Origin of the sequence: Hanstruepera ponticola (assembly GCF_002940745.1) — a bacterium.
Lineage (GTDB): Bacteria > Bacteroidota > Bacteroidia > Flavobacteriales > Flavobacteriaceae > Hanstruepera > Hanstruepera ponticola.
On sequence record NZ_POTB01000001.1, the window covers coordinates 2,306,858 to 2,364,528 of the forward strand.

At 33.8% G+C, this 57,671-nt stretch carries 56 protein-coding genes and 1 tRNA gene (2 of these 57 running past the window's edge); 33 read left to right on the forward strand and 24 right to left on the reverse strand.

Features of this window, described 5'->3' with window-relative positions:
* The 3 genes in view from C1S72_RS10450 to C1S72_RS10460 are tightly spaced (at most 13 nt apart) and all read right to left on the reverse strand, a layout consistent with a single transcriptional unit that may run on beyond the window.
* A protein-coding gene (locus tag C1S72_RS10450; protein WP_104735537.1) for a hypothetical protein crosses the window boundary here: on the reverse strand, positions 1-569 show its 5' portion. The gene continues 103 nt to the left of window position 1, outside the view; the window shows 569 of its 672 coding nt (coding positions 1-569); the start codon lies at positions 567-569; its stop codon lies beyond the left edge, outside the window.
* Positions 566-1,168 (reverse strand): ribosome biogenesis GTP-binding protein YihA/YsxC, encoded by a 603-nt coding sequence (gene yihA, locus C1S72_RS10455; RefSeq protein WP_104735538.1) that lies wholly within the window; start codon positions 1,166-1,168, stop codon positions 566-568. Before yihA ends, C1S72_RS10450 begins: the two co-directional genes overlap by 4 nt.
* Positions 1,169-1,181: 13 nt before the next feature.
* Positions 1,182-1,946 carry an alpha/beta fold hydrolase gene (locus tag C1S72_RS10460; RefSeq protein WP_104735539.1) on the reverse strand — a complete coding sequence of 255 codons (765 nt, stop codon included), beginning with the start codon at positions 1,944-1,946 and terminating at the stop codon, positions 1,182-1,184.
* Positions 1,947-2,239: 293 nt separating this feature from the next.
* On the opposite strand from C1S72_RS10460, the gene mraZ reads away from it, so the two are divergent.
* From mraZ to C1S72_RS10535, 15 genes are all read left to right on the forward strand, one after another.
* Positions 2,240-2,710 (forward strand): division/cell wall cluster transcriptional repressor MraZ, encoded by a 471-nt coding sequence (gene mraZ / locus C1S72_RS10465; RefSeq protein WP_104735540.1) that lies wholly within the window; start codon positions 2,240-2,242, stop codon positions 2,708-2,710.
* Positions 2,697-3,593, forward strand: a complete 897-nt coding sequence (rsmH, locus tag C1S72_RS10470) for a 16S rRNA (cytosine(1402)-N(4))-methyltransferase RsmH (protein WP_104735541.1) — start codon at positions 2,697-2,699, stop codon at positions 3,591-3,593. Before mraZ ends, rsmH begins: the two co-directional genes overlap by 14 nt.
* Positions 3,594-3,911, forward strand: a complete 318-nt coding sequence (locus C1S72_RS10475; protein ID WP_104735542.1) for an FtsL-like putative cell division protein — start codon at positions 3,594-3,596, stop codon at positions 3,909-3,911.
* 60 nt (positions 3,912-3,971) lie between these two features.
* Positions 3,972-5,924 carry a penicillin-binding protein gene (locus C1S72_RS10480; RefSeq protein ID WP_104735543.1) on the forward strand — a complete coding sequence of 651 codons (1,953 nt, stop codon included), beginning with the start codon at positions 3,972-3,974 and terminating at the stop codon, positions 5,922-5,924.
* A complete protein-coding gene (locus tag C1S72_RS10485; RefSeq protein ID WP_104735544.1) occupies positions 5,921-7,384 on the forward strand; it encodes a UDP-N-acetylmuramoyl-L-alanyl-D-glutamate--2,6-diaminopimelate ligase in 1,464 nt (487 codons plus the stop codon). The genes C1S72_RS10480 and C1S72_RS10485 overlap by 4 nt, the downstream gene beginning before the upstream one ends.
* A 1-nt stretch (position 7,385) precedes the next feature.
* A complete protein-coding gene (gene mraY / locus C1S72_RS10490; protein ID WP_104735545.1) occupies positions 7,386-8,627 on the forward strand; it encodes a phospho-N-acetylmuramoyl-pentapeptide-transferase in 1,242 nt (413 codons plus the stop codon).
* Position 8,628: 1 nt separating this feature from the next.
* Positions 8,629-9,960, forward strand: coding sequence for a UDP-N-acetylmuramoyl-L-alanine--D-glutamate ligase (murD, locus tag C1S72_RS10495; RefSeq protein ID WP_104735546.1), 1,332 nt, complete (start codon positions 8,629-8,631; stop codon positions 9,958-9,960).
* Positions 9,961-9,972: 12 nt separating this feature from the next.
* Complete coding sequence (locus C1S72_RS10500; protein WP_104735547.1) at positions 9,973-11,166, forward strand: FtsW/RodA/SpoVE family cell cycle protein; 1,194 nt, start codon at positions 9,973-9,975, stop codon at positions 11,164-11,166.
* On the forward strand, positions 11,166-12,269 hold the full coding sequence (murG, locus tag C1S72_RS10505; protein ID WP_104735548.1) for an undecaprenyldiphospho-muramoylpentapeptide beta-N-acetylglucosaminyltransferase: 1,104 nt from the start codon (positions 11,166-11,168) through the stop codon (positions 12,267-12,269). Before C1S72_RS10500 ends, murG begins: the two co-directional genes overlap by 1 nt.
* Positions 12,266-13,618, forward strand: a complete 1,353-nt coding sequence (gene murC / locus C1S72_RS10510; RefSeq protein WP_104735549.1) for a UDP-N-acetylmuramate--L-alanine ligase — start codon at positions 12,266-12,268, stop codon at positions 13,616-13,618. The genes murG and murC overlap by 4 nt, the downstream gene beginning before the upstream one ends.
* Positions 13,619-13,634: 16 nt before the next feature.
* Positions 13,635-14,327: a cell division protein FtsQ/DivIB gene (locus C1S72_RS10515; protein WP_230401615.1), complete on the forward strand. Its 693-nt coding sequence runs from the start codon at positions 13,635-13,637 to the stop codon at positions 14,325-14,327.
* Between the two features lie 3 nt (positions 14,328-14,330).
* Positions 14,331-15,650, forward strand: coding sequence for a cell division protein FtsA (ftsA, locus tag C1S72_RS10520; protein ID WP_104735551.1), 1,320 nt, complete (start codon positions 14,331-14,333; stop codon positions 15,648-15,650).
* Between the two features lie 48 nt (positions 15,651-15,698).
* Positions 15,699-17,651 carry a cell division protein FtsZ gene (ftsZ, locus tag C1S72_RS10525; protein ID WP_104735552.1) on the forward strand — a complete coding sequence of 651 codons (1,953 nt, stop codon included), beginning with the start codon at positions 15,699-15,701 and terminating at the stop codon, positions 17,649-17,651.
* Positions 17,652-17,752: 101 nt separating this feature from the next.
* Positions 17,753-18,202, forward strand: a complete 450-nt coding sequence (locus C1S72_RS10530; protein WP_104735553.1) for a GatB/YqeY domain-containing protein — start codon at positions 17,753-17,755, stop codon at positions 18,200-18,202.
* A gap of 9 nt (positions 18,203-18,211) precedes the next feature.
* Positions 18,212-18,285, forward strand: a tRNA-Arg gene (locus C1S72_RS10535).
* 91 nt (positions 18,286-18,376) lie between these two features.
* Here C1S72_RS10535 and C1S72_RS10540 read toward each other — a convergent pair.
* Complete coding sequence (locus C1S72_RS10540; protein ID WP_104735554.1) at positions 18,377-20,440, reverse strand: glycosyltransferase family 9 protein; 2,064 nt, start codon at positions 20,438-20,440, stop codon at positions 18,377-18,379.
* 62 nt (positions 20,441-20,502) lie between these two features.
* A complete protein-coding gene (locus C1S72_RS14455; protein ID WP_162919961.1) occupies positions 20,503-20,673 on the reverse strand; it encodes a hypothetical protein in 171 nt (56 codons plus the stop codon).
* A gap of 202 nt (positions 20,674-20,875) precedes the next feature.
* Between C1S72_RS14455 and C1S72_RS10545 the strand changes: the two genes are divergently transcribed.
* Positions 20,876-21,727, forward strand: coding sequence for a zinc-dependent peptidase (locus tag C1S72_RS10545; RefSeq protein WP_230401616.1), 852 nt, complete (start codon positions 20,876-20,878; stop codon positions 21,725-21,727).
* A 77-nt stretch (positions 21,728-21,804) separates the two neighbouring features.
* Entirely contained in the window at positions 21,805-22,224 is a 420-nt protein-coding gene (locus C1S72_RS10550) for a CBS domain-containing protein (RefSeq protein ID WP_104735555.1), read from the forward strand.
* A gap of 43 nt (positions 22,225-22,267) precedes the next feature.
* Here the strand turns inward: C1S72_RS10550 and rpe are convergent, their stop codons facing one another.
* On the reverse strand, positions 22,268-22,930 hold the full coding sequence (rpe, locus tag C1S72_RS10555) for a ribulose-phosphate 3-epimerase (protein WP_104735556.1): 663 nt from the start codon (positions 22,928-22,930) through the stop codon (positions 22,268-22,270).
* 142 nt (positions 22,931-23,072) lie between these two features.
* Positions 23,073-23,936 carry a sigma-70 family RNA polymerase sigma factor gene (locus C1S72_RS10560; protein ID WP_007648330.1) on the reverse strand — a complete coding sequence of 288 codons (864 nt, stop codon included), beginning with the start codon at positions 23,934-23,936 and terminating at the stop codon, positions 23,073-23,075.
* A 184-nt stretch (positions 23,937-24,120) separates the two neighbouring features.
* Between C1S72_RS10560 and C1S72_RS10565 the strand changes: the two genes are divergently transcribed.
* Entirely contained in the window at positions 24,121-24,516 is a 396-nt protein-coding gene (locus tag C1S72_RS10565; protein WP_162919962.1) for a hypothetical protein, read from the forward strand.
* 70 nt (positions 24,517-24,586) lie between these two features.
* Here the strand turns inward: C1S72_RS10565 and C1S72_RS10570 are convergent, their stop codons facing one another.
* Both C1S72_RS10570 and rpsO read right to left on the reverse strand, forming a co-directional pair.
* Complete coding sequence (locus tag C1S72_RS10570; protein ID WP_104735558.1) at positions 24,587-26,851, reverse strand: polyribonucleotide nucleotidyltransferase; 2,265 nt, start codon at positions 26,849-26,851, stop codon at positions 24,587-24,589.
* A 212-nt stretch (positions 26,852-27,063) separates the two neighbouring features.
* Positions 27,064-27,333 (reverse strand): 30S ribosomal protein S15, encoded by a 270-nt coding sequence (rpsO, locus tag C1S72_RS10575; RefSeq protein ID WP_104735559.1) that lies wholly within the window; start codon positions 27,331-27,333, stop codon positions 27,064-27,066.
* 180 nt (positions 27,334-27,513) lie between these two features.
* Here rpsO and C1S72_RS10580 point away from each other — a divergent pair, with 180 nt between their 5' ends.
* Positions 27,514-28,359: a hypothetical protein gene (locus C1S72_RS10580; protein WP_230401617.1), complete on the forward strand. Its 846-nt coding sequence runs from the start codon at positions 27,514-27,516 to the stop codon at positions 28,357-28,359.
* 56 nt (positions 28,360-28,415) lie between these two features.
* Here C1S72_RS10580 and accD read toward each other — a convergent pair whose 3' ends face one another.
* Genes accD through tamL form a run of 3 tightly spaced genes read right to left on the reverse strand, consistent with a single transcriptional unit; the run spans position 28,416 to position 32,945 of the window.
* Positions 28,416-29,273 (reverse strand): acetyl-CoA carboxylase, carboxyltransferase subunit beta, encoded by an 858-nt coding sequence (accD, locus tag C1S72_RS10585; RefSeq protein ID WP_104735561.1) that lies wholly within the window; start codon positions 29,271-29,273, stop codon positions 28,416-28,418.
* Between the two features lie 35 nt (positions 29,274-29,308).
* Entirely contained in the window at positions 29,309-30,376 is a 1,068-nt protein-coding gene (gene fbaA, locus C1S72_RS10590; protein ID WP_104735562.1) for a class II fructose-bisphosphate aldolase, read from the reverse strand.
* Between the two features lie 43 nt (positions 30,377-30,419).
* The gene (tamL, locus tag C1S72_RS10595) at positions 30,420-32,945 is read right to left on the reverse strand and encodes a translocation and assembly module lipoprotein TamL (protein WP_162919963.1); all 2,526 of its coding nucleotides are present in this window, start codon (positions 32,943-32,945) and stop codon (positions 30,420-30,422) included.
* A 194-nt stretch (positions 32,946-33,139) separates the two neighbouring features.
* On the opposite strand from tamL, the gene C1S72_RS10600 reads away from it, so the two are divergent.
* Positions 33,140-33,856 carry a TrmH family RNA methyltransferase gene (locus tag C1S72_RS10600; protein WP_104735563.1) on the forward strand — a complete coding sequence of 239 codons (717 nt, stop codon included), beginning with the start codon at positions 33,140-33,142 and terminating at the stop codon, positions 33,854-33,856.
* An 8-nt stretch (positions 33,857-33,864) separates the two neighbouring features.
* On the opposite strand, the gene porT is transcribed toward C1S72_RS10600, so the two are convergent.
* Positions 33,865-34,581, reverse strand: coding sequence for a type IX secretion/gliding motility protein PorT/SprT (porT, locus tag C1S72_RS10605; protein ID WP_104735564.1), 717 nt, complete (start codon positions 34,579-34,581; stop codon positions 33,865-33,867).
* Between the two features lie 4 nt (positions 34,582-34,585).
* Positions 34,586-35,311, reverse strand: coding sequence for a bifunctional demethylmenaquinone methyltransferase/2-methoxy-6-polyprenyl-1,4-benzoquinol methylase UbiE (gene ubiE, locus C1S72_RS10610; protein ID WP_104735565.1), 726 nt, complete (start codon positions 35,309-35,311; stop codon positions 34,586-34,588).
* Positions 35,312-35,447: 136 nt separating this feature from the next.
* On the opposite strand from ubiE, the gene trkA reads away from it, so the two are divergent.
* From trkA to C1S72_RS10630, 4 genes are all read left to right on the forward strand, one after another.
* Entirely contained in the window at positions 35,448-36,797 is a 1,350-nt protein-coding gene (gene trkA, locus C1S72_RS10615; RefSeq protein WP_104735566.1) for a Trk system potassium transporter TrkA, read from the forward strand.
* Between the two features lies 1 nt (position 36,798).
* Positions 36,799-38,292, forward strand: a complete 1,494-nt coding sequence (locus C1S72_RS10620; protein ID WP_104735567.1) for a TrkH family potassium uptake protein — start codon at positions 36,799-36,801, stop codon at positions 38,290-38,292.
* Positions 38,293-38,370: 78 nt separating this feature from the next.
* A complete protein-coding gene (locus tag C1S72_RS10625; RefSeq protein ID WP_162919964.1) occupies positions 38,371-38,628 on the forward strand; it encodes a hypothetical protein in 258 nt (85 codons plus the stop codon).
* Between the two features lie 196 nt (positions 38,629-38,824).
* Positions 38,825-39,091 (forward strand): hypothetical protein, encoded by a 267-nt coding sequence (locus tag C1S72_RS10630; RefSeq protein ID WP_162919965.1) that lies wholly within the window; start codon positions 38,825-38,827, stop codon positions 39,089-39,091.
* Positions 39,092-39,168: 77 nt separating this feature from the next.
* Here C1S72_RS10630 and C1S72_RS10635 read toward each other — a convergent pair whose 3' ends face one another.
* Positions 39,169-40,377, reverse strand: a complete 1,209-nt coding sequence (locus C1S72_RS10635; protein ID WP_104735570.1) for a pyridoxal phosphate-dependent aminotransferase — start codon at positions 40,375-40,377, stop codon at positions 39,169-39,171.
* 8 nt (positions 40,378-40,385) lie between these two features.
* Positions 40,386-41,480, reverse strand: a complete 1,095-nt coding sequence (locus C1S72_RS10640; RefSeq protein WP_104735869.1) for a fatty acid desaturase family protein — start codon at positions 41,478-41,480, stop codon at positions 40,386-40,388.
* A 145-nt stretch (positions 41,481-41,625) separates the two neighbouring features.
* Here C1S72_RS10640 and rsmG point away from each other — a divergent pair, with 145 nt between their 5' ends.
* Positions 41,626-42,264 (forward strand): 16S rRNA (guanine(527)-N(7))-methyltransferase RsmG, encoded by a 639-nt coding sequence (gene rsmG / locus C1S72_RS10645; RefSeq protein ID WP_104735571.1) that lies wholly within the window; start codon positions 41,626-41,628, stop codon positions 42,262-42,264.
* On the opposite strand, the gene C1S72_RS10650 is transcribed toward rsmG, so the two are convergent.
* From C1S72_RS10650 to pruA, 3 genes are all read right to left on the reverse strand, one after another.
* Entirely contained in the window at positions 42,258-42,773 is a 516-nt protein-coding gene (locus tag C1S72_RS10650; RefSeq protein WP_104735572.1) for a hypothetical protein, read from the reverse strand. The genes rsmG and C1S72_RS10650 overlap by 7 nt on opposite strands.
* A 23-nt stretch (positions 42,774-42,796) precedes the next feature.
* Positions 42,797-44,452: a T9SS type A sorting domain-containing protein gene (locus C1S72_RS10655; RefSeq protein ID WP_104735573.1), complete on the reverse strand. Its 1,656-nt coding sequence runs from the start codon at positions 44,450-44,452 to the stop codon at positions 42,797-42,799.
* 100 nt (positions 44,453-44,552) lie between these two features.
* Positions 44,553-46,178, reverse strand: a complete 1,626-nt coding sequence (pruA, locus tag C1S72_RS10660; protein ID WP_104735574.1) for an L-glutamate gamma-semialdehyde dehydrogenase — start codon at positions 46,176-46,178, stop codon at positions 44,553-44,555.
* Between the two features lie 149 nt (positions 46,179-46,327).
* Here pruA and C1S72_RS10665 point away from each other — a divergent pair, with 149 nt between their 5' ends.
* Together C1S72_RS10665 and C1S72_RS10670 are read left to right on the forward strand one after the other, a co-directional pair.
* Positions 46,328-47,047 (forward strand): NRDE family protein, encoded by a 720-nt coding sequence (locus tag C1S72_RS10665; RefSeq protein WP_104735575.1) that lies wholly within the window; start codon positions 46,328-46,330, stop codon positions 47,045-47,047.
* Positions 47,047-48,048 (forward strand): DUF6695 family protein, encoded by a 1,002-nt coding sequence (locus tag C1S72_RS10670; protein ID WP_104735576.1) that lies wholly within the window; start codon positions 47,047-47,049, stop codon positions 48,046-48,048. The genes C1S72_RS10665 and C1S72_RS10670 overlap by 1 nt, the downstream gene beginning before the upstream one ends.
* Here C1S72_RS10670 and apaG read toward each other — a convergent pair.
* The gene (gene apaG, locus C1S72_RS10675) at positions 48,040-48,426 is read right to left on the reverse strand and encodes a Co2+/Mg2+ efflux protein ApaG (RefSeq protein ID WP_104735577.1); all 387 of its coding nucleotides are present in this window, start codon (positions 48,424-48,426) and stop codon (positions 48,040-48,042) included. The two genes, C1S72_RS10670 and apaG, sit on opposite strands and share 9 nt — an antisense overlap.
* A 96-nt stretch (positions 48,427-48,522) precedes the next feature.
* Positions 48,523-49,779, reverse strand: a complete 1,257-nt coding sequence (locus C1S72_RS10680) for a type IX secretion system plug protein (RefSeq protein WP_104735578.1) — start codon at positions 49,777-49,779, stop codon at positions 48,523-48,525.
* A gap of 195 nt (positions 49,780-49,974) precedes the next feature.
* Between C1S72_RS10680 and C1S72_RS10685 the strand changes: the two genes are divergently transcribed.
* The 6 genes from C1S72_RS10685 to nqrF all read left to right on the forward strand — a co-directional run bounded on the left by C1S72_RS10685 (position 49,975) and on the right by nqrF (position 56,047).
* Entirely contained in the window at positions 49,975-51,330 is a 1,356-nt protein-coding gene (locus C1S72_RS10685) for a Na(+)-translocating NADH-quinone reductase subunit A (RefSeq protein WP_104735579.1), read from the forward strand.
* A 7-nt stretch (positions 51,331-51,337) separates the two neighbouring features.
* A complete protein-coding gene (locus tag C1S72_RS10690; RefSeq protein WP_104735580.1) occupies positions 51,338-52,537 on the forward strand; it encodes an NADH:ubiquinone reductase (Na(+)-transporting) subunit B in 1,200 nt (399 codons plus the stop codon).
* A 2-nt stretch (positions 52,538-52,539) separates the two neighbouring features.
* Entirely contained in the window at positions 52,540-53,292 is a 753-nt protein-coding gene (locus tag C1S72_RS10695; protein ID WP_104735581.1) for a Na(+)-translocating NADH-quinone reductase subunit C, read from the forward strand.
* 3 nt (positions 53,293-53,295) lie between these two features.
* Complete coding sequence (locus C1S72_RS10700; protein ID WP_104735582.1) at positions 53,296-53,943, forward strand: NADH:ubiquinone reductase (Na(+)-transporting) subunit D; 648 nt, start codon at positions 53,296-53,298, stop codon at positions 53,941-53,943.
* Between the two features lie 78 nt (positions 53,944-54,021).
* Complete coding sequence (nqrE, locus tag C1S72_RS10705; protein ID WP_104735583.1) at positions 54,022-54,735, forward strand: NADH:ubiquinone reductase (Na(+)-transporting) subunit E; 714 nt, start codon at positions 54,022-54,024, stop codon at positions 54,733-54,735.
* Between the two features lies 1 nt (position 54,736).
* Positions 54,737-56,047 carry an NADH:ubiquinone reductase (Na(+)-transporting) subunit F gene (nqrF, locus tag C1S72_RS10710; RefSeq protein WP_104735584.1) on the forward strand — a complete coding sequence of 437 codons (1,311 nt, stop codon included), beginning with the start codon at positions 54,737-54,739 and terminating at the stop codon, positions 56,045-56,047.
* Between the two features lie 72 nt (positions 56,048-56,119).
* Here nqrF and C1S72_RS10715 read toward each other — a convergent pair whose 3' ends face one another.
* From C1S72_RS10715 to C1S72_RS10725, 3 genes are all read right to left on the reverse strand, one after another.
* Positions 56,120-56,581 carry a Na(+)-translocating NADH-quinone reductase subunit F gene (locus tag C1S72_RS10715; protein ID WP_104735585.1) on the reverse strand — a complete coding sequence of 154 codons (462 nt, stop codon included), beginning with the start codon at positions 56,579-56,581 and terminating at the stop codon, positions 56,120-56,122.
* Between the two features lie 188 nt (positions 56,582-56,769).
* Complete coding sequence (locus C1S72_RS10720) at positions 56,770-56,961, reverse strand: hypothetical protein (protein WP_104735586.1); 192 nt, start codon at positions 56,959-56,961, stop codon at positions 56,770-56,772.
* 19 nt (positions 56,962-56,980) lie between these two features.
* Positions 56,981-57,671, reverse strand: partial view of a DUF6090 family protein gene (locus C1S72_RS10725; RefSeq protein ID WP_162919884.1) — the 3' portion only. Its footprint extends 35 nt past the window's final position; 691 of the gene's 726 nt are visible here — the last part of the coding sequence; its start codon lies off the right edge, out of view; it ends in the stop codon at positions 56,981-56,983.

Below are 57,671 nucleotides of genomic sequence, written 5' to 3' on the forward strand. Positions count from 1 at the left end.
GACTTGATTAAAGCAAATGAGCCACAAATGGTTGGATTTTTGAAGATATTATCTCTAAAAAAACCAGTTTCATCAGCATAAAAATATTCTTTTTTATTGTTATGATTGTTTTTTAGCACTATCTCTTTTTCAAATAAAACGATATAGGTTATATAGTCTTTCTCAATTTTTCTTTTTAATGAATTCGTGAATTTTTTTCTGTTTATAACTTCTTTTCTTGTCCAAATATTATCCCTGTTTGAGGTACACAAATCATCTTTGTAATAATATTCCAAAAGAATGGTGTTATTATCAGGAACCCTTCTATTTATGAGAATTTCAATTTGATCTTTAACTTCTTTGTAATTTAAGATATCTATTTTGTAAAGGTCTTTTTTTAAAGTATATACAATTTCACCTTTATCATCAATATGTTTCCAGGCTGATAACATGAGGCTTCTATCCATAGATTTTTTCTTGAAATCAATTTCTTTTATCTCATTTCCATTTTCATCAATGAATATATTTTCTTGTGCAAAATTTACCTGAAAACAAAACAAAACAACAATTGTTATAAATAAATACTTCATGCCTTAAAATCACTGTTTATTGAATCAATATAATTCAAAACATCCTCCTTACCAACAGATCTTGAAGATGATGTTATAAAGTAATTAGGCATTTCCTCCCAAGTCTCCAATAATTTAATTTTATAGTTTTCCACATGTCGGGTTATGGCATTGGGTTTTAGTTTATCGGCTTTTGTGAATATGATAGAAAATGGAATGCTATTTTCACCGAGCCATGCCATAAATTCTAAATCAATGGGTTGCGCATCATGTCTAATATCTACCAAAACAAAAGCAGATACCAATTGCTCTCGCAAACTAAAATATTGTGTAATAAACTTTTGAAAGGTTTTTTTTGCGCTTTTTGATACGCGTGCATATCCATATCCAGGTAAATCAACTAAATGCCAATTTTTATTAATTAGAAAATGATTGATTAACTGTGTCTTACCTGGTCTTCCAGATGTTTTAGCCAAACTCTTTCTATTAGTTAGCATATTGATTAAAGATGATTTTCCAACATTACTTCTGCCAATAAAAGCGTATTCTGGCAACATGCTTTTAGGGCATTTAGCCACATCAGAATTGCTCATTACGAATTCTGCCGATTTAATTTCCATAGCGAGATAAGGTTTAGAAATTTCTTTTGTTCAACCAAGAATTAAGAATTTCATTAAACTCATCTGGATGCTCCATCATGGCAGCATGCCCACATTTGTCAATCCAGAATAATTCTGAATCTGGTAAGAGTTCATCAAATTCTTCAGCTACTTCAGGAGGTGTAACTGTATCGTTTTTACCCCAAATAATACAGGTAGGGGTTTTCATATTTGGTAAATCTTTTGCCATATTGTGTCTAATGGCACTTTTGGCAATGGCAAGTGTTTTTATAAGCTTGTTACGATCATTTACAGTTTCATAAACTTCGTCAACTATCTCTTTTGTAGCAACTTCAGGATCATAGAAAACGTCTTGCGCTTTTTTCTTTATTACTTCATAATCACTTCGCTTGGTGTAACCACCACCCATAGCGCTTTCGTATAAACCAGAACTACCTGTTATAATCAGTGCCTTTACTTTTTTTGGGTATAATTTTGTATGATATAAACCGATGTGTCCGCCAAGAGAATTTCCTAAAAGAATAACATCATCGAACCCTTTAAATTCAATAAAATCATGTAAGTATTTTGCAAAACTTTTAACATTGGTTTTAAGCAGAGACATGGTGTAAATAGGTAGTTCAGGAATAATTACAGAATACCCTTTTTTACTAAAATAACTTGTGACAGAATCAAAATTACTCAAACCACCCATAAGCCCATGAAGAACAATAATGGGAGTGCCTTCGCCTACCTCTATATAACTGTAACTTTTCTCTTTTTTTAATCGGTGCGCCATTATCTGGTTTAGCTATTCTAAAAGCAAATATAGTTAAATCATTCACAATATATGGATAATTATTGTTGACATGTAATACGCCATATTCCAAGATATTAACATTATAAAGTCAATATTTTTAGCGACTCTGTAACTCTCTGAAATAAAGAGTTTAAGATGTTTTAAGCAATTTTAATATCGACATAATTCCACTTTTAATCGAAAAATTATCAACAAAGTGGTAAAATGTGGTAAAATGTGGTATATTTTTCAATATATTTGAAACTTAATCTCAAGAATCTGTAAATAGCGTTTTGAATTCATTAATAGGGACATACGAATGCAAGGTAGATGCCAAAGGGCGTTTAATGCTTCCGGCTGCTTTAAAAAAACAGTTGTCTCCTGTATTGCAAAACGGTTTTGTTTTAAAACGTGCTGTTTTTCAGCCTTGTTTGGAATTGTATCCCATGTCTGAATGGGAATCACTCATGCAGAAGGTTAATAAACTCAACAGATTTAAGAAGAAAAATAATGACTTCATCCGCCGGTTCACAGCTGGTGTGAAAATGATTGAAGTGGATTCAACGGGTCGATTGTTAATACCTAAAGACTTGGTTGGTTTTGCAAATATTTCTAAAGAAATCGTTGTGTCTTCAGCTATAAACATCGTGGAAATTTGGGATAAGGATAAATATGAGCAGGCTATTGATGATGCAACTGGTGATTTTGCAGATTTGGCTGAAGAAGTAATGGGACAAGATGATGACGACCATGGAATATCATAATCCCGTTTTATTAAAGGAAACAGTTGATGGTTTAGATATAATTGAAGATGGCGTTTATGTTGATGTCACTTTTGGAGGAGGAGGTCATAGCAAGGAAATATTAAAAAGGCTGGGTGAAAATGGGAAGTTGTACGCTTTTGATCAAGATCCAGACGCTCTTGAAAATAAGATTGATGATAATCGCTTTACGCTGATACATGAGAATTTTAGATATCTCAAACGTTTTTTGCGATTCTATGGTGTTAAGCAGGTAAATGGAGTTTTGGCTGATTTTGGAGTTTCTTCACATCAGTTTGATGTTGCCGAAAGGGGTTTTTCAACACGATTTGAAGCTGATTTAGATATGAGAATGAATCAAAAGAATCAACTGTCAGCTTATCATGTGGTTAATGAATATGATGAAGAAAAGTTGCGTCAGGTATTGTGGCAGTATGGTGAGTTAAGGCAAGCACCTGCAATGGCTAGAGTAATTGTTGAAAGTAGAAATGATAACGAGATAAAAACAAGTGAACAATTAAAGGCTGTGCTAAAGCAATTTTTACAACATAAAAAGGAGAATAAAATATTAGCTCAAATTTTTCAAGCCATTCGTATTGAAGTGAATCAAGAAATAGAAGTATTAAAGGAGTTTTTATTGCAAACTTCCGAAGTGTTGATAAAGGGAGGGAGGTTAAGCGTTATATCCTATCACTCTCTAGAAGATAGATTGGTGAAAAGATTTATTAGAAATGGACTTTTTGAAGGAGAACCAGAACGTGATGTTTTTGGAAACTTTGAAGTGCCATTTAAGAAAGTCGGTGGACTTATTGTGCCAACCAGAGAAGAAATTAACATCAATAATAGAGCGCGTAGCGCAAAATTACGAATAGCTGAAAAGTTGTAAATGAAAAAAGGGTTATACAGTATTTTAAAAGGAACATTTCTCATTAGCGATGATGCTTTTAAAAACTGGCGTATGATTTTATTTATTTCTGCGCTTGCTATAATCATGATTGCAAGTTCTCATAGTGCTGATAAAAAAGTACATGAGATTGCACGTTTGAGTAATGAAGTTAAAGAATTGCGTTCAGCCATGATTGATGGCCGAGGAAAACTGATGAATCTCAAAAAGGAGACAGTGGTCGAAAAGAAGATGAAAGAAAAAGGTTTGGCAATTTCAGAAATACCACCAACCAAAATTAAAGTGAAATCCCAAAATTAGTTCAGCTTGGCAGCAAACGAGAAGAACATATTGAACCGATTGTATTTTGTAGCAGGATGTATGTTCATCTTCGCTCTAGCAGTGGTGTTCAAATTATTGAGCATTCAGTTTATGCAAGGTGATAAGTACAGAAGTTTAGCAGAAGAACGAACTATTAAGGACGTAGTTATTCCTGCTAATCGTGGCAATGTGTATTCAGCAAATGGAAATCTTCTCGCTACCTCTATTCCAAAGTATGATATACGGATAGATGCTATTACACCATCATCCGTGACGTTTGAAAAGTACTTAAAGCCACTTTGCGATTCGCTATCGGTTTTTTCAGGAAAGTCAACCTCATATTATGAAAAATTGATTAGAAAGGCACGGGCCAATAAAAATAGGTACTTACTACTTGCTAGAAATATTGGCTATTCAGATTATATACGTGTTAGAAATTTTCCCATGTTAAATCTGGGTGCTTTTAAAGGAGGTTTAATTGTGGAACAGACCACCAAGCGTGAACATCCTATGGGTGGCATTGCGCAAAGGTCAATTGGTTATGAACGACATGATGAAAATGGCAATATAACTAGAGCAGGGTTGGATGGTGCCTTTGGAGCTAAATATTTACGAGGGAAAGATGGTCATCGTCTTAAGCAAAGAATAGGTAAAGGTCAATGGAAACCTATAGTGGATTATAATCAGGTTGAACCTAAAGACGGTTATGATATTTACACGACTATTAGCGTCAATATTCAAGATATTGCCCACCATGCTTTATTACAGCAATTAGAATATTATGAAGCAGAGCATGGTTGTGTTGTTGTGATGGAAGTTGAAACAGGTGAAATTAGAGCGATTTCTAATCTAGGCAGAACGAGCAAAGGTACTTATTATGAAAAGTTGAATTATGCCGTTGGTGAGTCACATGAGCCTGGCTCTACCTTTAAAGTTATGGCTTTAATGGCTGCATTGGAGGATAAAGTAATTGATACTTCAACGATTGTTGATACCAAGAGAGGGCGTAAAATGTTCTATGGTCGATACATTAATGACTCCCGTCATGGTGGGTATGGAGAAATATCAGCTGCTAGATCTTTAGAAGTTTCATCAAACATAGGATTGGCAACTATTATTGATGATAACTATGCGAAGAATCCAGAAAAATTTCTCAATCGACTTAAAAGCTGGAAACTTCACCAGCCTTTAGGATTGCCAATTATAGGTGAAGGTAAACCAGCAATTTATGAGCCAGGTCACGACAAGTGGAGTAAAAATGCACTGCCATCCATGTCATATGGCTATAATTTGGAATTGACACCTCTGCAAACCTTGACCTTTTATAATGCTATTGCTAATAATGGTGTCATGGTAAAGCCACGCTTTATAAGAGAGGTAAAAGAACTGGATAAGCAAATAGAAAGTTTTGATAAGGAAATCATTAATAACAAAATCTGTTCAGATAAAACATTAAAAGAAGTTCAAGAAATACTTAAAAATGTTGTGGTTAGAGGAACCGGTAGGTCATTGTATTCACCATACTTTTCTATGGCTGGTAAAACTGGAACTGCCAAAACAGAATATTGGATGTCAGATTGGGAAGACAATAGGCGTTACGTGTCTTCTTTCGCTGGATATTTTCCAGCAGAGAACCCAAAATATTCATGCATAGTAGTTATCCATAAGCCAAGTGTAGAAAAAGGATATTATGGAGCCGATGTAACAGGACCAGTTTTTAAGCGAATTGCTCAAAAAATATTTACGGATACGCCATTAATTGATCAGGTGGAATCTTTAGAAATAAAGCAGGCTTCAGTTGAAAATGAATATGAACTTTACTATGATATCTCTGAAAAACATAAAACGATAATGCCCAATGTTGTTGGATTACCTACAATGGATGCTATTGCTATTCTAGAGAATATGGGATTAAAAGTGAGAACGCAAGGTGTTGGTGAAGTTAAATCACAGTCAATCAACAAAGGAGACAAAGTAAAGCGAAGTCAAAGAGTAGTAATTGAAGCCTCATGATGACTTTAAAAGACATATTGTATAAGGTTACTTTAAATGCTGTCGCAGGAAACACAAATGTACCTGTAAATAATATTGTTTTTGATTCACGAAAGATTTCAAAAGGGGATGTCTTTGTTGCAATTGTAGGAACTCAAGTAGATGGTCATGATTATATTGATAAGGCTATTTCTTTGGGTTGTATAGCTGTAGTTTCAGAAAAACTCCCTAAAAATCTAAAGCAAGATGTTACCTATGTTGAAGTTGAGAATACATCGACAGCTCTGGCAATAATGGCTTCCAATTTTTATGAGGTACCATCTGAAAACTTAAAATTAGTTGGCGTAACTGGCACTAATGGAAAAACAACAATTGCAACTCTGTTGTATCAACTGTTTAAAAAAGCCGGCTATAAAGTAGGGCTATTGTCAACAGTCAGAATTATGGTTGATAATACCGAGTATAAAGCGACACATACAACACCAGATTCACTGACAATAAACAGTTACCTAAAGAAAATGAATCACGCTGGTGTTGAGTATTGTTTTATGGAAGTCAGCTCACATGGAATCCATCAAAAGCGTACTGAAGGACTTCGTTTTGAAGGAGGAATTTTTACAAATCTTTCACATGACCATTTAGATTATCATAACAGTTTTGCAGAATATCGAGACGTTAAAAAAGCATTTTTTGATGGTTTGCCAAAACAAGCATTCTCCTTGGTGAATATTGATGATAAAAATGGTTTGGTCATGATGCAAAATACCCAAGCTAGAAAATTCACCTACGCACTTAAAAGCTTCGCTGATTATAAAGCACAAATTTTAGAAAATCAATTTGGGGGATTATTATTGAAGATTAACGAGAATGAAGTCTGGACACGTTTGGTAGGTAATTTTAATGCTTACAATGTTTTAGCCATCTATGCAACTGCAGAACTTTTGGGTCTTGAGAAGGTTGAAGTTTTAAGACTGATAAGTGATTTAGAAAGTGTATCAGGGCGATTCCAATATCTTATTTCTGAAGAGAAAATCACTGCTATCGTTGATTACGCACATACACCAGATGCTTTGAAAAATGTTCTAGAAACCATTAATAGTATTAGAACTAAAAATGAAGAACTGATAACCGTTGTTGGATGTGGTGGTGATCGTGATAAAACAAAGAGACCAAAAATGGGTCATATTGCATCGGCTTTAAGCACCAAGGTCATTTTTACAAGTGACAATCCAAGAAGTGAAAATCCTGATACTATAATTAATGAGATAGAAGCTGGAGTAGAGCCACAGAATTTCAAAAAAACCATTTCAATAACTGATAGAAAACAAGCTATAAAAGCAGCCTGTCAAATGGCCAAAACTAATGATATTATCCTTATAGCAGGTAAGGGACACGAAACCTATCAAGAAATTAAAGGAGAGCGTTTTGACTTTGATGATTTTATGATTGTACAAGAATTTTTAAAGCAATTACAAAAATAATATGTTGTATTACTTATTTGAATATTTAGAGAAGCAGTATCAATTTCCAGGCGCATCCTTATTTGGGTTTATAACCTTTAGGGCAGCTATGGCTATTATTTTGTCACTCTTAATATCTACAATATATGGTAAGCGTATTATAAAGTTTTTACGTAAGCAACAAGTAGGAGAAACCATTCGTGATTTAGGTTTAGAAGGCCAAGTAGAGAAAGCTGGTACACCAACCATGGGTGGAATTATAATCATTTTAGCAACACTCATTCCTGTATTGTTATTGGCAAAACTTGAAAATGTCTATATCATACTTTTAATAGTCACAACAGTCTGGATGGGAACTATTGGATTTATTGATGATTATATCAAAAAATTTAAAAATGATAAAGAAGGGTTAAAAGGAAGATTTAAGGTACTAGGTCAAGTGGGATTGGGAATAATAGTTGGAGTAACTCTATTCTTTCATTCTGATGTTACTTTAAAGGAAAAGTTGCCACTTGCTGAACAGCAGGAAATTTTAGCTAAAAACCCAGATGCAAAACCAACAGATTTATTCGCGTCAGAAGAACGTTCAACAAAAACAACAATTCCATTTGTAAAGGCCAATGAATTTGATTATGCCGAAATAATTACATGGATTAATAAAGATTGGGCACAATATGCTTGGATCATTTTTATTCCTATTGTCATTTTTATTATAACGGCAGTTTCCAATGGTGCCAATCTTACAGATGGTATTGATGGGCTCGCAGCAGGTACTTCGGCAATAATTGTACTCACATTGGGCATTTTTGCTTGGGTATCTGGTAATATAATATTTTCGGAATACTTAAATATTATGTATATCCCAAGGGTTGAGGAAATTACAATTTATATAGCCGCTTTTGTAGGAGCCTTAATTGGATTTCTATGGTATAATACCTACCCAGCGCAGGTTTTTATGGGTGATACAGGTAGTTTAACTATTGGCGGTATCATTGCTGTAATAGCAATAGCTGTTAGAAAAGAATGGTTAATACCTGTGCTATGTGGAATATTTTTAGCCGAAAATCTCTCTGTGGTTATGCAGGTAAGTTGGTTTAAATATACAAGGAAGAAATATGGTGAAGGCAGACGTATTTTTAAAATGTCACCACTTCATCATCACTATCAAAAATCAGGATATCACGAAAGTAAAATTGTTACCAGATTCTGGATTATAGGAATTCTGCTAGCTATTATTTCGATTGTGACATTGAAAATCAGATAGTATGAAAAGGCTTGTGATTTTGGGTGGAGGAGAAAGTGGTGTTGGAACCGCTTTATTGGGGAAAGCCAAAGGATATGATGTTTTTGTTTCAGACAAAGGAATAATCAAACAAAAATATCAAGACGTTCTTAAAAATAATGAGATTGATTGGGAAGATCAACAGCATACTGAAAATAAAATATTGAATGCTGATGTTGTAATGAAAAGCCCTGGCATACCATCAAAGGTGGATTTGGTCCAGAGATTAATAGCAGCCAATGTTCCCGTGATTTCCGAGATAGAATTTGCCTCAAAGTTTACTGAAGCTACTATTGTGGGAATCACTGGGAGTAACGGCAAAACGACAACAGCATCCTTGACACATCATATTTTGAAACAGGAACTTGATGTTGGATTGGCAGGGAATATAGGAGATAGTTTTGCTAAACAGGTTTTGGAAAAGCATTATGAAAATTATGTTTTAGAGATAAGTAGTTTTCAGTTGGATGATTGTTTGAATTTTAGGCCACATATTGCTGTTATTACCAATATAACACCAGATCATTTGGATAGGTATGATTACAAATTTGAGAACTATATAGCGTCCAAATTTCGTATTGCTATGAATCAAAAATCAAGTGATTATCTAATTTATGATGCTGATGATTCAGTTATTACAAGTTGGTTAGATCAAAACCCAGTGCAATCAACATTATTGCCGTTTTCATTAATAAAATCAATTGAAAACGGAGCCTTTTTAGAAAAAGATAGTATAAAAATAACAATAGATAACGAACAGATAATTATGCCAACAAAAAATTTAGCATTAGAAGGTAAGCACAATATAAAAAATGCTATGGCTGCTTCAACCGTAGCTCATTTATTAAAAATAAGAAAACAAACCATCAGAGAGAGTTTGGAAAATTTTCATGGTGTAGAGCATCGTTTGGAGCAAGTTCTAAAAATTAATAAAGTTCAGTATATCAATGACTCTAAAGCCACGAATGTGAATGCTACTTATTATGCTTTAGAGAGCATGGAAGCTCCAACTGTATGGATTGTTGGAGGCCAAGACAAAGGCAATGACTATACTGAATTATTTCCATTTGTTAATGAAAAAGTAAAAGCCATTATCTGTCTTGGTGTAGATAATGAAAAGCTAATGAATAATTTTAGTTCGATGGTTGATGTCATTGTTGAGACACAATACATGAGTGAGGCTGTAAAAATAGCTTATAAAATAGCTGAATCTGGTGACAATGTGCTGCTATCTCCTGCCTGTGCAAGTTTTGATTTATTTGAAAACTACGAGGATAGAGGCAGGCAGTTTAAAGATGCTGTAAGAAACTTATAAAAAACTATATAAATGCAGGCTGTATTTAAAAACATAAAAGGAGATAGGTTAATTTGGGCAATAGCTGCGCTATTGGCTATTTTTTCTTTTCTACCAGTTTATAGTGCGGCTAGTAATCTTGCTTATGTTGGAGGCAATGGTAATACATTCACCTATTTTGTAAAACATTTTATGCACTTGTTTTTGGGTTTTGCAATTATGTATGGGGTTCATAAAATACCTTATAGATATTTTAAGGGTTTGTCTATTATCATGTTGCCGGTGGTTGTTGTTTTGCTTGTTTTGACAATGCTCCAAGGAACAACTATTGAAGGAGCCAATGCTAGTAGATGGATTCAAATACCCATAGTAAATATGTCTTTTCAAACATCAACCTTTGCATTTGTTGTTTTGATGGTTTATGTGGCGAGATATATGTCCAAAATCAAGGATAAAACAATATCATTTAAGGAATCTATTCTACCACTATGGATTCCGGTTTTTTTGGTGTTAGTATTGATTCTTCCTGCTAACTTTTCAACCGCTGCCATTATGTTTTTAATGACTTTGGTGCTTGTGTTTTTAGGAGGTTATCCAGTAAAGTATTTAGCTATAATTATTGGAACTGGAATATTATGTCTGGCTTTTTTTGTTTTGATAGCAAAAGCATTTCCGGAGGCTATGCCTAATAGAATTGATACTTGGATGAGTCGTATTGAAAGTTTTTCCAATGATGAAGTAACTGAAGCTGATTATCAAATAGAAAAAGCAAAAATAGCCATTGCGTCAGGAGGGATTAAAGGCGTTGGGCCTGGAAAAAGTAAACAAAAAAACTTTTTACCGCAATCATCATCTGATTTTATTTTTGCCATTATTGTTGAAGAGTATGGCTTATTAGGAGGCTTTACATTGATGGTTTTTTACTTATGGTTATTGTTCAGGATAGTAATAGCGTCTCAAAAGTCTGACACCATATTTGGGAAACTTTTGGTGCTTGGTGTGGGTCTTCCAATTGTATTTCAAGCACTTATTAACATGGCCGTTGCGGTAGAACTGTTCCCTGTAACTGGGCAGACATTACCACTAATAAGTAGTGGTGGTACATCTATTTGGATGACCTGTTTAGCAATTGGGATTATTTTAAGTGTAAGTGCCAAGCGAGAGGAGTTAAAGGAGCAAGAAATTGAAAGTGAAAATCCGTTGGAAATTTTATCAGAAACTATTTAATGAGTCATTATAAAATTATATTATCTGGAGGAGGAACAGGAGGTCATATTTATCCTGCTATTGCTATAGCCAATGAATTGAAATCTCGTCATAAAGATGCTGAATTTCTTTTTGTTGGAGCTAAAGATCGCATGGAAATGGACAAAGTGCCACAAGCTGGATACGATATAATTGGTTTATGGATATCTGGTATTCAGCGTAAGCTAACAATTAAAAATTTAACTTTTCCATTTAAGCTTTTGAGTAGTTTATTAAAGGCTAGAAAAATAGTTAAAAATTTCAAACCTGATGTTGTAATAGGAACAGGAGGTTTTGCAAGTGGACCATTGTTGCAAGTGGCCACTTCAAGAGGAATTCCCTCATTAATCCAGGAACAGAATTCATATCCTGGAATAACCAATAAACTACTTTCCAAAAAAGCTAATAAAATATGTGTGGCTTATGATGGTTTGGAGCGGTTTTTTCCTTCTGATAAAATTATAAAGACAGGAAATCCTGTACGTCAGGATTTATTGAACATTGATGATAAGAGACAAGAGGCGCTAAGCTTATTTGGTCTAGAAAAAGAGAAAAAAACGCTTTTGGTCCTAGGAGGTAGTTTGGGTTCAAGACGTATAAATGAGTTAATTGAAAAAGAATTAGATTATTTACTGACACATAATATACAGGTAGTTTGGCAGTGTGGAAAACTTTATTATGATCAGTATAAAATTTACAGTCACACCAAGAATATTCAGGTACATGCATTTATAAATGATATGGCATGTGCCTATGCATCGGCAGATATTATTATTTCTCGAGCAGGAGCAAGTTCAGTTTCTGAATTATGTATTGTTGGAAAGCCAGTGATTTTTATTCCATCACCAAATGTTGCCGAAGATCATCAGGCAAAAAATGCCCAAGCAATTGTTGATGAAGATGCTGCTATATTAATTAGAGAAGCCGATTTGGAAGTGGATTTTCAAAATAAGTTTACCCAATTAATGGTTTCGCCAGAAAGGCAAAAACAACTAGGAGAAAATATAAAGAAATTGGCGTTAGTAAATGCTACTAGCGAGATTGCTGATGAAGTAGATAAACTATTAAAGCAAAGCATTAAATGAATCTAGATACTATCAATAATGTTTATTTTATTGGAATTGGCGGTATAGGAATGAGCGCACTAGCAAGATATTTCCATGCTAACAATAAGTTTGTATCTGGATATGATAAAACTAAATCTGAAATTACTGATGGGCTCATAGAATTGGGTGTTCCTGTACATTTTGATGATTCTATCGCCAATATTGATTCCCGATTATTGAATACTAATAATACACTTGTTATTTACACGCCAGCAGTGCCAAAAGATCATATGGAATTGGCTTATTTTAATAACAATCATTACACAGTTATGAAACGTGCGGCTGTTTTGGGGCTAATAACGGAAAACACTAATTGCTTGGCAGTAGCAGGAACTCATGGAAAAACTACGACAACAAGTATTTTGGGTCATTTGTTGAATGTCTGTAATGTTCCAGTAACGGCATTTCTTGGCGGTATCAGTGAAAATTATCAATCCAACTTAATTATAAATGGAACGGATGTTACAGTGGTTGAGGCTGATGAATTTGATCGTTCGTTTTTAACATTATCACCTAACATTGCTTGTATCACTTCAATGGATGCGGATCATCTAGATATTTATGGTGATGCCTCTGAACTAGAAAAGTCATTTATAGATTTTGCCAATAAAATCAAGAAAAACGGAAAATTATTTGTCAGAAATGGTCTGCCTATTAAAGGTATTACTTATGGCATTGAAGATGATTCAGATTACACAGTAAAAAATATAAAAATAAAAAATGGAACATATGTTTTTGATGTAAGAACACCAGAAACAACCATTGAAAATTTCAAATTTAACCTACCTGGTAGACATAATCTGTCGAATGCATTAATAGCCTTGGCGATGGCTGTAGAGTTTGGTTGCCCTCACCAGCAGCTCGCCAAAGCTTTAGCATCTTATAAAGGGGTTAAACGTAGATTTTCATATCATATAAAAACAGATGATGTGGTTTATATTGATGATTATGCGCATCATCCGGAGGAAATAAAAGCTGTTCATCAAGCAGTGAGAGAAATGTATCCAGAAAGTAGGGTTTTGGCAGTTTTTCAGCCGCACTTGTTCAGTAGAACTCGAGATTTTATTGATGAGTTTGCAAAGAGTCTTTCAAGTTTTGATGAAGTAATCTTATTGGATATTTATCCAGCAAGAGAATTGCCTATTCCTGGAGTTACCTCACAGTTGTTATTGGATAAAATTGAAAATAATGATAAACAATTGGTTGAAAAATCAGATTTAATTTCAAAAATAAAAGAGAGTCAAGCAAAAATTGTGCTTACAATCGGTGCCGGAGATATTGGGGAAGAAGTAAAACATATTAAAAAGGCTTTGTTGCGTGCGAGTTAATTGGAATTACATAAAAATGATTGGATTGCTGCTTTTGGTAGTGATGTTGTATGCTTTTTCGAACACCAAAAATAATGCTCGAAAAGTATCAGAGCCAGAAATAGTTTTTGAAGGAGAAAACAATCTTTTTATAACCCATGAAACTGTTAGTAAATTGTTAATACAAAATCAAGCAGGAGTTAAGAATGTGCCCAAAGAAACTTTAGATTTGAATCAATTGGAAACCGCCCTAAATAAAAATCCAATGATTCGTTCAGCACAGGTTTTTGTTGATGTTAATGGAAAACTCACTGCTGAAGTACAACAAAAAAAACCTATAGCACGAGTGTTTAACTCGAGTTCATTTTATATAGACGATCAAGGAGGATTCATGCCTTTGTCAACAAATTACACTGCTAGAGTACCTATTGTAACAGGTGTGGTTGATAAAAATAATCTGGTTAATGTATATAAAATGTCAAAAAAAATAGAAAGTGATAACTTTTTAAAGAAGCATGTAACGCAAATTCATCAAGATCAACAAGGAGGTATTTCTTTGAGATTAAGACAATGTAACTTTAATGTGTATTTAGGAAGCTTGAAAAAACTTGATAAAAAAATTAACAACCTAAAGGTGTTTTATAAAAAAGCAACAAAAGAAAAATTAATGAATAAGTATAGTAAGGTTAATCTGCAATTTGATAGCCAAGTGATATGCACTAAATCTTAAACTATGGAAGGGAATATAGCAGTAGGATTGGATATTGGAACCACAAAAATTGTGGCTATGATTGGTCGTAAAAATGAGTACGGCAAGGTTGATATTTTAGGAATAGGAAAATCCAAGAGTTTAGGTGTTCATCGTGGAGTTGTGAATAACATAACACAAACCATTCAATCGATTCAATTGGCTATTCAAGAGGCTGAAATGGCATCTGAATTTAAAATTGAAGATGTTACCGTAGGTATCGCAGGTCAACACATACGAAGCTTACAGCACAGTGATTATATTACGCGACCAAATTCGGAATTGGTTATAGATGAAGATGATATTGATAGGCTTATTAATCAGGTTCATAAGTTGGTAATGTTACCAGGTGAGGAGATTATTCATGTATTGCCTCAAGAGTATAAAGTTGACGGTCAAGCTGAAATAAAAGAACCTATAGGCATGTATGGCGGTAGGTTGGAAGCTAATTTTCACGTGGTAGTTGGTCAGGTCTCATCCATTAGAAATATTGGTCGATGTGTAAAAAGTGCTGGCTTGAATTTGGAAGGAATCACACTTGAGCCTTTGGCATCTTCAAACGCAGTCTTGAGTCAAGAAGAAAAAGAAGCAGGTGTCGCATTAATTGACATTGGAGGTGGTACTACAGATTTAGCCATATTCAGAGATGGTATTATTCGTCATACCGCAGTTATCCCTTTTGGAGGTAATGTTATAACTGAAGACATAAAAGAAGGCTGTTCCATTATAGAAAAACAGGCTGAATTATTAAAAATTAAGTTTGGATCGGCTTGGCCAGGAGAGAATAAAGAAAATGAAATTGTTTCAATTCCAGGATTAAGGGGAAGAGAGCCCAAGGAAATTACATTAAAAAATCTATCCAAGATTATTCATGCTCGTGTAGTGGAAATCATTGAGCAAGTTTATGTAGAGATAAAAAATTATGGGCACGAAGAACAAAAGAAAAAATTGATAGCTGGGATTGTTTTAACAGGAGGAGGAAGCCAATTAAAACATTTAAAGCAGTTAGTAGAATATATAACAGGGATGGATACTCGAATTGGTTATCCAAACGAACATCTAGCAGGTGATAGTGATGATGAAGTAACAAGTCCGCTTTATGCTACAGCTGTTGGATTGGTAATGGATGGACTAAAGAGACAGGAGCGCAAAAAAGTGGAGGCAGCTTACGTTGAAGCTGTAAAAGAACAAGAAACCAATGACGATGACAATGAAGAAATTATTGAGCCTCCAAAGCCAGTGAGACGATCATTTTTAGATAAATTAACTGATAGAGTAAAAGATTTTTTGGACAACGCCGAGTAAATCTTAAAAAACGATAAATAAAAAATAAAGAATAAATAAACGTAATTCATGAGCAGCAACAAAGAATTCGAACCAAGTATTTCATTTGATTTACCAAAGAATCAATCAAATGTTATTAAAGTGATAGGAGTTGGTGGAGGTGGCAGTAATGCCATCAATCACATGTTTCAACAAGGTATTAAAGGAGTTGATTTTGTGATTTGTAATACAGATGCGCAAGCACTTCAAAACAGTGGTGTGCCTAATAAAATTCAGTTGGGTGTTAACCTAACAGAAGGTCTAGGAGCTGGAGCTAATCCTGATATAGGAGAAAAATCTGCAGTAGAGAGTGTTGAAGAAATTCAAACCATGCTAGATACTAATACCAAAATGATTTTTATTACTGCCGGAATGGGTGGTGGTACAGGTACTGGAGCTGCGCCTATTATTGCAAAAATGGCAAAGGATTTGGATATCTTGACAGTAGGTATTGTAACAATGCCTTTCCAATTTGAAGGAAAAATGAGAAATCAACAAGCTCAAATAGGTATTGAAAAATTGCGCGATGTTGTAGATTCTTTGGTAGTAATAAACAATAATAAGCTTCGTGAAGTATATGGTAATTTAGGTTTTAAAGCAGGTTTTTCAAAAGCTGACGAGGTGTTATCCACTGCTGCACGTGGAATAGCAGAAGTCATTACGCATCACTATACACAAAACATTGACTTACGTGATGCCAAAACTGTATTGAGTAATAGCGGCACAGCTATAATGGGTTCATCAACCGCTTCAGGTCAGGATCGAGCTAAAGAGGCTATCAGAAAAGCTTTAGACTCTCCTTTATTAAATGATAATAAGATAACAGGTGCTAAAAACGTATTGCTGCTTATAGTGTCTGGAGCTCAAGAAATTACTATTGATGAAATTGGTGAAATAAACGATCATATTCAGGATGAGGCTGGACATGGTGCCAATATTATAATGGGTGTTGGAGAAGACGAAGCCTTAGAAGATTCAATAGCCGTAACAATCATTGCAACAGGTTTTGATATTGAACAACAAGATGAAATTTCAAATACTGAAACAAAAAAAGTCATTCATGCTTTAGAAGACGATCAATCTATGGAGCAAGATTTGTCAAGAAAAATGAGAGAACCTGCTATTATTACACCAAATATTGAGCTAGAAGAAAAACAAGAAAATCCGGTAGTAAAGCATACTTTGGATTTAGATGAATTAGAAGATTTAGAGCCTAAAAATACTGCTACAGTTGATGAAGGGAATGATTTAATTCCGACTACCGAACAAATTAAAAACCTAAATGTTGTTTATGATGAGGTATTGTTGGATGTACCTGAAGATGAATTTATAATCACTCAAGCAGAGACTAAAGTTGAAGTTGAGAATGTTGAAGATGCAGACGATGAGCAGCAAATCACATTAACATTTGATTTGCCTATAAGTGAAAGTTCTATTGAAAATAAAGGCGATGACATGGTTGTTCATGAGCTAGAGGAAAACATCAAAAAACTTCCTGTTAAGGATTATGTTGAGCTTATTCCGGTAACTGAGTCAAATGAAGAAGGGGAAGTTCGTTATGCTCTAGATGATTATATAGAAGTTGAATCTAATATGAATCAGACGCAAGCGGAACCTCAAATTAAGGAGAAGATAGAAGTTGAGGATTCAGAGGTGGTTTTTGAAAAGAAAGTTGTTCAAACTGAAGTTAGTGAAGAACCTGTTTCAGAGGAATTAGATCCTATGAACAGTCCAATATCAGATCTTTTAAAGGAACGTGCTGAAGAGCGCAGACGCAAAATGAAAGATTTTAATTATAAGTTCAATAATGCCAAGATTGATGATATTGAGAAAGTTCCTGCCTATAAAAGACAAGGCGTTAATTTGGATGAAACTCAACATTCATCAGAATCTAACAGATCAAGTACTAGTTTGAGTATTGATGATAACGATGATATCCAATTGCGTAATAATAATTCGTTTTTACACGACAACGTCGATTAATAGCAAATTAAGTTTAGTGTTTAGACTTCATGGAAAGCCCGAAGAACTTCTTAAGTTAATTCGGGTTTTCTTTTTATCTTCGCAGCAAATTAAAAAGCAATATGAGTTTACAGAATAATGTCATGACTGCCTTAAAAGAGGCCATGAAAGCGAAAGACCAAACAGCTTTAACAGCGTTAAGAGCCATTAAGTCAGCTATTTTATTGGCACAAACAGAGAGTGGTGTAAAATCTGATTTAACTGAAGAAGAAGAACTTAAAATATTACAGAAACAAGTTAAGCAACGTAAGGATAGCGCGGCAATTTTTATGAGTCAAGGTCGTGAAGATTTAGCCGCTCCAGAATTGGCTGAAGCTGAAGTTATTAGTCAGTTTTTGCCAGAGGCTTTGTCTGAAGAAGAAATTGAAGGTGTTGTTGTTGCAACAATTGAGAGTATTGGAGCAGAAGGAATGAAAGATATGGGTAAGGTTATGGGTATAGTTAGTAAAGAATTAGCTGGTCAGGCTGATGGTAAGACCATTTCTAATATTGTTAAAGCTAAACTTTCTTAATAACAATATGGCTGCGTAGTTCAACTGGATAGAATATCAGATTTCGGCTCTGAGGGTTGGGGGTTCGAATCCCTCCGCGGTCACGAATAAATAGTTTAATAATGAAAAGCGCCAAACTTGTTTGAGCGTTTTTTTGTTTAATCAGTTTTTATGATGATTAGGAAATTTAATTTATTATAAAAAATCTGGTACTTCAAAAATAACATTTTGTTGTTTTAATACATCAACAACCATTTTTAAAGTATCATCCTCTTTGTCTAGTATGGTTTCATTTTTCAGCAAAGCCTCAACCTGTTCTTTCATATTGCGATTATGGTATTCTAAGAAAAGATCATCACCATTTAATAAAATTAAACAATCATTCTCAGTATATTCAATTTCAATGGAAGGGTTCACCTTAAGAATAGACTCATTTTTTGGATACGCTTTTTGAAGAAGTTTAAAAATTGAACCAAGTACTCTATTAACAGTAATAGAATGTAAACATATTTTATGCTCACAATTTAAAATTACGTCATAATTACAACGAATATTACACACACCCTGTTTACCCCAAATGATTTCATTGTTTTCTGAAAAACTCCCCCAACTTCCAGGGCCTGTAGGACCATAAATACCTACTGTAGGTACATTAAAGGCACCCGCTACATGGGTGATTCCTGCATCGTTGCCAATGTGAAACAATGCACCAGACATAGCTCTTCCAACATCTTCCATACCACCTTTAACATATGTCACATGCGGCATTGGTTTGGAGAAACAGGTGTCTATATTTGGATCATTAGGACCTTGAATAATTTTACATTTTAAATGTGGGTAAATATCTCTTAACTTTTCTATAAGCTCGGCATACTTTTCTGTTGGCCAAATTTTCATTAAAAACCCAGCACCATGATGAACTACAAAATAATCTTGTTGCTTTTTTTGCCTTTTAAAATATGGGTATTTTTCATGTTTATTATCAATTGATATATGCAGTTTTGAAACGGTATCTATATAATGACTAATGGCGTGTTGTTTTACCTTTTTATGTGTTGGAAACTTCAATGCGTGCGGTAAATCGTAACCTCTAAATGCAGGGTAGTTGCCTAACTCATAAATATTATCATATAAATGTTCTTCTTTTCTGGCGACTTCTTCATTAATAACAATGACTTGTGTTAAATGGGTTTTAAAAAAGTCAACCAACCTTGGCGCAACAGCAAAATGAACACATTTCGAAACTTTTGCCAGTTTATTAATAGCAGGTATGGCAAAAAAAATATCACCTAATCCACCATAGCTTTTATAGACTAATACTTGACCTAGATTTTCTGAAGATTTTTGTGCTTCCTTTTTTAGAATGGTTTCCGTTTCAATCCAAAAAAAATTTAGGGCATCTTTCATCTCCTGAATGGCTCTCACTTTGTCATTGGGATAAAAGTCAAATGAAAATGTACCAATCCTGTCATTTCCTATGATATTACAGCCAGAAAGAAATGCTTCAGCAGCTAGTCTTCCTGAAGGTTCAGGCCAAACAGGTTGACAAATGAAGGTCTCTATTTTTCCTAGTATTTGCAGAACTTTATCGTTACTTATAGGCTCATGGAATGTGATGTTATCAGGTAAGACTTGCTTTAATTGATTTCGCCCGTAAACAGGAAATTTAACTTCTGGATGGTTTTCAGCGTAAGCAGCATATGCTTTACCACCTTTTAAATAATTTAAATCACCAAAAAAAGGAATAGTGTCATTAATTTTTTCATTTGATGGTTTTAAGTCATCAACGAAAACGGTAGGTGGCATAATGAAGTAGTTTGATAATGCTTCACCATAGAATTCATAATGCGCTTGATAATGTTTTGGAGATTGAAAGATGTTTAGATTGGCTTTGGCAAATAGTTTTCTGTAGAGATGAAATTTTTCTGAATTGCAACAATTGGTGATTTTCTTATCAACCGTACATAAAATATTACGCCTTACGCAAAAATTGTAGTCAAATTCAATTTTTATATAGGGTTTATTTATTTTTAAAATTTGCTTAATTAAATCAATTTCAAAGCGACAACGGGAAGTGCTACAATAAATAATAATATCTGTTTCAGATATAAGTTTTTTGGTCTTTTCAAAGTTTCTTAAGCTGTCTAATTTGACATTGTGTCGTCGCTTTATACCTAATTCTATTAATTGATTTATAGTAAGCTCTGCACCTCTGGGAGTTGATAAAGCAGTGTCATGTAAAAATAAAATGTTCTTCAATTCAATTGATTTTTAATGCCATAACTTAAAACAGCATCTTCTGAAAATAAATTTCGTTACTTCTAATAACCATCATCATAATAACCATCATCGTAGTATCCATCACCATAATAGCCTCCATTGAAATTGTCATCATCATTACTGCATGATGTTATCAATGATGCTGTAATTGAAATAGCTGAAATTGCTAAAATTGTTTTTCCAGATTTTTTTATGAAGTTTCTTCTGTCCATAATATGAATAAGGATTTAAAATTAATAAAAAATTAGATCGTTTATAATATAACAACCTAGTTATTATTTCTCCTCAAAAAAAGATGCTTTGTGTCTTTTTCTTAAAAGGAAACTAATGTTAAATCAATATAATTTGTATATTTAATTCCCTCTTTTATCATTTCCCTCAATAATTTTAAAGTCTAATTACCGTTGTTTATTTATGAATTATTTAATACTAATTCAAGATGATGCCATGGCAAGTAAATTAATACTCGGATTTTTATTTGCCATTCTTTTTTACATGATGCTCCACTATGCATTTAAGATGTATGAGATGACATATGTTATGAAGAACAAAAAACCTTTGTATAGGCATGGAATTGGTTGGTTACGTAAGTTGCCTGATACTCAAAAAAAACTACTTCATCAAGAGTTTTCTTTTTTTAGAAAGCTAAAAGAAAAGGAACAGCGATATTTTGAGCATCGCGTTGCATCGTTTATAAAAGATAAAACATTTATAGGAAGAGACGGTTTGAATGTTACAGATAAAATGCGTGTGTTGATTTCGGCAACAGCAGTCATGTTGACGTTTGGATTTAGAGATTTTTATATTGGGTTGGTTGGTAAAATATTTATCTATCCCGATCAATTTTTTTCTAATGCTAATGGTGAATATCACAAAGGAGAACTAAACCCTAAACTTGGAGCATTGGTTATTTCATGGAAACATTTCTTGGAAGGTTACGATATTGAAAATGATAATTTAAATTTAGGTATTCATGAGTTTGCACATGCTATTCATTTAAACAGTTTAAAAGAGCGAGATGTGAGCTCAACCATTTTTTCAGATTCGTTTCGAGAACTTACAGAATTACTTTCTAATGAAAAGTCATTGCGTGAGCGTTTAATAGAGTCGCAATATTTTAGAGAGTATGCCTATACAAATCAATATGAATTTATAGCAGTAATAATTGAAACATTTATTGAAACACCTCATGAATTTCGTTCTCAATTCCCTCAGGTTTATAATAAAACAAAACAGATGTTAAATTTTGGTTTTGCAGGCTATTAAAAAATTTACATGATTTTTATCATGCTTTTTGGTTTTTAAGATTCTTAAATTTAAAGTAGAATTTTAATACGAGAAAGATGAAAAAAAGAACACCAATTTCAGAGATAATGACTAGTAATGTCATTACATTAAATCATAATGATGATTTAGAGACAGCAGAACGTTTGTTTAAAACAAAAAAAATAAGACATATTCCAGTAGTAAGTGGCGATAGCATAATTGGTATGTTGAGTTATACGGATTTATTGCGTATCAGTTTTGCAGATGCAGTAGATGAAGATGAAGACACTGTAGATACCGTAGTTTACAATATGTTTACAATTGAACAGGTAATGGCAAAAAACCTTATAAGCGTGTCATCTAGTACGACCATTAAGGAAGTTGCTGAAATACTTTCCAAACGTGAATTTCATGCTTTGCCAGTAGTAGATAGTGATAAACTTGTTGGTATTGTAACAACAACGGATTTAATTAACTACTTAATTGACCAATTTTAACTAACACTTAAAGTAAAAAAAGCTCCTTTATTGGAGCTTTTTTTTATGAGTTTGCAAGTTCTTTCAATCGTTTAATAGTTTCAGTTGGATTGTCACTTTTAAACACATGACTACCTGCAACAAAGGCATCAGCACCTGCTTCTACTAGTGCTTTTATATTTTTGTCTGTTACACCACCATCAACTTCAATACGTGTGTCTAGACCTTGATTATTCGCCATTTTACGTAATTTCTTAATACGATTATACGTGATATCTTCAAATTTCTGACCGCCAAAACCAGGATTAATTGACATTAGTAAAACCATATAGCATTTTGGTAGAATATCTTCTAGTACATTAATGGGAGTTGTTAAATTTAAAACGACACCTGCTTTGCAACCTACGTCTTCAATTTGTGTTAACGTTCTATGCAAATGCACAGTCGATTCATAATGTACGGTAATAATGTCAGCACCTACTTTTGCGAATTCTTCGATGTAGCGCTCTGGCTTTTCAATCATTAAATGTACATCCAATGGTTTAGTGGCATGTTTTTTTATGGCTTGAATAACTGGCATACCATAGGATATGTTTGGTACAAAATGACCATCCATGACATCAATATGAAACCAATCGGCATCACTATTATTAACCATCTCGGTATCACGTTGTAGATTGCCAAAATCTGCAGCAAGCATAGAAGGTGCTATTATTTTTGAATTCATTAGTGAGGTATTGTTTGTTTCGGCAAAAATAATGTAAAAAAGTGAACCCTCGGTAATCAGCCGAGGGTTCTTTCATCAATCAAAAAACGAACAGTTATGTTTTGTAACTGTTTGTTACTGTTATTTAGTCGTAAGAAACTTACTAACCTAAATATGTTTTTAATATTTTACTTCTAGACGTATGTTTTAATCTACGAATAGCTTTTTCTTTAATTTGTCTTACACGTTCACGTGTTAAATCAAACGTTTCTCCAATTTCTTCTAGTGTCATTGGGTGTTGATTACCTAAACCAAAGTATAATCGAATTACATCGGCTTCACGAGGTGTTAAGGTTTCAAGTGCACGCTCAATTTCTGTACGTAAAGACTCATGTAGTAAATCTTTATCTGGGTTTGGTGACTCACCAGAATTTAATACATCGTATAAGTTAGAGTCTTCACCTTCAACTAAAGGAGCATCCATACTTACGTGACGACCAGAATTTTTCATAGACTCCTTAACATCGTTAATAGTCATATCTAATTCTTTCGCAATTTCTTCAGCACTTGGCGGACGCTCATGTGCTTGCTCTAAAAAAGCAAAAGTTTTATTGATTTTGTTAATCGAACCAATTTTGTTTAGAGGTAAACGTACAATACGAGATTGTTCAGCTAATGCTTGTAAGATAGATTGACGAATCCACCAAACAGCATACGATATGAATTTAAAACCACGCGTTTCATCAAAACGTTGTGCAGCTTTAATTAAACCTAAATTACCTTCATTAATTAAATCAGGTAAGGTTAATCCTTGATTTTGGTATTGCTTTGCTACCGAAACAACGAAACGTAAATTAGCTTTAGTTAATTTTTCCAAAGCTATTTGATCTCCAGCTTTAATGCGTTGTGCTAATTCTACTTCTTCATCTGCGGTAATTAAGTCAACTTTTCCTATTTCTTGTAGATATTTATCTAACGAAGCAGTTTCTCTGTTGGTAACCTGCTTGGTGATTTTAAGTTGTCTCATGTAAAGAATTTCTGTATTTAAATTGTTCGAACATTAATGTTCTATATAGTTATACGTAAGAAAAGCAGTTTTTGTTACAAAAATTAAAAAAAATAATTTTTTAGATGTGAATTTGACAGATTTAGGGAATAATTTTCTGAAATATAGTATCTTGTAAGTCAATATGAAACCTAAAAAATTTACCATGAAAAAATTATTGTTTTTATTTCTTGCATTGGGTGTGATGCAAGTTTCAGGTCAAAACCTATCATCGCTTTCAAAAAGTGCAACATCTTCAGGTAATTCGATGATTGAGAGTTTGGCAACCGATCAAGTAAGGAGCTTAACTAAAAAGCTTAATTTGAATGAAGCACAACAAGAACAAGTTTCTGGATTAGTTGTGAGTCAATTAAAAAGTGAAAAGTTTCAAAAATTATTAAGCGGTATAGGCGTTGATAAACTTTCTGGTTCTGTTGATACAGAAAAAACCAATGAGCAAGTGCAAAATGCTTTGTTGTTGGATAAAGATTTTCAAAAAGGTATGGGTTCAATTTTGAACGAAGATCAAATGAAAACCATGGAAAGCTATATGCCTAAATAAACATAGGCAAGATAAAAATTAAAAGCCCATCAAAAATTAGATGGGCTTTTAATTTTATTGAATTGAACAATTAATCGTCCTTTTTATCTTCTCTAGGTTTTCTATCGTCACGACGGTTATCACGTCCGCGATTATCTTTTCCTCTGTTATCTCTTCCACGATTATCTCTTCCACCTCTGTTGTTATCTCTTGGAGGTCTTTCTTTAAAACCTTCTGGTTTAGGCAAAATGGCTTTACGTGATACTTTTTCTTTGCGAGTTCTAGGGTCTAAACCAAAGTATTTCACATCAAAAACGTCGCCTATATTTACAACATCAGATACGTTTTCTGTGCGTTCCCAAGCTAATTCACTTACGTGTAATAACACTTCGTTTCCTGGAGCTTCAGTATATTCAACAACAGCACCAAAATCTAACATCTTGATTACTTTTACTTCATATATACTACCAACTTCTGGTTTAAATAATAACGAATCTATTTTCGCCATTACAGCTTCAATACCTTTTTTACCAACACCAAGAACTTCAACAATACCTTCTTCAGTTACTGGATCTTCATTAATAACTATGGTAGTATCAGTTTCTTTTTGTAGTTCTTGAATTACTTTTCCACCAGGACCAATTAATGCTCCAATAAATTCGTTAGGAATACGTCTTGTAACCATTGTTGGTGCGTGTTCTTTAACTTCAGCGTTTGGTGCAGCAATTGTGTCTGTTAATTTTTCAAGAATATGTAGACGACCATCGCGCGCTTGTTTTAATGCATTCACTAAAATCTCGTATGATAATCCTTTTACTTTAATATCCATTTGGCATGCAGTAATACCATCGGCAGTACCAGTTACTTTAAAATCCATATCACCTAAATGGTCTTCATCACCTAGGATATCAGATAACACAGCATATTTTCCAGAATCGGCATCAGAAATTAATCCCATTGCGATACCAGAAACAGGCTTCTTTAATTGAACACCAGCATCCATTAATGCCATTGTTCCCGAACACACCGTTGCCATTGAAGAGGAACCATTAGATTCTAACACTTCAGATACAACACGTACTGTATAAGGACAATCTTCAGGAACCATACCTTTTAAAGCCCGTTGCGCTAAATTACCATGTCCTACTTCTCTACGAGATGTACCACGAATGGGTCTAGCTTCACCTGTTGAAAAAGGAGGGAAGTTATAGTGTAAGTAAAAACGCTCTTCGCCTTCAAACGATGGCATATCTATTTGGTTAGCTTCTCTACTTGTACCTAAAGTAACTGTTGCTAGTGCTTGAGTTTCTCCACGTGTAAATATAGCTGAACCATGAGTTGATGGTAAATAATCAACTTCACACCAGATTGGTCGAATCTCATCAGTCTTACGACCATCTAATCGCAACCCCTCGTTTAAGGTTAAATCACGAACAGCAGCTTTTTCGGCTTGACTGTAATATTTAGAGATTAAGCCTCCTAAATCTTCTAATTCTTCTTCAGAAAAAGTGGCTTTTATTTCTTCTTTAATTTCTGCGAAAGCAGCGCCTCTTTCATGCTTGGCTGAACCAGCTTTTGCTACAGCATACACTTTATCATAGGCCATATCGTGAATTTTCTTAGCTAAATCTTCGTCTTCACGTTCAGGCTCATATTCACGAACTTCTTTTTTGCCAAATGCTTCAGCAAGACGAACCTGTGCAGCACATTGTACTTTAATAGCTTCGTGAGCAAACTTAATGGCTTCAGTCATTTCTTCTTCAGAAATTTCATCCATTTCACCCTCAACCATCATTACTGAATCAGCAGAAGCCCCAATCATCATATCGATATCAGATTCTTCTAATTGAGCACGTGTTGGGTTGATAATAAACTCACCATTCACACGTCCAACTCTAGCTTCAGAAATTGGGCACTCAAAAGGGAAGTCTGATAACTGAATAGCAGCAGATGCAGCTAAACCAGCCATTGCATCTGGCATGACTTCATCATCATGAGACATTAACTGAATCATAACTTGTGTTTCAGAGTGATAATCTTTCGGGAATAACGGACGTAAAACACGGTCTACTAAACGCATAGTTAGTACTTCACCGTCACTTGGTCTTGCTTCTCTTTTGAAGAAACCTCCTGGATAACGCCCAGCAGCTGCAAATTTTTCGCGATAATCTACCGTTAAAGGTAAAAAGTCAACATCTGCTTGTTTGTAATTGGAAACAACTGTACATAATAACATACATTTTCCAGATTGCACAACAACGCTACCATGAGCTTGTTTTGCTAATTTTCCGGTTTCGATAGAGATTTCTCTACCATCACCAAGGTCTATAACCTCTTTAAAAACTTGTGGAATCATAAATTTTTTAATTCTAATTTCGATACATTTATTTGCACGTCGAAATTCTGTTAAACAATGGTCGTTGTGTTGTTGTGTAGTTGTTGTGAGACCAATGAAAAACCTTTAGCCCTGAATTTAATCAGGATCCAGCTTCTTATTTACGATTGTTAGACTCTTACGTTTGAGTTATATTAAAACAAAAAAGAGGCTAAAAGCCTCTTATATTGTGATTATTTTCTTAATCCTAATTCTTTAACAATTGCACGATATCTCATGATATCTTTTTTAGTTAAGTAGTCAAGTAAAGCACGACGCTTACCAACCAGCTTTACTAATGAACGCTCTGTATTAAAATCTTTACGATTGATTTTTAAGTGTTCTGTTAAATGATTAATTCGGTGCGTAAACAACGCAATTTGAGCTTCAGCAGTACCAGTATCATTTTTACCTTTACCGTACTTTGAGAAAATCTCTTCTTTTTTTTCTTTTGTTAAATACATGCTAATATTATTGTAAATGATTGTTATGTATATGAAAGCCTTTCTTTCAAGCGGCAAATATAGTAATTTTTAACCATTTACAAGTTTTCATCAAAATAATTATTGTCAATAAAAAAGTAATTTTCATTAAACCTTTACGTTATTATGTTGTCTTAACATTATATTAACTTTAAAAAAGTAATGATGAAAACATGTAATTTAACAAAGGTGGTTTTAGCTCTTGTGGTTTTAGGGCTGACATTTACTGGGTGTACAGAAAATGACACAACTGATCCTGTTCCTCAAGAACAAGATGTGTCTGAAGTGATGCAAGCTGCTGAAATGGATGAAGTTTCAGCCTCAATGGAAGATTTTATTATTGAAACGTATGAAAACCAAGAAGCTTCTGAGGCTCGAGGAATGTCTGTTTCAACGGCAAAAATGCCAGATTGTGTGACACTGACTTTAGTTGCACAACAAAACTTTAGGGAACTAACTGTTGATTTTGGAATTGATGGGTGCATGATAAGAGGTCATAGATATAGAGGTCAAATAGTTATCAATTGGGAACGTGATCCTCAAGCCCAGCAAGTTACTTTGGGTTATGTGCTGAATGATTTCTATTTTGATGCTAAGCAAGTAATTGGAAGTAATTCTATTTTGCGAGAATTGTCAAATATTAATGGCAATCCTCAATTTACCCATACTGTTGATATAACTGTTATTTGGCCTAATGGTGCTGAAGCATCACGTGAAGGACAAATAATAAGAGAATGGATTGAAGGTTTTGGCAGTGGTGAATTTACTGACAATGTTTTTGAAGTAACAGGCTATTGGAATGCTACTTTTAGAAATGGTAACTCACATGCTTATGAAGTTATTTTACCTCTGCGTCGCGAAGTAACATGCTACCACTTTGTGGGAGGATCTGTAGACGTGGAAAGAACTTATTTTGGCGGTTTGTTAGATTTTGGAGATGGTGCTTGTGATAATTTGGCAACATTTACATTTAATGATGGTAATACTATTGACATTATTTTAAGATAGTAAACTGAAAGTATATTTAAAACATAAAAAAAAAGCGACCATTTAGTCGCTTTTTTTTATTCTCTTAAGGGTTGATTCGTAATTAAATCAATATACAAGTTCACTTTCTTTTTTAGATCTTTTCTATGAGTAATGAAATCTAAAAATCCATGTTCTAATAAGAACTCTGATGTTTGGAAACCTTCAGGTAATTCCTGTCCCGTAGTATCACGTACCACTCGTGGGCCTGCAAACCCAATTAAAGCACCAGGTTCTGATATATTGATGTCTCCTAGCATGGCAAACGACGCTGTCGTACCTCCAGTTGTTGGGTCAGTACACAATGAAATATAAGGTATGCCAGCATCAGCTAATTGAGCTAATTTAACAGATGTTTTGGCTAATTGCATTAGTGATAGTGCTGCCTCCATCATACGAGCCCCTCCTGATTTTGAGATAATCATAAAAGGAGTTTTCTTCTTTAATGCATAATCGGCTGCACGTGCTATTTTTTCACCCACAACACTTCCCATTGAACCACCAATAAATGAAAAGTCCATACATGCTACAACCAAATCTTTGCCTTTAGATTTTCCAACGGCACAACGTACAGCATCTTTTAGTTTCGTTTTTTCCTGTGCTGCTTTTAAACGGTCTGGATATTTTTTTGTGTCCTCGAATTTTAAAGGGTCTTTAGATTCTAGTTTGGCGTCTAATTCTTTGTATTTGTTTTCGTCAAAAAGGATACTGAAATATTCTTCACTACCTATTCTTACGTGGTAACCATCTTCTGGACTAACAAAGTAATTTTGCTCAAGTTCTTTAGCATCAACTATTTTACCTGTTGGCGATTTATACCACAGACCTCGCGGTGTATCTTTCTTCTGTTCTGTTGAGGTTTGAATCCCCTTCTCTTTTCTTTTAAACCAAGCCATGACTATTTTGTTTAGTTGTTAGTTAGGGTGCAAATTTATAAAGTATTTACATTATTAAGGTCTTCAAAAGCCTTTTTTAATCTTTCAACAAAGGTATTTTCGCCTTTTCGCAACCAAACTCTTGGGTCATAATACTTTTTATTAGGAACGTCATCACCATCAGGGTTGCCAATTTGTGATTGTAAATAGGCTTCCTTTTCTTTCATATAATCACGTACACCACTCATAAAGGCATATTGCATATCAGTGTCAATATTCATTTTTATAACCCCATAACCAATGGCTTCACGAATTTCTTCAACTGTTGATCCTGAACCACCGTGGAAAACAAAATCTATGTGGTTGTGTTTCAAACCAAATTTTTTACTCACATATTCTTGGGAATTCTTTAGTATTTTAGGTGTTAGCTTAACATTTCCAGGTTTGTAAACACCGTGAACATTTCCAAATGCAGCAGCGATTGTGAATTGGTCACTTACCTTACTTAATTCTTCATAGGCATATGCTACTTCTTCAGGTTGGGTGTATAATTTAGAATCGTCAACATCAGTATTGTCAACACCATCTTCTTCACCGCCTGTTATACCTAATTCAATTTCAAGGGTCATCCCCATTTTACTCATTCTTGATAGATATTGTTTACAGATTTCAATATTTTCTTCGATAGGTTCCTCACTTAAATCTATCATATGTGAACTGTAAAGCGGCTTTCCAGTTTCGGCAAAATGTTTTTCACTAGCTTCCAATAAACCATCTATCCATGGCAGCAATTTTTTAGCACAATGATCAGTATGTAAGATGACAGGTACACCATAAGCTTCAGCCATTAAGTGGACGTGTTTGGCTCCAGCAATGCTACCAGCAATGGCTGCTTTTTGGTTTTCATTACTCAATCCTTTACCTGCATTAAAAACACCACCTCCATTAGAAAACTGAATAATAACAGGTGCATTTAAATCTCTAGCGGTTTCTAAAACACCATTGATACTGTTTGACCCTACTACGTTAACAGCAGGTAGGGCAAACCCTTTTTCTTTGGCAAGTTTAAATATTTCTTGAACTTCGTGGCCAGTGGCGACACCAGCTTTAATATTGTGAGACATATTTTAAAAATTTTGAATAACAAAAATAATAAAATAAAACAGCTTAAAAAGGGTAATTGATACCAATGTTATAAACAGCACTCTTGAAGTTATAATCATTAAACCATCTATTTGAATTTTGATAAGAAGGGTCATAGGTTTTAAACCCTATATCAAAACGAAAAACAACAAAGCCAAAATCATACCTTAAGCCAAAACCTGTGCCTAGAGCAATGTCTTCTAGTGAGCTAAAATCAGTGAAAGTGGCACTTTTATCTTCAACATTGTCCAATACATTCCAGATATTTCCAGCATCAGCAAAAAGGGCACCATGCAGACTTTCAAAAATATTAAAGCGGTATTCTAAATTCAAGGCTATTTTAAGGTTAGCTTCATTAAATTCATCATTACTATCAGAACTTCCGGGTCCTAAACTATATGCTGTCCAAGCTCTATTGTCATTAGTTCCACCCGCAAAGAAACTTTTTGAAAATGGAATACTATTTGAATTCCCATATGGAATAGCTATTCCAAAAAACGACCTCATTGCCAATACCCGTTTATTGCCTAGATCCCAATGTTTAATATAATCTAGTTCAGGTTTTACATATTGGGAGTAAGCAACATTAAAAATTTCATAATTACCATCATTATTTTTCTCTAAATTAAAAACGCTTGAAGCTAATGATAATACATTTCCTGCTGATTCTAGCTTAACCCTGAAAATTGAAAAACTTTCGTCAAAAAGACTTGATCTATTGTCACGCACATAATTAAAGCTAGAGGATATGATTAAGTTGTTTTCAGTAAGTCGAGTTTGTCTTTCATCAATGTAATTTACGGTTTGAATATCGTCATCTGTCAATCCAGGTGGTGGGTTATTGCTTAATACTTCATCAATAAACTCGTTGGCTTGACCAGGGATTCCTAGTTCATCATCTGGTCCAATGTAGCCAATGTCTTGTGCAATATCATTTAATGTAGTAAACGAAGTGCTATAAACATTAAAATAATTGTCAGGATTTAGATTTCTAACATATTGTGAACTCAATAAATCAAATCGGTTTGTTACTTTATCATTGGGTCGCCACTTATAATTAATCGCTCCTGTAAAAGTGCGTTTATCAAGGCCAATATTAGTTTGGTTTGAACTTGATATGCTAATACGTGTAGAAGGAGACATGCTTTTTGGAATGATACTTTCAGTATTAAAAGGAAAAAATAGTCTTGGAATAGTTAATTTTAAATCGGCACCCCATTCTTGAATATCAAAAAATCGATCTTCATCATTGGCAGCGTCTTTAGAAGCTCCAATACTTCCAAATGCTGTTAATTCTAAAGTTTCGGCTCCTCCAAATACATTTCTCATTAAAATGGAAGGATTGAAGGACAATCCAATTTGTTGGATATTGCTCTGTGAAACTTCAGCACCAAAACTTAAACTAAACTTCTTTAAAGGAGTTAAGTACACATTGGCGGTAAGCGTGGTGTCTTGATTCTCAATATATTCAATGTTAGGATACTTAAACGTGCGCAGTTCAGAAATATGTCTGTATGACATGGTTCGGTCCCTATCCTTAAAAACCGATCCTGGTGTAATGAATATAGCATCAGTTAGAGCCTTGGGTTTGAACCGTAATTCGTCATTGCTGTACAGATTATAACCCTCGTAGCTGGTGGAATCTTTTTGAGTTTTATTACGGTCTAAATATGAATAGTCGGTAAATATATTGACTTCTTTTATTTTGTAAATATTGAAAGGTTCTCGTCTGGAAGAGTCATCAATTTTTATTAACCTATTTTGAATTTGTAAATCTACTTTTACTTTTTTATTTGTGTCGATGGTGTCCATTTCAAAATAGACATAATCTTCACTAAAATGATAAACACCATTGTTTCTGAAATAGTTGGTTAAGCGGTCTTTTTCTTTTTCAAAAGTAGCTGTTTTATATTGTTTGTTTAGTTTGATATGCGATTTGCCTTTGGAGACTAAATAAAGCGAGTCAACAACACGAGAATCTATTTTTGTTGACAAGGAGTCAACAATATAGGGTTCACCTGTTGCTACTTGGTAATCAACGGTCGCTCTTTGATTATCGTTTCGCGTGATTTTTGATGTGGCTTTTGCATTAAACCAGCCATTATGAAAATAGTAGGCTTCCAATCGCCTTATTGAGCGCTCAACTTTTGAATCATCTAAAATCACAGGTGCTTCTCCTGTTTTTTTTAGCCAATTATTGAATCCAATGCGCGATTCAACATATTTGTCCAATTGTTTTTTTGATAAAAACTTTTCTAATCGTTCTCTTTTTTTAGGCTTCTTATCAATATTACTATTAACTATGGAGTCTATATTAGGTCTAGCTAAGTTATAGATATGAAGTCTAAACGGAAAGCCTAAAAATTTTCTGTTATCCTTTTGATAGAGGAGGTTATTTATGGTTTCAGTTTTATTAACTTTGTCGTTAACGTAAATAGTGTTATTAGTAAGTAGATGCTCATCATCAGCTACGCGCTTAATAGAATTACAGGATGCCAAAAGCAAAGCTATAGTTATATTTAGTGCTATTTTATTGATGTCTATTTTCAAGTACAAATAAATTAAAAGTATTTTAGTCTGATAATTGTAAAAAGGTATTAGTTTTATTTAAAATGCTTACTAAATATATGATTCAAAAGTACATTATTTCTATTAAAAAAGATAGTTTATCATCAAAGCTTTGTATGAGCTATTTTCAATTTTTTTTAATTGTTTTTCTACTGTAAAAAAGTAAGATAAGTTATATGCTTTCAAAAAATCAAATAAAATTAGTAACAAGTTTAAAACATAAAAAGTTCAGGCAAGAGCATGGGCTCTTTGTGGCTGAAGGGATTAAAACAATTAAAGAGTTTTTAAATGCTCCATTTGAATTAGTTCAGTTATTTTCAGTAAAACCGTTCAATATTGATGCCAAATTTGAAACTTTAATTACTGATCAAGAATTAAAAAAAATAAGTTTTTTAAAATCTCCTAATCAGGCTTTGGCACTTTTTAAAATCCCAAATAGCCATACAATTGATTTTAATAACCTCGTTGTAGTTTTGGACGCAGTAAGAGACCCAGGCAATTTAGGTACTATTATCAGGCTATGTGATTGGTTTGGTATTCCTGATTTGATTTGCAGTGAAACAACAGTCGATGCGTATAATCCTAAAGTGATTCAAGCTACAATGGGATCATTAACCAGAGTAAATATTACGTATTTAAATTTAGATGCCTTTTTAGAAAAAACGTCTTTGCCAATTTTTGGAGCCTTTATGGATGGGAATAATGTATATCAAGAAAACTTACCTGAAAAAGGGATTTTGGTATTAGGAAATGAGGCCAATGGTATTTCTAAATCTATAGAAGAAAAAATTAATCAACGTATTGCTATTCCAAGATTTGGTACTATTCAAAAAACCGAAAGTTTAAATGTAGCTACTGCCGCTGCAATTTTAATAAGTGAATTTAAGCGTTAAAATTTAGATTACTGAAATGTGAAGTTTATAAAAACGCCTCTAGTTTTCATGCTGTTCACGTTTCCTGTCCACGGACTATTAGGGTCTTTGTCTCGAACCAATTCATCGTTTATGGCAAATACACCTCTTATAGAAGGTGTGAACTTGAAATAGTGTAAGTAGAAATCAATACCAAAGCCAATTTCATAAAAATACATGTTTCTTTTAGTTCTAAATTGACCTGAACTATTATCGTCAGGATTGTTTTCGTTACTAGATAAATTAAGCGCAGTAGAAACGCCACCAACCACAAACGGTTTAAAGTTATTGAGGCGTTTGGTAGAGAATTTTAATAACAAAGGCACATGAATATAGGTTGATTGTACTTCCCTTTTAAGGTCAGAATCTGTAAAATCTTCAACACCATTAAAATAACTCTCATCATATTCTAAATTTCGAGTAGAAATATATAGACCTGGTTCCAAGCGCAAATCAATATGTTCATGAATTCTCATATTACCAATTAATCCTACATTAAAACCGGTTCCTTTTTGGACAAGAATATCGGCTTTATCTTCGTTGTAATCAAAATTGAAATCGTAGCTATTAAATCCTAAAAAGTAGCCGTAGCTTAAAAATTTCTTATCTTCATTATCGAGATTTCTAATCTTTTCTTTTGAAAAGAGCTGGGCAGAAACCGACTGAAAGGTTAATATATATACAAGTAGAACAAATATATTCTTCATAGTTTTATTTAGATGATGTATAAATAGTTGCCACACCAAAAGTTTGTGGCAAATCATTAACATTAATAAACCCAATTTTACGTAAAATATTGTTCATAGCTTCACCATAAGGAAAAACAGATGCAGATTCACATAAATATTTGTAAGCACTTTTGTCTTTAGAAAATACTTTGCCAATTATAGGTAAAATATTTTTTGTGTAGAAATTATAACCCTGTTTGTAAGGTGTTTTTGTAGGTATTGATGTTTCAAGTATTACAAACGTACCACTAGGTTTAAGAACACGATAAATTTCAGCTAGTCCTTTTTCAAGAGTTTCAAAATTACGGATGCCAAATGCAACAGTGATGGCGTCAAAATAATTATCTTCAAAAGGCATGTTTTCGGAATCACCCAAAACCAATTCTACTGTATTTTCTAACCCTTTTTTTCTGATTTTTTGTTTTCCAATCTCAAGCATACCACTACTAATATCTAACCCAATAATGGTTTTGGCATTGGTTTCAGTTAGGTTAATGGCTAAATCTCCTGTTCCTGTTGCAATATCAAGAATATTTTCTGGGTTTTTCTCACTAACTATTGCAACTACTTTTTTTCGCCAAGATATATCAATTCCAAATGATATAACACGATTCAATCCATCGTAATCTCCGGAAATATTATCAAACATTTTAGCTACTTGTTCCTTCTTACCAAGATCACTATCCTTATATGGTTTAACTTTTGACAAACTGTATTTTTTTCGCAAATATAAACTATTAACAAGGCATTAAGCAACTAGTTAGTAATTTATTATAATACCTTTAATTAATATGGCAATAGTTATTTTTGCTTTATATTTGTACTACTTTTTAGTAATACTACACATGAAAATAATTATTGCTGGTGCTGGTGAAGTTGGATTTCATTTAGCAAAATTATTGTCTTTTGAATCACAAGAAATCACACTTATAGATACGAATAAAGATAGTTTGCTTTATGCAGATAATCATCTTGATATCAAGGTTATAAAAGGCGATGCAACGTCTATTTCGATTTTAAAGGATGCGCGTGTCAATACAAGTGATTTAGTAATTGCAGTTACCTCTTCTGAAACTACTAATATTACAGTTTGTGTATTGGCAAAGCAGTTGGGTGCCAAACGAACCATTGCAAGAATATCAAATACAGAATTCATAAATCATAAGGATGAGGTTGGCTTTACCAAGTTTGGAATAGATGAATTGATTTCGCCTGAAGCGTTAGCAGCATCTGAAATCAAATTATTATTAGATCAATCGGCCTTTAGTGATACCTATGCTTTTGAAGATGGCGCTTTGACTATGGTGGGATTGGATCTTTCTAGAACGATGGCTTTTGCAGGAAAAACTGTAAAAGAGGCAGCTCAAATTTTTCCTGAAATTCATTTTGTACCCATTGCCATTCAACGTTTTGGAACACAATACACTATTATCCCAAGAGGAGATACGATGTTGAAAGAAGGTGATCATGTGGTTTTTATAACCTCTGAAGGTGGTGCCGAAGAACTCTGTAAGATTACTGGTAAGATTAACACTGACATCAAGAATGTCATGATTTTGGGCGGTAGTAAAATTGGATACAAAACAGCACGTGATCTGGCAAACAGTAACTTGAACATTAAATTAATAGAAAAAGATAAAAATAGAGCCTTTGATTTAGCTGATGAATTACCTAATGTGTTGGTTATTAATGGTGATGGGCGAAATGTGGATTTACTTGATGAAGAAAATATTAGTGATATGGATGCCTTTATTGCTGTTACTGGTAATAGTGAAATCAACATTATGTCGAGTCTAGTTGCGAAATCAAAAAATGTAAAAAAAACAATAGCTCTTGTTGAAAATATGGATTATTTTGAGTTATCCCAATCCATAGGTATTGATACTCTGATAAACAAAAAGCTATTAGCTGCCAATAATATTTTTAGATATGTAAGACGTGGCGAAGTGGTAGCCATGACTAAGCTGAATAATATGGATGCTGAATTATTGGAGTTCAAAGTAAAACCATCATCCAAAATTTGTAATAAGTTTATTAGGGATGTTGGTTTTCCAAGATCAGCTATCATTGGTGGTGTTATTCGCGATGATATTGGGTATATTGCTTTAGGAGATTTTAAAATACAAGAAGGCGATCGGGTTGTCATTTGTGGCTTGCCGCGATCAATTGTTGAGGTAGAAAAGCTCTTTTTATAATATGAAGCTTAATTACAAAATCATTTTTCATTTTTTTGGATTATTACTACTGTTCAACGGTGGCTTCATTCTATTATCTGCATTAGTAAGCTTTATTTATAAGGATGGTGTAACTAATAATCTATTGTTAGGAGGAATCATTATTATAGCCATTGGTGCATTTCTTATGTTCAAAACTAGAGATCATAGAAAAGAAATGAACAAACGTGAAGGCTATGTCGTTGTTACCTTTGGGTGGATTATTATGGCTTTATCAGGCACGCTGCCCTATGTTTTAACAGGTGCCATTCCAGAGTTTACCAATGCATTTTTTGAGACTATGTCAGGTTACACAACAACTGGTGCTTCCATTTTGGATGATATAGAAGCTGTTCCTTACGGTGTATTGTTTTGGCGAAGTTTAACACACTGGATAGGAGGTATGGGAATTATAGTTCTCGCAGTTGCCATATTACCGCTTTTAGGAATTGGTGGCATGCAGTTATTTGCTGCTGAAGCACCTGGTCCAAGTGCTGATAAACTCCATCCCAGGATTACCGATACAGCTAAACGCTTATGGTTAATATATTTCGGGTATACAGCTGTTGAAACCATACTGTTAAAAGTAGCAGGAATGTCATTTTTTGATGCTATTAATCATGCTATGAGTACTTTGTCTACTGGTGGTTTTTCAACTAAAAATGCGAGTGTAGCACATTGGAATGACCAGCCAATCATTCAATACATTATCATAGTATTTATGTTTTTGGCGGGAACAAACTTCGTTTTAAGCTATTTTGCCTTTAAAGGAAAAGTGCAAAAAATTATCCGAGATGAAGAGTTTAAATTGTACTTTAAATTCATACTGGTTTTTACAATTATAGCATCGTTGATAATTTATTTTAAGTCAGATCCAACCTTGTCTTCAATTTCTCATCCTATGATTTTTGGAGCTGGCGAGAGTGCATTTAGGCATGCGCTTTTTCAAGTATTGGCAATTGTAACAACAACTGGTTTTGTGACGGCCGATTACACGCTTTGGACACCATTCTTGGTTGTGTTTTTCTTTGGATTGATGTTTTTGGGTGGTTCGGCAGGAAGTACTTCAGGTGGTGTAAAAGTAGTAAGACATTTATTGATGATAAAAAATGGATTTGTAGAATTTAGGCGCTCATTACATCCAAATGCTATACTTCCCGTACGCTATAATACCAAATCGGTTTCCGGAGATATTGTCTTCAATATACTAGCATTCTTTATTCTCTATATGTTATCTTTTATTGTTGGTGCTTTAGTTTTTTCAATGTTTAATATTGATTTTCAATCAGCTATTGGTTTGGCTGCCTCGAGTTTGGGTAACGTTGGTCCTGCATTGGGTGATTTTGGACCTGTAAATAATTATGCGGCATTACCGGCTTTAGGAAAATGGTGGAGCGCCTTCTTAATGTTAATTGGAAGGTTGGAACTATTCACAGTTCTCATATTATTGACGCCATTCTTTTGGAGGAACCGCTAGTAAATTAATTTTTTGATTGTTGTAACAATTTTTAAAATGGCTCGTCTTAATTATGTAACCAATTTAAAAACCAAAATCATGGAATTAGTTTTAACAAATCAAGAAATAGAGTCGCTTCCCATAAGCGAGCATGAAATTATTCATAATAAACCTATGGGATTTTTAACGTCAAATTATAAAGCCTGCACTTCAATTGACAGCTTAAATTATTCTGATCATACCCTTTTTGGTAAAAGGCAAAACATAAAAAGTCGTTTTTACAATACAGAATCTAATGTTGACTTTACTTTGAAGATAGCGCTATTTTTGACTGCATTCTTGGTGTTTTTCATCTAATCATCGTTATCTGAATATATTCCTGTAACATTTTTTAAATTTTATCTACATATATAGTATAAGTGCTTATTGAACTTTTACTGTGTGTTAATTGGATTTCCTCATAACACCACATGATTTATAGTACTCAACAGACTTTTTATGTTGATGATACTTCACTGAAATTACAACGGATAATATTTTAAAATTGATGAATATGGGATTTGGAGGATCTGCTCAATCAATGATAACTATTCTTAAAAATAACAAGAATATGTTATCTGAAAGAAGAAATAAAAAACACTCTTTAACAGGTTATAAAACTACAAACACTGAATTTAAAATAGGTGAAGCTTCACCGCAAGTACTGCGTGAAATAAGAGAACGTTTACAAAAAGAGCAACGCAGTAAAAGAAGAAAAATACTAATATTATTTGGATTAATAATGTCGCTTATTTTATTAGTGTTTATATATTTCTATTAAAAAGTATGCAGACAAAATAGTAGCTGTCTGATTGATAAACGGACTAGATAAGATTTTTAGGTACGGTTAAATTATTTTTAATTGACAGCTCTTTTTATCCGCTTTATAGCTTCAACAATTTGTTCTTGGCTTGCTGCATAAGAAATGCGAATACAATCAGGATTACCAAAAGCGTCACCTGTTACGGTAGCAACTAAAGCTTCTTCTAGCAAATATAATGAGAAATCCGTGGCATTGTTAATCGTTTTTCCTCTTAAAGTTTTTCCAAAGAAAGCAGAAATATTAGGAAATACATAAAATGCACCTTCAGGTGTGTTGGTTATAAACCCAGGCACATCATCTAGCAGTTTTAGAACTAAATCACGACGGGTTTTAAATTCCTGTATCATATAGTCAACTCGAGAAGGCGATTCATTTAAAGCTGTAATTACAGCGCGTTGCGCTATACAATTTGCACCACTAGTTACCTGACCTTGCATTTTATTACAAGCTCTAGCTATTGTTTCTGGAGCGCCAATATAGCCAATACGCCATCCTGTCATTGCGAATGCTTTTGAAACACCGTTTATGGTAATCGTTCGGTTGTACATATCACTAAATTCAGCCATACTCGTGTGGCCTTTTTTAGTGAAATTAATATGTTCATAGATTTCATCTGAAACCACATAAATATCTGGATGTTTTTTAAGTACATCAGCTAATGCACGCAGTTCTTCTTTACTATATAATGAACCACTAGGATTGCATGGCGAACTATACCAGAGCATTTTAGTTTTTGGTGTGATAGCAGCTTCTAGCTGTTCAGCTGTGATTTTAAAATCAGTCGCAATACTTGTTTGAACTTCCACTGGCACACCTTCGGCTAGCTTAACAATATCAGCATAGCTTACCCAGTAAGGGCAAGGTAAAATAACTTCATCCCCAGGATTAAGCATTACTTGAGCAACATTATATAAGGCTTGTTTAGCTCCTGTAGATACCACAATTTGTGGTAACGTATAATTGAGATTATTGTCTCGTCTAAACTTCGTAATGATGGCTTCTTTTAGCTCCACATAACCATCTACTGGTGTGTAGGCATTGTAATCATCATGAATGGCCTGTATGGCTGCTTCTTTAATGTAATCAGGTGTGTTAAAATCAGGCTCGCCTAAACTCAAGCCTATTATATCTTTGCCTTCAGCTCGTAATTCACGAGCTTTTGCTGCCATAGCTAAAGTGGCAGATGTGGACATGTTCAGTACTCTGTCTGAAAGTGAACTTTTTGTAATTGCTGTTTCTGACATTATAAAAATTAGGCCATACTCGGTTTATGACCAAGTGTTTTTAATTGCTGGTAATGTTCTGCGATGGCTTTCCAAATAGAATTGTACTCATTGTAAGGTAAGCTAAATTCATTTGCTGTTTCTTTTACAATTTTAGCAATATCTCTATAATGTACATGGCTAATATTTGAAAATAAGTGATGCTCTACCTGTCTGTTTAATCCACCTGTGTAAAACTCAACAATCCAGCTTTTAGGAGAAAAATTAGATGTTGTAAACAATTGATGTATAGCCCATGTGTTTTTCATGCTACCATTTTCATCAGGTAATGGCATTTCAGTATTTGGCATAACGTGAGCTAACTGAAAAATAACACTCAAAATTATTCCTGCTGTATAATGCATGATAAAGAACCCAATCAGTACTTGCCACCAAGCATAACCTAACATTAACGGTAAAACTACCCAAATAGAATAATAAATTATTTTTCCAATAATTAGTTTAGTCCATTGCGTAGCAGGACTAGGGAAATCACCATAAGATAATTTTCGTTTAAGATATTGATAGGTCTGTTTAAAATCGGTTGTTAATGCCCAATTGACAGTCAAGAAACCATATAAAAAGAAAGCGTAATATTTTTGGTACTTATGAATTTTAAACCATTTTGCATGTTTTGAAAAGCGAATAATTCTTCCGGCATCTATATCTTCATCATGTCCTTGAATATTTGTATATGTGTGATGCAAGACGTTGTGTTGCACTTTCCAATTATAATCATTACCAGCTAAAATATGGATACTACTACCCATTAATTTATTTACCCATTTCTTGCTTGAAAAAGAACCGTGATTAGCATCATGCATAACATTCATACCAACACCTGCAATTCCTACACCAATAATAACCATTGAAATAATTTGTAACCAAACAGGTAGGTTAACCGTTAGTAGTAATACAAAAGGACCTAAAAGCAAGGTAAACATAAATATGGCCTTTACATACAATTTCCAGTTTCCGGTTTTCTTTATGTCATTTTCTTTAAAATAATTATTGACACGCTTGTTGAGCGTTCTAAAAAAATTTGCTGAATCTTTTCTTGAAAAAGATACTGTTTGTTGAGTCATATTATTGCTATTAAATAAAAATAAAATTATGAAAAATAAAATAATTTTATAATCTCCAAAGATAACCATTATCTGTATCCTCTTCTATAAAGTTTTCATAAAAATATGCACAAAAAATGGTTACTTTTGTTGAAAATTCAATAAAATGGAGCTTATTCTGAAATATTTTCCAAATTTAACAGACAATCAGGTATTGAAATTCAGGCAATTAGAGTCTCTCTATCAAGATTGGAATTTGAAGATTAATGTGGTGTCTAGAAAGGATATTGATGAGTTGTATTTACGTCATGTTTTACATTCATTAGCCATCGCCAAGATTATTGAATTTAAACCTGAAACTAAAATCATGGATGTTGGAACAGGTGGTGGCTTTCCGGGAATTCCGTTAGCCATTTTATTTCCACAATGTTCTTTTCATTTAGTTGATAGTATAGCTAAAAAGTTAAAAGTTGTCAATGAAGTTGTTGAAGGACTAGGGTTGGAAAATGTAAAAACCTCTCATTCCCGTGTAGAGGACGTTAAAGATACTTATGATTATATAATAAGTCGTGCTGTAGCTGCTATGCCAACGTTTGTTCATTGGATAAAAGGAAAAGTTGCCAAAAAACAAAACCACGATTTAAAAAATGGCATACTATATTTAAAAGGTGGTGATTTGTCTGAAGAACTTCAAGATTATAAAACAGCAGAAATCTACAATATTTCAGATTATTTTGATGAAGATTTCTTTGAAACTAAAAAGGTTGTTCACTTACCAATTAAATTTAAGGGTAGTGCTTATTGATTCTTATAGTCTTTTTTCTTTTTAAAAACAATTTCTAGAAAGCGCTCTTTTCCAATTACTTTTATTAGTTCTACAAAGGAAATATAAATAGTAAGGAAAATGAATAATACTATTTGTATGGTCCAAAATTGAGACCATTTAATTTCATTAATTAAATTTCTGTTTGCTACGTTAAAGGAATCGTATTTTGACATTAGCGGTATGACTTCTTCTAAATAACGAAAAAGAAAAACGAACACACTATAAATAAATATTTTCCAAAGAATACGATGTATTAAATTATGTTCTTGAAATAAATTTAAGGCTTTGAGACTATCTACAATTAAAATGGCTTTGCCAACTATTAGCGATCCAATTGCAGCTGCAATTGATGACGAAATAGAAACCCCATATTCATTAGCAACAAGCGATTTTATAAAATACAATATGTGAAATACCACAAAAAAGAATATAGTTGGTGGTAGCATTTCAATAAACTCTTTTTTTAAGAAAAGCAGGATTTTTTTCATTGATTTTTTTAAAATGCCAAAACTTATCTAGCAATAAACTTGGTTTTAAAGCTATTGTGATCATTTATTTTGATATCCAAAATATAAAAACCTGATTCTAGATTTAGATGGATCGTGGTTTTTTGATTTAAAGTCATTGCTTGGTTGTAAATTTGTTTACCAGTCATATCTACGATTCTTATACCTGCATTATTTAAAAGATTGCTGCTTAAAAGGGTTAACTGATTATCAACAGGGTTTTGTTGTAATTTAATGTCAAAACTAGTTATGGCATTTTCTGAAACTCCTAAAGTTTCACCACGAATTTCCTCTAATGCAAAAGCGACGTTTCCATCAGTTAGAGTGACGTGTGGTTCATTGTTGTTTGGTATGTAGGTGTTGGCAAATGGTGCATCGTTAGCATCAGGAATCGTGTACCAATCCGTTTCGCTACTTATTGCTAAACCACTTAATGTGGGAATGAAATTAAAATATTGCGAATTCAAATTATCAACAAACTCTGTAATTAATGGGTTTGTTCCGTCATCAAAAGCATATAAATCAAATTGCCCTCCGGGAGCACTGTCCAGACCATCTGATGTGCTCGTAGATTCTGCTGATGCACTATACTCAAAGCCAGTAACCCAACCAATAAAAATGAAAGCTTGCCCAACAAAATCAGTAACTTCAATATTTTGATTGGCATCAGGTGTAAAATTGACTCTAATAATGGCTCGTGTATTAAATCCACTTGTCATACCTGTATTAAAAGTATGATTAATAAGTTCCATACCTGGTGTTCCAGTTAATTGACCTGTTCCGCTTCCGTTTGTGATAGAAACATTTCGAACATTTTGAGGAAAACCAAGGCCATCGAGTTCACTTTGAAAGCTGTCTCTAAAATTAGGAGCGCCTTTTGGAGTGGGTGACGTACCATCTTGGTTAATCCCACCAGAATCAACATGTCCTAGATAATGATCAATTAACATTTGTTTCGCTGCAGCACTATTTAACAAACCAGAAACTAATGGTTCGGCTTCCGAAATACCTGGTTCACCATTAACCATATAATTAAATAAATATTGAATTCCAATAGGAACATTGGCTCCTAAATGCGGCGAGTCGAACGAAATATAAAGTCTCGTATCATGATCTATGCTCTGATTTTCCATATATGCCAATGCATATCGTGATATCAATCCACCCATACTTGGTCCAATTACCACATTTTCTTCTGCACCCATGACTTTGTTTTGGTTAATGATATTTATTAGCTCAACTAAAATAAATGCATTGCGCTGAATGAAATCGGCTCCACCTTTTATCATAGTCGTTCCGTCAGTTGGGCTTAAGTATTCTTCAGGGAAATTTAAAACTACTAAATCATACCCTTCATCTCTTACAGTATCACCTAAATTTTCACCTGAATTTCCATAATTCAATAAACTGTACATAGCATCTATGTCGCGCGTATCATTAGGGTCAAAACCATCAACAAAAAAAATAGGTTTATCCAAAACGCCATCAATATTATCGTAGTAAATTTTGTACTCACCTGATCCTAATAATGCTAAAGATTCTCCAAAGCCTTGATATGGTATAGTCGCATCAATTGTTGTGATAGCACTTTCTCCACCAGGTGTTTGAGCATGGAGTGACGCAGTAAAAACTAAAATAAATAAGAACGTAATTTTTTTCATAAATTGGTTAATTAGCAATGTTATAAATGTAGCAATTTTTCATAAAAAAAGCTACTCATATTTTGAGTAGCTTTCGTTTAAGATGTTTATTTACAGTTTTTTATCCTAAAAATGGATAGCGATAATCTGTTGGTGTTACAAAGGTTTCTTTTATCATTCTAGGTGAAACCCAACGTAATAGGTTTTGAGCAGAACCCGCTTTGTCATTTGTTCCCGAAGCTCTAGCGCCACCAAATGGTTGTTGTCCAACAACAGCACCAGTTGGTTTATCGTTAATATAGAAGTTTCCAGCACAATTTTGTAAAGCCGTTGTTGCCTCGTTAATAGCATAACGATCTGTAGCTAAAATAGCACCTGTTAAAGCATATTCGCTAGTTTCGTCAACTAATTTTAAGGTTTCAGAATATTGATTGGCATCATATACATAAATAGTAATTACAGGGCCAAATAATTCAGTACACATCGTACTATATTTTGGATTACTTGTAACAATTACAGTAGGCTCAATAAAGTAGCCTTTTGATTTATCATAATTTCCTCCAACAATAATTTCTGCATCGGCATCAGCTTTTGCGGCATCAATATATTTTGCTAATTTATCGAAAGACCCTTCGTGAATTACAGCTGTAATGAAATTACTCATATCTTCTGGAGAACCCATTTTGAAAGATTTCACATCTTCTATTACATAGTTCTTAACGTCATCCCATAAATTATTTGGAATATAAGCTCGAGACGCTGCACTACATTTCTGACCTTGGAACTCAAATGCACCACGAGTAATAGCTGTAGCTACTTGTTTTGCGTTAGCCGATTTGTGTGCAACGATGAAATCTTTTCCGCCTGTTTCACCCACAATTCTAGGGTAGGTTTTATAATTGTGAATATTATTTCCTATTTGTTTCCAAAGCTCTTTAAAGATAAATGTAGAGCCTGTGAAATGTAAACCAGAAAAGTCAGGGCTTGCCATAACTGTATTGGTAATCATTACTGGGTCTCCAAATACAACATTAATTACACCATCAGGCACACCAGCTTCTTTAAACACATCCATAATTACTTTAGCCGAATAAATTTGGCTGTCACTTGGCTTCCAAACCACAACATTTCCCATTAATGCCATACAAGCAGGAAGGTTTCCAGCAATTGCTGTAAAGTTAAAAGGTGTAACCGCATATGTAAAACCTTCTAATGGTCTATACTCAATACGGTTCCAAGCATCACTTGTGCTCTCAGGTTGTTCCATGTAAATGTCCGTCATAAACTGAACATTAAAACGCAAGAAATCTATTAACTCACAAGCCGCATCAATTTCTGCTTGATGAATAGTTTTAGACTGCGCTATCATGGTAGCTGCATTAATTTTTGCACGATAAGGTCCTGCAATTAATTCGGCAGCCTTTAAGAAAATACCAGCACGTTGTTCCCAAGGTAATTGTGACCACGTTTTACGAGCTTCTAAAGCCGTAGCAATAGCTTCATCAATATGAGATTTTTCAGCTTTATGATAAGTTCCAACTATATGTTGATGATCATGAGGAGGTGACATGGTTTGTGTGTTCCCAGTTGTAACATCTTTACCATTAATGTACATTGGCACATCAATTTTGCTGTTAAACATCTCTTTATATGCTTTCAATACTGCTTCGCGTTCTGCTGAACCTAGTGCATAAGACATTACAGGTTCGTTAACAGCTATTGGTACATTAAAAAATCCTTTTCCCATGGGTATTTTGTTTTTACAATTAGTATAATTTTCGAGCCGCAAAGGTACGATATTTTTAGCTATTTTTTTGAAAGAAAGCCTCTTAAAAGCACGTTAAAAGTTTTTGAAATTTTGTAAGTTGCCCAGATAAATTCAGACTATTGATTTTTATGTGTACCGTTACTTTAACACCATTAGGAAAAACCGATTTTGTACTTCATTCTAATAGAGATGAAGCACCATCTCGAGTTTCTACACCTCCTGAATTTTATGTACATAATGATACCCAACTTCTGTATCCAAGGGATGTTGAGTCTGGAGGAACTTGGGTTGGATTAAGCGAAAAAAATCGTTGTATATGTTTGCTAAATGGTGGTTTCGAAATTCATGAAAGAAAACAAAGTTACAGACAGAGCAGAGGTATTGTAGTTAAAGATTTATTGTCCGCTGTTACTATTGTAGAAGCAATTGATAATTATAATCTTAATGATATTGAGCCATTTACAATGGTGATTGTGGATTGGACAAACCAACTTGAGTTTTATGAATTAGTTTGGGACGGTCATCAAAAACACTTTAAATCGTTAGAAAAAGAATCGCATATTTGGTCTTCATCAACACTATTCAATGAAAAAATGAGAGAAGAGCGTATGCAGTGGTTTAATGATTTTAAAAGTGAAAACAAATTGAATTCAGAATCGCTTGCGCTTTTTCATAAAACAGCCGGAAAAGGAAATAATGATTATGGTGTTATTATGAATCGTGGCTTTGTAAAGACGACAAGTATTACTCGAGTTGAAAAACAAGATGCAACAATAAGAATGTCTTACGAAGATTTAGCCACGAATAGCCAAAGTGAAAAAATATTAAATCAAGTACCAGCTAGTTAATGAATAACGATGCTATTATTTTAACTTTAGCTTACCCTGAAACTATTGTTTTGCATGCTGAAGAATGGTATTCTACCTATTTAAAGTATTTGGGGATAGGTAATAAAACTCATGTGAGAGCAGGTCATGCCGCTTTAGTTTTAATTAGTAAAGAAACAGGAGAGTTAGAGTATCATGATTTTGGTCGCTATATAACTCCAGAGCCCAATGGTAGAGTTAGAGGTAAGGATACAGATTGTGAATTAGACTTCCCCTTGATAGCTGAAATAAAAAATGACGATATAGTGAATCTTGAAGCTATTTTGCATTTTTTGGGTACACATCCAAAACTTACTCATGGCGATGGTACATTGTATGCATCAGTGTGTGGTGATGTTAATTACCAAGCTGCTAGAAGTCATATAACTCACATGCAAAATAAGCACTTCATTAAATATGCTGCATTTGAAGTTGATGCTTGTAATTGTGCACGCTTTGTTACAGATACACTAATCTCTTCAATAACTAATTCAAAAATTAAGAATAAACTCATGCGATCAAAATGGTTTACACCAAGTACAGTAGGTAATGTGGTTTTAGCTGATACTGAAAATAAAGTTTATAAAGTAGATGAAACAGGTGTGATATCAGAATTTAAAGGTTCGGTTGGAAACATTAATAGAGCTTGTTTTTTAGATGGTTTAAAAGAATTCAAACCTAATTATAAGGGAACACAACTGCCAAAATATAACGATGAGAAACATGAAAACGCCCAATGGTTAAGTGGCATTGCTGCTGGAGCTTGGTTTGAATTGCATACTTCAATCAATGAATACGAATACCGATATCGAAGAATTGCACCTAATGGTCGCGTTGATGTTGAAGGTATATATATAAATGATAATTTCGGATTTAATCATCAAGAACCATATGAATTTGTCCATTACTCAAATTGCAAATTCTTTCATATCATGCAAAACGAGAAAACTTACAAATTTGTTTTAAAAGAAAGACTAATTTAATGCGAAAGGTGCGCTTAATTTGAAACTAGGAATACCAACCTTAAACTTTTTAGTAGAAGCTAAATTAATCATGCTGTAATAGCCTTGCATGGCGCCAAAAGGAGAAGTTAATAAACAACCAGACGTGTATGTATGTGATTCGCCAGGTTTTAGAACTGGTTTTTTGCCTATAACGCCTTCGCCCGAAACAACTTCAGTATTGTTAAGCGCATCTAAAATATTCCACTCTCTAGCATACAATTGAACTGAATCTTTACTTTGATTCTCAATAGTTACCTTATAACCATAGGCAAATTGTATTTTATAGTTTTTATAAAATGTACCTTCAAAATTTGTTTCAACCGAAATTTTTATGCCTTTTGTTATTTGTTGAACCATGCTATTATAGGAAATCAAAGGGATTAGCTTGTAGCTAAAATAGTAAATTTAAAGGGATAATAAAAAAAATAGTGATTTAGTCGATTAAATACCTCATTAGTTAGATATATCAACGGAATTTCCTTGTCCAACCCCTACAATACGGTCATACCTGGCTCCCAAATCACGATAATAGACTATCACTTTGTATTCATTTTCGGTTTGCCAAAAATTTCCGCCAATAGCTCCCTCATCCAGTTTGTTTGTTTTTTTGTCAACAACAACATATTTGTAATTGTAAAAACCTTGTTTTAGCAAAATAGGAACTTGGTAGAGACTTTGCTGGTCGTTATAAGTCATTTCTGTACTCTCATTAATATCGTAATTATTAAAGTTACCATAAACATGAACAGATTTATTGCTTGGGAGTTTGTTCATAGATAAGGCAAAGTGAATCCAAACATAATCTGCTTCAATATAAGGTTTCTCTACATCGATAGCTGTAATAAGAAAGTTACCGTTAATATCAGGGTTGTAGGTGTATGGTCGGTTTTTTCTAACAATATTGGCAAAGAGATAATTATTGTATAAATCACCCAATTCTATAAACTGAATTGATGAAGTGGCACCACGAACATCTTTGTTTTCAAAGAAGAAATACTCGTTTCCCGCAAAAAAACTGGTTTCAGTATTGTATTTATATATTAACTCATTACCAATGGTGTATTGGGGTTTTACATTGTAAATGGCTGTGTTAAGGTTGTTGTTTTGGATGATGACTGTATTGACCGTTTGCGTTGGATTTGTAAATTGAATGTTATTGGAGTTGATTACAATATCGACACTTTGCTTTTCGTCAATGAAATTGACATCTCTGGATCGCTTGATTGAGACACCAACATTTGCAGCATTTTCATGAACCATAAATCGTCTAGAGAACACCAATTCATCTAAATCATTGAATACTTTAACCATGTAATTACCAGAAACCCTTAAGCCTCGAGTCCGTTCGTTTGGTAGTCTTAAAGTGTAGTGAGAATATATTTGATAGGTGTTGAATGAGTTCTCATAATGTCTAATCCGCTGATTGTCATAGCCATTTAAGAACTCTGTTTTCATGAGCTGCGATGGTGACCAATCATAATCATAATGTTCAATTTTATAATAAAAATCTTCTTCGTCACCATTTAGAACATCAAACTCCAATAAAAGGTTTTCTCCGAGCCTTAAAAGTGGCAATTGACTTTCTTGCGTATTGCCTTGAAAGGTTATGGTTTTTATATGGTCAGGCGGATTTAGTTCTGTTTCAACTTGTGAGTATAGGTTGCAAAATAGAAATAGAAAACCAATATAGAATAAAGTTCTTTTAATCATTGAAAATGTAATTTGAAGCATAAAGATAAGCAAATTTTGTGCCTAATGGCATCTTGTTATTTAGAACTAATATAAATAACAAAAGTCATTCATCTCTAGCATTTTTTCATATAGAAATTCGTAAATTTGCACGGATTTTTCGAGTTTATTGAAAATCACATTTATATTTTACTATTAACAAATAGATTTATAAGCATGTCAAACGACATTAAGATTAAAAAGGGTCTAGACATTAAACTCAAGGGTGCTGCTGAAAAAGCAACTGAAAATGCTATAATTAGCAATACATGCACCATTAGACCTGAAGACTTTCACGGCGTAATTCCAAAATTAATTGCCAAAGTTGGGGACAAAGTTAAAGCAGGAGAACCTGTTTTTTATAACAAAGATATTGAGGCTATTAAATTTGTAGCTCCTGTTTCTGGAGAGGTTGTTGAGGTCATTCGCGGAGAACGAAGACGTATCATGGCTGTTAAAATCCAAGCTGATAAAGAGCAAACATACCAAGATAATGGTCAGTTTAATTTGGATTCAGATGATGGGAATGCTGTAAAAACGCACTTATTGGCAACAGGTTGTTGGCCATTTATTAAGCAACGTCCGTATGATATTATTGCTAACCCAGAGAGAGCTCCAAAGGCTATTTTTATTTCAGGTTATGCAAGTGCCCCTTTAGCGGCAGATTTAGATTATGTGTTGCAAGGTAAGGAAGCTGAATTGCAAGCTGCAATAACTGCTTTAGGAAAAATGACTGAAGGTCAGGTTCATGTTTCTGTTGGTAAAAATGCCAATTCGCCACTTGTTGGTTTAAACGGTGTAACACTTCACAAGGTGTCAGGTCCGCATCCTTCAGGGAATGTTGGAACTTTAATAAATAAAATTGATCCTGTAAATAAAGGCGAAACAGTTTGGACAGTCAATGCACAAGATTTAGTAATTATTGGAGAACTGTTATTAACTGGAAAATTTAATGCAGAACGTCTAGTTGCGCTTGTTGGTTCTTCAGTTAAAAAGCCAAGATATTTTAGAACGAAAATTGGTAGTGAAGTAGCTACAATGGTATATGATAATGGTGTTGATAAGGATGGTAATGACCGCATAATTTCTGGTAATGTACTTACAGGCAAACAAGTAAAACCAGATGGAGCATTAGATTACTACAGCAATACAATTAGCGTAATTCCTGAAGGTGATGATTATGAGTTTTTTGGGTGGAATAAACCTGTATTTAATAAGGTTTCAACTTCGAGAGCGATGACATTTTCGTGGTTAACACCAAATAAAAAGTATGAATTAGATACTAACACTAATGGTGAACATCGTGCTTTTGTGTTAACCGGTAATTATGAAGAGGTTTTTCCATTAGATATATATCCATTGCAAATTTTAAAAGCTTGCATGTATAGTGATTTGGACGAAATGGAAGCATTAGGAATGTATGAGGTGGCACCAGAAGATTTTGCTCTAACAGAATTTATATGTGTGTCAAAACAACCACATCAAGAGATTATAAGAAAAGGGTTGGACGTAATGATTAAAGAAATAGGATAACATAGCTATGGGTTTAAAAAGTACATTACATAATTTAAAAGAAAAGTATAAAGGAACCAAAATGGCTCCAGCATTTAATGCGTTACATACTTTTTTATACTTACCTAATGAGACTACACATAATGGTACTCACATTAAGGTTGCAGACGATTTAAAGCGTACTATGAATACGGTAATCATGGCAATGGTACCGTGTTTAATATTCGGTATGTTTAATGCAGGTTATCAGCATTATGCCGCATTTGGTACGCCAGTAGCGTTTTTATCTTGGGATGCCTTTTACATTGGTTTAATTAAAATTTTACCATTAGTAATTGTGTCTTATGGTGTTGGTTTAGCCATCGAGTTCTTATTTGCTGTTATTAAAAAGCACGAAGTAGAGGAAGGTTATTTGGTAACGGGAATGCTAGTGCCATTAATAGTACCAGTAGATACACCGCTTTGGATGTTGGCAGTTGCTGTTGCATTTGGTGTTGTAATTGGTAAAGAAGTTTTTGGCGGAACAGGAATGAATATTCTTAATCCAGCATTAACTATTCGTGCCTTTTTATTCTTTGCATATCCAACTTGGATGTCAGGAGATAAAGTTTGGGTTCATGGTGCTGTGGAACGTGCTCAAAAGATTGCAGATGGTGCGGAACTAGATGCTATTTCAGGAGAAACTATTTTAGGTGGTTTGGCTCAAGGTAATGATTTAGGATATTCTGTTGCTGATATGTTTTACGGATTTATTCCTGGTTCGGTTGGTGAAACATCTACATTATTAATTCTTTTAGGGGGCTTATTTTTAATCTTCACCAAGATAGGAAGTTGGAGAATAATGCTGTCTTCTGTATTAGGAGCATTGGCTATGGGATTAATTTTCAATGGTGTTGTAGATGCTGGTTGGATAACGGAATCCAGTAAATTTTATGGATTAATGAGTACCACGTGGTGGCATCACTTACTAATTGGTGGTTTTGCTTTTGGTACAGTGTTTATGGCTACAGATCCGGTAACAGCTTCGCAAACCAATAAAGGGAAATGGTATTACGGATTTTTAATTGGATTTATTTCAATTTTAATTCGAGTATTTAATCCTGCTTATCCAGAGGGTGTTATGTTGGCTATACTTCTTATGAATGTATTTGCACCAACAATTGATCACTACGTAGTTCAAGGAAATGTAAAACGACGTATGAAGCGTTTAAAAGTTAAAACGGCGTAATTATGAGTAATAAAACAGATTCAAATATATATACAATAATATTTGCCATTGCAATGGTAATAGTTGTAGGTTCTTTATTGGCTTTTATGGCATCGTCATTAGAGCCAACTATTTCTGAAAATAAGCGTTTAGAAAAGCAGCAAAATATTTTATATGCTATGGGTGTCAACGCGAATGACGAAGGTAGTGCCGTTTTTATATCTACTGATAAAGCACCTCAAGCATTTTCTGAATACATTACGAAACAATTGGTTATTCAAGATGGTCAAGTAACTGAAGATGACCAAGCTTATTTAATTGATGTAAAGAAAGAGAAATCATTAGCAAAAAAAGATGATTATTCAAGACGCTTGCCATTATTTATTGGAGAAAAAGATGGTCAGACTTATTATATAGCACCAATTTATGGTAAAGGTCTTTGGGATGCCATTTGGGGATATGTAGCTGTTGATGAAGATATGGTAATTCGTGGTGCCTATTTTGACCATAAAGGTGAAACACCTGGTCTGGGTGCCAATATTAAGCAACGCTATTTTATGGATGACTTTATTGGTGAACACTTATTGGATGGTAATGGCAATTTTGTTGGTGTTACTGTTTCCAAAAGTAACGCAGACCCAACTAACAAAGATAAAATGGATAATGAAGTAGATGCTATTGCAGGTGCTACTATTACTGGTGATGGTGTTTCTGCTATGGTTAAAAGCGATTTGAGGCTTTACGAACCTTATTTTAAAAATTTAAAAAACAACTAATTTATGGGACTTTTATCAAAAAAAGACGCCAAATTAATTACTGATCCATTAGCGGATAACAATCCAATTACTATTCAGGTATTAGGGATTTGTTCTGCTTTAGCAATTACTGCCGAATTAGAAGCGTCAATAGTTATGTCTATTTCGGTATTATTTGTTTTAGGTGTTGGAAACGTGGTGGTTTCATTAATGCGAAATATAATCCCTAATAAAATTAGAATTATCGTGCAACTAATAGTAGTTGCTACATTGGTGATTATAGTGGATTTGGTATTAAAAGCATTTGCTTATGAGTTAAGTAAAACGCTATCTGTATTCGTTGGATTAATAATTACGAACTGTATTATTATGGGTCGTTTTGAAGCTTTTGCTTTAGGAAATGGACCATGGAAATCCTTTTTGGATGGTATTGGTAATGCTGCAGGTTACGGTGTTATACTTATAATCGTTGGATTTTTTAGAGAATTACTAGGTTCAGGAACCTTATTAGGAATTCCTGTTCTAGGAGACCCTATTGAAAAAACAGGATTGTATGCAATAGGTTACGAAAACAATGGGTTTATGCTGTTGTCACCTATGGCGTTAATTGTTGTAGGAATCATTATTTGGGTACAACGTACAAGAAATAAAGCATTAGTAGAAGATCATTAAAAAAATTAGTATGCAGCGGACAGAGGCAGTAGACTCTTACTGATAGCTGAAAACTGAATACTAAATACTAAAAAACATATGGAACATTTAGAATTATTTTTAAAATCAATATTTATAGATAACATGGTATTTGCCACGTTCTTGGGAATGTGTTCTTACTTGGCTGTATCTAAAAAAGTTTCAACAGCTGTTGGTTTAGGAGCAGCCGTAATATTCGTGTTAGCAATAACAGTTCCTTTAAACTGGTTGTTAGATCAATATTTACTGCAACCGGGTGCCTTATCATGGTTAGGAGAAGAATATGCAACTTATGATTTAAGTTTCCTGTCCTTTATCATGTTTATAGCTACGATTGCAACCATGGTACAATTAGTAGAAATAGTTGTAGAAAAATTTTCACCATCATTATATAACTCACTCGGTATTTTCTTACCGCTAATTGCTGTAAACTGTGCTATTTTAGGTGGTTCATTATTTATGCAATCTCGTGAAATTCCAACTTTAGGATTAGCAACTACGTATGGAATAGGTTCTGGTATAGGATGGTTTTTAGCCATTTTAGCGATAGCTGCTATACGCGAGAAAATCCGTTATTCAAATGTGCCACCTGCATTAAGAGGATTAGGAATTACATTCATTATTACAGGTTTAATGGCTATTGGTTTTATGAGTTTTGGTGGGATGCTTACTGGAGGCGATGAGGAAGCAGCAAAAGAAACAAAATCAGCTCAAGTTGATGAATTAAATGATACTGAAAAGGAATTAGCTAACAATACAAAAGTAATCGAGTAACATGATATTAGCTTCAAGTACAATAGGAACAGTTATAACAACAGTAGTGGCCTTTTTAGTAGTCACAATATTATTAGTTGCCTTATTATTATTCGTAAAACAAAAATTATCACCATCTGGTCCTGTAACCATTAAAATTAATGGTGAAAAGGAAATAGAAGTTGCATCAGGTGGAACTTTACTATCTACTTTGGGTAATCAAAAAATATTTTTACCGTCAGCATGTGGTGGTGGTGGAACCTGTATTCAGTGCGAATGTCATGTTTTATCTGGAGGCGGAGAAGCTTTACCAACTGAGACACCTCATTTTACGCGTAAAGAATTAAAAGATGGTGCACGTTTATCATGTCAGGTAAAAGTGAAACAAGACATGGAAATCACCATTCCTGAAGAAGTTTTTGGTATCAAGAAATGGGAAGCAACTGTTGTGAGAAATTATAACGTGGCTTCTTTTATCAAGGAATTCGTTGTTGAAATTCCAGAAGATATGGGCTATAAAGCTGGTGGATATATTCAAATTGAAATTCCACCATGTACTATTAAGTATGAAGATATTGATATTACAGCGCATCCAGAAGAGCATGATACACCAGATAAATTCCAAGCAGAATGGGATAAGTTTGGATTGTGGCCTTTAGTTATGAAAAACGACGAAACTGTTGAGAGAGCTTATTCTATGGCTTCTTACCCAGCAGAAGGCCGTGAGATTATGTTGAATGTTCGTATTGCAACACCACCATGGGATCGTGCTAAAAATGGTTGGATGGATGTTAATCCTGGTATTGCTTCGTCATATATTTTTGCTCAAAAACCAGGTGATAAAGTAACAATTTCTGGACCTTATGGTGAATTCTTCATCAACGAGTCTGAGTCAGAAATGTTATATGTAGGAGGTGGAGCAGGTATGGCACCAATGCGTTCACACTTGTATCACTTATTCAAAACATTAAAGACAAATAGAAAAGTTACCTATTGGTATGGTGGTCGTTCTAAACGTGAATTGTTCTATCTAGATCATTTTCAACAATTAGAAAAAGATTTCCCGAATTTTAAATTCTATTTAGCATTATCTGAACCTTTAGAGGAAGATAACTGGAAAGTTAAAAAGGATATTAATGATGAAGAAGGAGACGGTTTTGTTGGATTTATACACAATTGCGTAATTGATAATTACTTAAATCATCATGAATCTCCTGAAGATATAGAATTGTATTTTTGTGGTCCACCATTAATGAACCAGGCTGTTCAGAAAATGGGAGAAGATTTTGGAATCCCAGATGAGCATATTCGATTTGATGACTTTGGAGGATAAATTCCAATTCAATATAAAAAAAAGCCCAACATGAAAGTGTTGGGTTTTTTTATTTACTTCATTTAAAATATGCTATTCTATTGTTTGCAATGACCTCATAGAGGTTTTCTCCGATTTAAATTTGAATAGGCTTGAACAATCCATGATGTCAGGAATATTGTCAAGCTTGCACATGTAACTGACAACAGCCTGTAAGCCATTAAAAAGCGTATCAGGATGTGTTGGATTCTTTGGCTTATGATTTTTATGATGTAAGGGTAATTGATAACCACAGCCTTTTAAAAACGTTCTTTCTAGTTGCAAGAGTTCTAACGGTGTAAAGCCGTTAAACCGTTTCCCTAATTTTTGATTGACCAATCCAACATAATTTAAAGTTAATGATCCATGATCATCTGACAGATGCTTCCAAAAATCTTGATTGTTTAAAATATTACCAACAGCACATTGTTTACAATCTTCGGGATGAAGCGTGTGGTTATGAAAGGCATTGTACAATTTTTGAACGGCATTATTAAAGCGCAACGATGTTTTCATGATTAATACTTGTTATCTTTTTCAATAAAAAGGTACAAAATAATCAGGAAATTACATCATTATCAGATTCGCTACTTGAACGAGCTTCTTTAGTGAACTTAAATATTACTTTAATTATTACCCGTAAAATTAGCGCAGCGGCAACTAGATAGATTATGGTTTTAGTTTCCATTTATTTAAATTACTTGTTATCCTGCTTTACCATCACCATCAATATCTTGCACCAAATGTGTTTCTAAGGCTATTAATGTTTTTTTAAGTAAGGCTTTAGTACATGCCAATTCTTCTTCTAATAACTTGACACGTTCTTCAACACTATCAGCTTGTTCTTGTTGTTTTTCTAATTCGTCTTGTTGTAATAAATCCCAGAATATTCCCATAATTAGTTCTTGTTTTATGTTAGCTTTTTAGTTTAGCATCAATTAATTTTAGCAGACCAGTTGCTAATTCTTTTTGAATTATTATGCGGTTTACTACGCGTTCTTTTCGCGTATAATCTGCATATAGTCTATTTCTGAATTTATTAGATGTTATAAAATTCACTATCTCATTTCTTGTATTATCATCTAAATTTGGTAATTGTGTGTTTTCAATGCTTTTGTTTAATACTGAAAGGTCAATATTGTCATATTCCAGAAACTCACTGTCATTCATATCAATAGTTTGTTCCTTGTCCCATTCAATATACTCACCATAAATTTTATATTCTATAGTGTAGTATAAACTAATGGTATTAAATAGCTCTCTATATTCTTTGGCTTCGGTAAAACCGGTATTTAATAGTTTTGTGTATGTTGAATTATTTATTTGATAGATGCGCATCGAATGATGAATTCTTAATATGTCATATAATGAATCTTTTGTGATTGAATTAAAATCATTAGCTGCAATAATAGCTTTGTCTTTTTGGATTGTATTATTAGCACGTTTTAAGGCTCTGTTAAAAATTATAGTATCGTTTATAAGATCTTTTTTAAAATCTTCGAGATAATCAATGGTAAGCTCTTTATTGCGTTGTTTTTGATTCCAATTATTAATTTGTAAAGCAATCAAAATACCGATCACGACTAGTATGATTTCACCAATGGCA

Coding starts and splice junctions, on each gene's coding strand:
- yihA (WP_104735538.1), bottom strand. CDS start 1,168: ATGGAAATTAAATCGGCAGAATTCGTAATGAGCAATTCTGATGTGGCT.
- C1S72_RS10460 (WP_104735539.1), bottom strand. CDS start 1,946: ATGGCGCACCGATTAAAAAAAGAGAAAAGTTACAGTTATATAGAGGTA.
- rsmH (WP_104735541.1), top strand. CDS start 2,697: ATGGAATATCATAATCCCGTTTTATTAAAGGAAACAGTTGATGGTTTA.
- C1S72_RS10475 (WP_104735542.1), top strand. CDS start 3,594: ATGAAAAAAGGGTTATACAGTATTTTAAAAGGAACATTTCTCATTAGC.
- C1S72_RS10480 (WP_104735543.1), top strand. CDS start 3,972: ATGTTCATCTTCGCTCTAGCAGTGGTGTTCAAATTATTGAGCATTCAG.
- C1S72_RS10485 (WP_104735544.1), top strand. CDS start 5,921: ATGATGACTTTAAAAGACATATTGTATAAGGTTACTTTAAATGCTGTC.
- mraY (WP_104735545.1), top strand. CDS start 7,386: ATGTTGTATTACTTATTTGAATATTTAGAGAAGCAGTATCAATTTCCA.
- murD (WP_104735546.1), top strand. CDS start 8,629: ATGAAAAGGCTTGTGATTTTGGGTGGAGGAGAAAGTGGTGTTGGAACC.
- C1S72_RS10500 (WP_104735547.1), top strand. CDS start 9,973: ATGCAGGCTGTATTTAAAAACATAAAAGGAGATAGGTTAATTTGGGCA.
- murG (WP_104735548.1), top strand. CDS start 11,166: ATGAGTCATTATAAAATTATATTATCTGGAGGAGGAACAGGAGGTCAT.
- murC (WP_104735549.1), top strand. CDS start 12,266: ATGAATCTAGATACTATCAATAATGTTTATTTTATTGGAATTGGCGGT.
- C1S72_RS10515 (WP_230401615.1), top strand. CDS start 13,635: ATGATTGGATTGCTGCTTTTGGTAGTGATGTTGTATGCTTTTTCGAAC.
- ftsA (WP_104735551.1), top strand. CDS start 14,331: ATGGAAGGGAATATAGCAGTAGGATTGGATATTGGAACCACAAAAATT.
- ftsZ (WP_104735552.1), top strand. CDS start 15,699: ATGAGCAGCAACAAAGAATTCGAACCAAGTATTTCATTTGATTTACCA.
- C1S72_RS10530 (WP_104735553.1), top strand. CDS start 17,753: ATGAGTTTACAGAATAATGTCATGACTGCCTTAAAAGAGGCCATGAAA.
- C1S72_RS14455 (WP_162919961.1), bottom strand. CDS start 20,673: ATGGACAGAAGAAACTTCATAAAAAAATCTGGAAAAACAATTTTAGCA.
- C1S72_RS10545 (WP_230401616.1), top strand. CDS start 20,876: ATGAATTATTTAATACTAATTCAAGATGATGCCATGGCAAGTAAATTA.
- C1S72_RS10550 (WP_104735555.1), top strand. CDS start 21,805: ATGAAAAAAAGAACACCAATTTCAGAGATAATGACTAGTAATGTCATT.
- rpe (WP_104735556.1), bottom strand. CDS start 22,930: ATGAATTCAAAAATAATAGCACCTTCTATGCTTGCTGCAGATTTTGGC.
- C1S72_RS10560 (WP_007648330.1), bottom strand. CDS start 23,936: ATGAGACAACTTAAAATCACCAAGCAGGTTACCAACAGAGAAACTGCT.
- C1S72_RS10565 (WP_162919962.1), top strand. CDS start 24,121: ATGAAAAAATTATTGTTTTTATTTCTTGCATTGGGTGTGATGCAAGTT.
- C1S72_RS10570 (WP_104735558.1), bottom strand. CDS start 26,851: ATGATTCCACAAGTTTTTAAAGAGGTTATAGACCTTGGTGATGGTAGA.
- rpsO (WP_104735559.1), bottom strand. CDS start 27,333: ATGTATTTAACAAAAGAAAAAAAAGAAGAGATTTTCTCAAAGTACGGT.
- C1S72_RS10580 (WP_230401617.1), top strand. CDS start 27,514: ATGATGAAAACATGTAATTTAACAAAGGTGGTTTTAGCTCTTGTGGTT.
- accD (WP_104735561.1), bottom strand. CDS start 29,273: ATGGCTTGGTTTAAAAGAAAAGAGAAGGGGATTCAAACCTCAACAGAA.
- fbaA (WP_104735562.1), bottom strand. CDS start 30,376: ATGTCTCACAATATTAAAGCTGGTGTCGCCACTGGCCACGAAGTTCAA.
- C1S72_RS10600 (WP_104735563.1), top strand. CDS start 33,140: ATGCTTTCAAAAAATCAAATAAAATTAGTAACAAGTTTAAAACATAAA.
- porT (WP_104735564.1), bottom strand. CDS start 34,581: ATGAAGAATATATTTGTTCTACTTGTATATATATTAACCTTTCAGTCG.
- trkA (WP_104735566.1), top strand. CDS start 35,448: ATGAAAATAATTATTGCTGGTGCTGGTGAAGTTGGATTTCATTTAGCA.
- C1S72_RS10620 (WP_104735567.1), top strand. CDS start 36,799: ATGAAGCTTAATTACAAAATCATTTTTCATTTTTTTGGATTATTACTA.
- C1S72_RS10625 (WP_162919964.1), top strand. CDS start 38,371: ATGGAATTAGTTTTAACAAATCAAGAAATAGAGTCGCTTCCCATAAGC.
- C1S72_RS10630 (WP_162919965.1), top strand. CDS start 38,825: ATGGGATTTGGAGGATCTGCTCAATCAATGATAACTATTCTTAAAAAT.
- C1S72_RS10635 (WP_104735570.1), bottom strand. CDS start 40,377: ATGTCAGAAACAGCAATTACAAAAAGTTCACTTTCAGACAGAGTACTG.
- C1S72_RS10640 (WP_104735869.1), bottom strand. CDS start 41,480: ATGACTCAACAAACAGTATCTTTTTCAAGAAAAGATTCAGCAAATTTT.
- rsmG (WP_104735571.1), top strand. CDS start 41,626: ATGGAGCTTATTCTGAAATATTTTCCAAATTTAACAGACAATCAGGTA.
- C1S72_RS10650 (WP_104735572.1), bottom strand. CDS start 42,773: ATGAAAAAAATCCTGCTTTTCTTAAAAAAAGAGTTTATTGAAATGCTA.
- C1S72_RS10655 (WP_104735573.1), bottom strand. CDS start 44,452: ATGAAAAAAATTACGTTCTTATTTATTTTAGTTTTTACTGCGTCACTC.
- pruA (WP_104735574.1), bottom strand. CDS start 46,178: ATGGGAAAAGGATTTTTTAATGTACCAATAGCTGTTAACGAACCTGTA.
- C1S72_RS10665 (WP_104735575.1), top strand. CDS start 46,328: ATGTGTACCGTTACTTTAACACCATTAGGAAAAACCGATTTTGTACTT.
- C1S72_RS10670 (WP_104735576.1), top strand. CDS start 47,047: ATGAATAACGATGCTATTATTTTAACTTTAGCTTACCCTGAAACTATT.
- apaG (WP_104735577.1), bottom strand. CDS start 48,426: ATGGTTCAACAAATAACAAAAGGCATAAAAATTTCGGTTGAAACAAAT.
- C1S72_RS10680 (WP_104735578.1), bottom strand. CDS start 49,779: ATGATTAAAAGAACTTTATTCTATATTGGTTTTCTATTTCTATTTTGC.
- C1S72_RS10685 (WP_104735579.1), top strand. CDS start 49,975: ATGTCAAACGACATTAAGATTAAAAAGGGTCTAGACATTAAACTCAAG.
- C1S72_RS10690 (WP_104735580.1), top strand. CDS start 51,338: ATGGGTTTAAAAAGTACATTACATAATTTAAAAGAAAAGTATAAAGGA.
- C1S72_RS10695 (WP_104735581.1), top strand. CDS start 52,540: ATGAGTAATAAAACAGATTCAAATATATATACAATAATATTTGCCATT.
- C1S72_RS10700 (WP_104735582.1), top strand. CDS start 53,296: ATGGGACTTTTATCAAAAAAAGACGCCAAATTAATTACTGATCCATTA.
- nqrE (WP_104735583.1), top strand. CDS start 54,022: ATGGAACATTTAGAATTATTTTTAAAATCAATATTTATAGATAACATG.
- nqrF (WP_104735584.1), top strand. CDS start 54,737: ATGATATTAGCTTCAAGTACAATAGGAACAGTTATAACAACAGTAGTG.
- C1S72_RS10715 (WP_104735585.1), bottom strand. CDS start 56,581: ATGAAAACATCGTTGCGCTTTAATAATGCCGTTCAAAAATTGTACAAT.
- C1S72_RS10720 (WP_104735586.1), bottom strand. CDS start 56,961: ATGGGAATATTCTGGGATTTATTACAACAAGACGAATTAGAAAAACAA.